A 57,671-nucleotide genomic window follows, 5' to 3' on the forward strand; every position below is an offset into this window, starting at 1 on the left:
AACCACGGTCGCCGTCATACCCTGATACGACAAGAAGAACACCGTCATTAAGGCTTGCACATTTATAAATTTGCTGCTGATGTCCAGCGTGCAAGGGTGCAAAAGTGCCAAAATAAACACCAATTTTCTTTCCTGTAAGTTTAGACTTTGAGATATTATTTGTAATCATATTAACTCTATTTTATCAAATTTTCTGCGCTGACAGGATAAAGAAAGTACTGACAGGGTTTAATTGCTCAGTAATCAAAAAGCTGTCAGTATGCTGACAGCTTTATTTTGTATTTTGTCAGTAAATTTTGCAAGGGATCGCCCTGCATACAGGTAGTCCATTTATGGTAAATATATCAGGCACGAACAGTTTTTGCGCTACCAGTTTTCTTGTCATAAAGATTGATTAAACCTGCTCCGTTTTTACGGATCATATCTCCAGTTTTCACGGCAAAAGGTACATCAATATGAAGTAGAGTCATTGGATTTGGCGCACGGTCAATATGTTCATCAGTTTCGGCTAAACGGAGATTTTTCACAACTGTGTCAACATGACGAAAACCTGGTCCATAAAACTCGATTTGGTCTCCTTCTGTGATGACATTACGCTGACGAATCGTTGCAACCATGCTGTCAGAATCAAAATCTATGACCTCACCAACAAATTTATATTCTGGAATTTTGCGTCTCGCTCCAAACAATTGTTTGTTCTCATCAGGTAGCCCATAATAAAATCCAGTGTCCAATTCACGTTGCGCAACTTTCCACAACTCATCAACCAGTTGAGGTTTTATTGCCTCAAAACGCTCAGGTGATTCTAAATAGGCATCAATTGCAGCTTTGTAAACATTGGCGACCGTTGATACGTAGTGAATAGATTTCATTCGTCCTTCGATTTTAAGCGAATTTACTCCATTTTCAATCATGTCTGGAATATGCTCAATCATAGACATATCAACCGCTGACATCGAAAATTCTTCACTTACTTCACCATTAATTGATTGACGTTCACCAGCAAATGGCATGTCATAAAGATCATATTTCCAGCGGCAAGACTGTGAACAACCGCCACGATTGGCATCTCGCATACTCATATAATTTGATAAAACACAACGACCAGAATAAGAAATACACATTGCACCATGGACAAAAGCTTCAATTTCAACATCTGTGTGTTTACGAATTTCACGCAATTCTTCCATCGAAACTTCACGTGCCAAAACCACTCGCTCAAGTCCCAAATGTCTCCAAAATTCAAGTGTTTCATAATTCGTCGCTGATGCTTGTGTAGAGAGGTGGATGGGAAGACCAGGCGCTTCTGCTGCTGCAATAGCAATCAAAGCGGGATCTGATACAATAACAGCCGAAATTCCTAAATCGCGTAAAGTGCGGAACCACTCTCCTGCCCCCTTTTCGTTTCCCTCATGCGTCACCATGTTCGCTGCAACATAAACTTTTGCATGATGTTCACTTGCGTAAGCAACACCTTCAGCCATTTCTTCAAATGTGAAGTTGCCTGCACGTGAACGAAGTCCATAAGCCTGACCACCGATATAAACTGCATCAGCACCATAATCAATGGCTACTTTTAGTTTCTCAAGTGTCCCTGCTGGCGCAAGAACCTCAGGACGTGTTTTTTTAATTGACATTTTTTTATTCTCCAATTTTCAAGATTGTGAGTTATTTTGAAAAGGTCAATACTCTGTCGAAAGAATTGACCAAAACTTCTTATCCCTCTATTTTACAGGTTTTTTTTAGAAAATAAAACCGTCAGCACTGACAAGCTTATTTGACAGTCTGTCGTTTTTTGTCAGCATATAGAAAAATCTGTCAGTACGCTGACAGAATCATTTGATTGCATTCTTGTCTAAATCATAGAAACCATGCGACATTGTCCTCCCTGAAGGATGAAGTTTTCGCACCTTCTCTTCAAGTTGAAAAGCCTTCAACTCAGTAAACTGACCTGTTTCAATCAATATTTTAGCCTCAACGAAAAGTTTTACAATCTGGACGAAATTCTCTCCCCGTGTAAAAATTCCATCAAGCTTCCAGTGATCAAATCCCATTTCTGTAAGTTGCTTCAGCTCTGTCATCATGTTGATGTCATCATTTGCAAACACGTGTGTACCATGATTATCCTCAAAAATCGAATAGTGTGTATCCTCTTTTTTCGGCTCAGAAACGAAAAGATTACGCTCACGATTTTTTCCAGTTTCTTCGGTTTTGATAAAATTATAATAATTTTGTACTAAAGGGCGTTTACTATGATGAATCACCGTCGCGCCGTAAACCAAGACTTCACCTGGTATTCTCAAACTTCCTTTCATATCAGAAAGCTCTTCTTTCGGAATTTCTCTGGCAAGCACCGCCTCAACAGCACCTTGCTCTGCCCAAAAATTCGCTTGTCTACTTGATGCCACCATCGTTGAAGCATCATATATAAAAGGAAGTTTATATTTATCTCGTTGCAAAACAAAAATCACTCCAGCATCTCCAACTGCAATACGGTCAGCTTTAATTTCAACTAAAAAGTCCAAAAAAGGTTTGATTTTTGACATCATTTCTGTGTGCATCAGTGCATTCACCGCGACTGTCACAGTTTTATTTGCCTGATGTGCAAGTTCAGTAATCTTACGTAATTCATCATACGTAAGCGCAGTTGGCACGCGCAGACCATAAGCCGCTTCGCCAATGTATAAACGATCAGTTCCAGCATCCAGCAAAGCCTTAGCTTGCTCAACACTCTCAACTGTAGAAGTAATTGTAATCATAATGATATTATACCAAGATGTAAGCAACACCGTCAAGAAGCGGAGAGAAATGCCAGTTGGCTCTTTGTGCTTTAGCACATAGCTTCGCATGACCATAGGACATTTGTCCGTTTGCTTAGGGACTAAAGCCCCAAGAGCAAAAGGCATTGGCTGTAAGCTGCTAAAGCAGCAACGCCAAATGGCAATCCAATGGACAGCGTAGTGCTGAAAGCACGGAGATAGAAAAATGTGGTTGCCTTTTGCTCTTGGAGCTTCAGCTCCTAAGCAAACGGACAGCGGAGCGACAAGGTCGCGTAGATCTGCTCGTAGAGCAGGTTCCAGTTGCCACTTCGACTCATCGCTTCAGCGATGTAGCGAGAATGGACAGCGGAGCTGTCTTTTCTCATAGCTTCTGGTGTTGCGAACTCGATTATACCGAGATATGAGGACGTTTGGCAAGAAATGATGAAAATTACTATATATAAAATCAAAATCATATCATTTGACTTTCCCCAAATACTTAATCATGTTTTACGCTTACAGTAATATTTGTGTAACCAAATTAATTTTGTTATAATAAAAGGCGTTGCTTTTTATACTATAATAAATTACATAATAAACTCAGGAAAGTTGCTAATATACTATGGAATTAAGAAATCTCAAGGACTTTTACGAAAAACAAGAATATTATAATTATACCGAAACTCAAGGACGTGAACAAAAACAATTTAACAAGCGGGTACAAGAATTAACTTTCTTTGTGAATATCGCTGTATTTTCTGTTTTCCTTGCTATTATTACTTATGTTTTAGTTTCAATGTTGACAAGTTTGATTGCTGTTCCAGTCGCATTCTTCTTATCTCTCGCTGTTTATATCTCTTTGAAAAAAGGAATCGCAAAAGTTATTAAAACTTTATTAAAATAAGTCTATCAAGCAAAAACTGCCCGTTCAATAGAACAGGCAGTTTTTTTGATATGCTCGAAACAGATCTTTACTCAGATTTGCCAACTAAAATACGGACATGAATCGTCGCTTGTTGTGGAGGATTTTGCCTTGCTTGTTTTTTTAGTTCTTCCGAAACATTCCACTCTAATGGACTCATTGCAAGAAAATCTTCGCGTAACTCCTGTGGGATTTTAAAAGTATAGTTAATCTCCTGTTCTGTCACTTCTTTGAACTCTGCCTTAAAACGCTCAACAACTGCAGTATTATCATAGTCTATCGGTATCCCGTAACTCTCACGCAGTTCTTGCAAGTAAAACTGTTCTGGGACAACTTTAATCACTCGTCCATTTTTTGACAATACTCGGTGAAATTCAGCATAATTTGATGGTGTAAAAATGTTTAAAATCACTGACAGACTTCTGTCAGCAAATGGCAAATTAGTCAAATCAGCCAAACTTAAAAAACTATCAGTTTCTAACTCTGTCGCCATCTCTATGCCATCCTTAGCGATATCAAAACCAAATTTCGCACCATCATTATCAAGAAACTCTAAAAATGATCCTTCTCCCGTACCAACATCAAGTAAATTTCCACTGACAAAGTGTTTTTTTATTTCTGTCAGCACTGACGAGTACATCCCAGACCGAATCAACCGTCTGCGTGGTTCAAACATTTTTCTTGTATAATGCTCAGTATCCGCTTTAGTTTGTAAAAAATTGATAAATCCTTTTTTATTGATATTGTAAGTATGTTTATTTTCACAACGAAGCGCATAAGTTTCCACCTGAAAAGGCGTATGGCAAAGCGGACATCTCAGAAACTCAACATTTTTTTCTAATAGTAAATAAGCTTTTTCTATTTTCTTTAACATAGTTATACTATATCACAGATATTCATTGAAGTTCAATGATGTTCACTAAATGCATTATTTAGCGATTTGTTAAAATATAATCATCAATGATATTCAATAGATTTCAACTGGAACGTAGTTAAAAACGTAATTAAATTTTTGTCAGGCAAGGGCTGTGTATTTTAAATATACAGTTTTCAATATTAAAAATTCTGTCAGTACTGACAGAATCAAACAATCTCATTTTGCTTTACAAACCAAATCAACAGTTCAACGTTTTATTGATTAAAATGGTAGGAAATCTCTACAAACCCCGCCTTTCAATAAAACTGGACAAGACACTACACATCAAAATCTTAATATATTACCACTATTTTATATCTATATCGGAAAATTTATCAATAAGATGTTATTTCGCTACAAAAAAATTCCCACTCTTACAGTAGGAACTATGTCTATTTGCATTATAGCATACATTACCTAAAATAAACCCAGTATTTTATCTACAGTTCCAGATTCAAGTAAAATAATAATTCCCAATCCAATATAGATTATACCCATTATCCAACGTCCATATTTTTCTAAAAAGTAATGAAGAGGTCGTATTTTCGATATCGTTTGCCCTAAGAAACCTAATAAAATGATATTAGCGATGAAAGTTAAAAGGGACACCACAATCCAATAAGATTTTAAATTAACAAAAAATGGTGTGAATAAACCAATATTGTCTGCGCCACAACTTGCAAAAGAAATAAGGGTAACAGTAATTAAAAGATTTTTATTCTTTCGTTTTTCTAGCGCTTCCTCTACTTCTTCATCGTCATCATCTCCCAGTATCAGATATTTTAAACCAAATCCTAAAGGAATTAATCCCAAAAACCCTAAAAGCCACTGTTCTGGAACAAACTTAAAAATGAAAGCAAGTAATAAGCTTACTCCAATAAGGATAATTGAGCCTAGCATTTGCCCTAAAGATATCATTCTATGTCTGGATTTATCAAACTTTACAAAAAGAATTGATAAAATTAAGAGCAAATCTAATGCTGTAGCCCAGTATATTATTGTTGTTTGAATAATTGTTGTAATCATAATTTACAGTATAACATATAGCATAAATAAAAAAGCACCCCGAAGGATGTTGAAATTAATATTATTTCCTATCCATCTATATAATGTTATAATAAATTTAGCACTTTTGGAAGGAAAAACTATGATTATTCGAGAACTCTGTGTTGAAAATTTCACTAAAATTCCACAAGCAGTACGCAAAGGAGTGGAGCGCATTGAGCTTTGTGATAACTTGGCCGTCGGCGGTACTACACCCTCTTATGGGTCATCGAAGAAGCGGCTCGCTTAGTTTCAGAAAGTAAAATAACTCTTGCTGTCATGATACGCCCACGCGCAGGAAATTTTATCTATGACTCCTACGAATTGAAAATAATGGAAACTGATATCCTCAAAGCAATCGAAGCTGGCGCTCAAAATCTTGTTTTTGGAGTACTGACTGAGGACAATAAAATTGATAGCGATGCCCTTGATACTCTAATGATTGCATCTCAAGGGCTTCCTGTCACCTTTCATATGGCATTTGACGAGATTGAAGACCCAAAAGCAGCAATTGACGAGCTTATTGAAGCTGGGATTGATAAAATCCTGATGCATGGTGGTCCACTCAATCAACCTCTAAATATCGATAAAATTAAAACTTTAGTTAAGTATGCCTCTGGTCGCCTCAATATTTTAATTGGCGGTGGTGTAAATAGTGATAACTTTGAGTCGCTATCTCAAATGACAGGAACAAATTTTGTCCACGGTACAAAAATCATTTAATTTATCGAAGTAAATGCGTGCTAACCCCCTCCTTCTTAGGTAGGAGATAAAGCAGCACTATCTCCGCTTCACTTCGCTGTCCATCCTCGCTACGGTGCTACGTGCTTCGCACGCCGTTCTACGAACGGTCTACGCAACTTCGTTGCTGCGCTGTCCGTTTGCTTAGCTGCTAAAGCAGCAAGAGCAAAAGGCAAAGCACCTAGTCGGAATCGCAACTTTGAATCTCGTCCGACTGCCCTCTTTAGCACTTAGGCTTCTGGGACAGGGTGACCTCATATCGAAGATGTGAGGTTGTACCCTAGATTCAGTGGCGAGTTGCCCTTTTATCAGTCGAATCGCCTTTTGCTCTTGCTGCTTTAGCAGCTAAGCAAACGGACAGCGCAGCGGAGATAGCGACTAGAGAAAATGGACAAATGTTTTACGAAACTCCCACTGAGTAAGTCTTAACTTCATGATACAAAAAATCCTGTAGTGGCGTAGCGAGCATCGACAGCCTTTTTATCAGATGCTTTAGCGGCTAGATAAAACGGACAAATGTTTATCGCGTAGTCCAAAGGGCGGAGATAGCACGCACTTGCTAAGTTAAAAAGAGCTTTCAATTTATCAGATAAAAAAACGGTCAGCAAGCTTGACCGTTTTGTCAGTATACTGACAGAATTATTTTTTATTTTTTAATCTCATTCTCACATAAAACTTAGTCAATATAAAATCAACTAAAAGGATAACTACTACAAACCATATCGGACGCAAGAAAATCAATCCAACAATCAATTCAATTAAAGTTACGAATAACATCACTCTAAACAAAACAGCCCTTAAACCACCATTTTTTGCCGTTTTCTTCAACGGATATATCCGTGTCAAAAGTTGATAATCAAAAAATTCTCTTAGAGAAATCAACTGGAATATAAGTAAATAATTAAAAAGTGAAACTAGGATAATCGCAACAATTCCACTGCTGACAAAAATCATCGTCAGTACTGCCAAAGTCAATAAGCGTAAAGTTAACCCTAAATAATCACCACTTCTCAAAAAACCACGCGTAAAGAGATATTCATAAGTTCGTTTTGTTTTTGGAAGTAAAAAGTCTAAATATTTTCTTCGATGACTTCGAGATTTTAAGCCTTTTACATTTGTAAATAAAGCAAAAAATCGTAAAGTTGCTGTCTTTCGGCTTTGTTCCAAAGCAATCAAACTTGACCAATCCAAATTATTATTCATTTGCATTTTCCGCAATTTTTGTCCAAGCCATCCTGCTTTCACTAAAACAAGCAAGACAAACCAAAGTATTAACAAATAAACCGAAAACTCCAAAAGAGGAGCCACAATCAAAACTATAATTCCAGAAATCAGAGCAGGAAAAAATAATGAACGTACTAAACAAGACAGTAAATACTTACGAACCTCAAGCTCCTTAACAAGCAAAAATACCTTATCTGCTGGCTCGACAAAAGTAGCTAAACGTCCAAAAACCTGACTCAATCCTGTAGCAAAAATAATCAAAATTACTTTTCCAAAAATATTTAACTGATGATTTTGTAAAAAGTTTACATACTGTACGACAATAGCACCAAACAAAATCATCAAAAATAATACAAAATGATCATTAAAAACATAACGAAGATATTTAATATTCTGGGAGTACCACGCCTTTCTTCGTTGATTAAACATTTCATTCATGAATAAAACCTGCCTCTTTTGATTGTGTATGATTTGGCAAATTTCCTTTGGTCAACGACAAATAAATTTCATCTAGGCTTGCATTGGGTTGACCAAACTTTGCCCGCAACTCGTCTACTGTCCCTGTAGCAATCACTTGCCCTTCATGCAGAACTACAAATTTATCACAGAATTTTTCCGCCGTTGACAAAATATGCGTACTCATCAAGATTGAACTACCTGTTTTCTTCATTTCTAACATCAAGTCAATCAAATCCTGAATTGCTAGAGGGTCAAGACCCATAAACGGCTCATCAACAATATAAAGCGATGGTTCACACAAAAAAGCACAAATAATCATTACCTTTTGTTTCATCCCTTTTGAGAAATTTACTGGAAACCAGTCTAATTTATCACTTAATCGAAAAGTTTCTAATAGTTTTTGAGCGCGCTCCATCGCGACTTCAACAGGAATCCCATATGCTAACGCAGTAACTTCAATATGTTCACGTAAAGTTAATTCCTCATAAAGACTTGGCGTTTCTGGAATAAAACCAATTTTTTGACGATAACCTTCAAGATTTTGTTGTAACGTTAGACCATCTAATTCAATTTGTCCTGAATATGGTGTCAATAGTCCTATAATCTCTTGAATTGTTGTTGATTTTCCTGCGCCATTCAGACCAATCAAGCCGACAAGTTCCCCATCACCAATCTCAAAATTAACTTCTTTTAATACTGGATTTCCTAGATATCCTCCAGTCAGATTCGTTACTTTTAGCACTACGTTATGTTCTCCAATTCTCATTAAATTTGATATAATTGAGTTCAGATGATTAGAAATAAATGAAAAGTAATAGAGCATAAGTACTCTGTTTTACAAAAAAATCCCACATTTCTTAGCTCCATACTTTCAACATTTCACTGTCATTGGCTTATCAAAAGTATGAAAAGCCAAGTCGTATTTTGATTATTTCTTGCCAATCAGACTCACATCTTGGTATAATTGAGTTCGCAACACCAGAAGCTCGGAGAAAAGACAGCTCCGCTGTCCATTGGATTGCCATTTGGCGTTGCTGCTTTAGCAGCTTACAGCCAATGCCTTTTGCTCTTGGGGCTTTAGTCCCTAAGCAAACGGACAAATGTCCTATGGTCATGCGAAGCTATGTGCTAAAGCACAAAGAGCCAACTGGCATTTCTCTCCGCTTCTTGACGGTGTTACTCACATCTTGGTATAATCTTAGTATATTATAACATTTTCTTAACAAATTTCGGAGGCCATTCAAATGGATAACTGTATCTTCTGCAAAATTATCGCTGGAGAAATTCCTAGTACTAAAGTTTATGAAGACGATGAAGTTCTCGCCTTCCTTGATATCACTCAGACAACTAAGGGGCATACTCTTCTAGTTCCTAAAAAACATTATCGAAATCTTCTTGCGATGACAGGAGAAGAGTCTGCACAACTTTTTACTAAAGTGCCCAATATCGCCAATAAACTTATGAAAAATCTTGGTGCCAAGGGAATGAATATTTTGCAAAACAATGAAGAAATTGCTGGTCAAACTGTTTTCCACACACATATTCATCTTATTCCGCGTTATGCAGAAAATGATGGCTTTATAGGTAAATTTACACAACATGATTTTGATTTATCCGCAATCGCTGCTGAAATTTCCAAAGATTGACTATGCGTGTGAACAAGAGGGGAAATGCCCACATAATCACCAGAAATCAACCTCTTGATAATATCTATCTATGATAAAGTTAGTCTAAGCTATTTTTATGACATAAAAAATGGCGCCAAGCACATTAATTTATAGTTTTCACTAACCTTTTTGATAAATACTACTACAATCAGATATGAAATAAAATAAATGGATATCTATGGCTAGCCTTATGAGATTTTGAAGTGATTACTTCATCAGTGGGAGATTCTTTCTCTCCCGCTGATGTTAGGGCACAACCTCACATCAAAGATATGAGGTCACCCTGTCCCTGAAGTCTAAGCGCTAAAGCGCTAAGACCCTAGGGCAGTAGAACGAAAGCAAAGCTTGCCATTTCGCCTTATCGCTTTAGCGATTTAGAGTGAATGGACAGCGAAGCGAAGCGGAGATAGTGTTGCTTATCCCCCTACCTAAAAGAGGTGGGGGAGTTGCCACTCCGACTAGGTGCTTTAGCACCCCAAAGGGCGAAGATAGCAGACACTTGCTTGGTTAAAATAAAACCAGTATAATATAAATCAGGAGGTTCCTATGATAGACTTCTTTAATGATATGAAAAAACTGTTATCCGAATTGACAGAAGAAATTGATACGTTAAAATTAAATGTTGAACGTGTGCAGACAGAAGCAAAAAAAGCTGAACGCACTGGTCAAGATATTCAGAGAAAAGTCACTGAATTTCAAGTGGCAACTCAACCTAAAATTGATAAAATAAATGAACTTGTGGAAAAGATAAACAAAAAAGCTGACTAAGTCAGCTTTTTTTATTTTTATTTGATTTTTTCTGCTGTTTGTAAAATTGTATTCCCCAAAAAATCCCCATCACTTGCGATATAATAAAACCGCCAATAATGACTAGTAGTTTTTCTGTATCATGGTGCTGAATATAAGTGAATGTATGCTGTGAATAATATAGCACACCAATAACAAAGACCATGACAATATTCATAGCAATGATGCGGCTATACCTTCCTTTTTTACTCTCCCAAAAACTAAGAAAAAGGAGTAGGATTGCCACTAGTTCAAGACCTATCAATGTTAGATTTAAAATCTGAAAGAGGTAGGCAATGCCAAAAACAATTGTAATAAAACCCCATAGAAATAGTAACATACCCTATTTTAACACGATTTTTAAAATTGTACAATCAATATAAGAAAAAAGAGACCGAAATCTCTTTTTTATCTCTTCATTAGAAAGAAGCTGCATCAACTTTCACACCAGGACCCATAGTTGTTGTAACTGAAAGGTTCGAAATGTAAGTTCCTTTAGCTGCTGATGGTTTGGCAGCAACAACTACGGCGTTAATTGCTTTGAAGTTTTCAACAAGTTTATCTGTATCAAATGAAACTTTACCAATTGGCACATGAATGTTACCAGCTTTATCAGCACGGTAGTTAACTTTACCAGCTTTTGATTCTTCAACTGCTTTAGTCACATCCATAGTAACTGTACCAGTTTTAGGGTTTGGCATAAGATTACGTGGGCCAAGGACACGTCCAAGACGACCAACAACTGCCATCATGTCAGGTGTTGCGATGACAACGTCAAAGTCTAACCAGCCACCGTTGATTTTAGTAACAAGTTCTTCAGCGCCTACAAAGTCTGCACCAGCTGCTGTTGCTTCTTCAGCTTTCGCTCCTTTAGCGAAAACGAGAACACGAGCAGTTTTACCAGTTCCGTTTGGCAATACCATTGCTCCACGAATTTGTTGGTCAGATTTTTTAGTGTCAATGTTAAGATTGTAAGCAACTTCTACAGTTGCATCAAATTTTGCAAATGAAGTTTCTTTTGCAAGTGCTACAGCTTCTTCTACGCTGTAGGCTTTAGTTGCGTCGATTTTTTCAATCGCAGCGCGCAATGCTTTGCTTTTTTTAGCCATTTCTATTTCTCCTTGTGGTAATATCGGTTGTCTGTCTTAACGACAGCCTTCCACTTAAATGTGTGGATTGCATGTGTGACTTTTTCTGAACTCATAATATACGAGTCTCGAAATTTTGTTCGAAGTGCGAGGCGCGGCAGGTTCCAAAGCCTACTTAGGTAGGTAAGGTTTCTGTCAACGAAGCAATTCTAGTGAAATTTTAGTCAGTAACAGTGAATCCCATAGATTTCGCAGTACCCTCAATCATTGACATTGCAGATTCAACTGATGATGCGTTAAGGTCAGGCATTTTAAGCTCTGCAATTTCTTTGATTTGTGCTTTGGTTACTGAAGCAACTTTTGTTTTGTTAGGTTCACCTGAACCTTTTTGAACGCCTGCTGCTTTCTTCAACAAAACTGCTGCTGGAGGAGTTTTTGTGATGAATGTAAATGATTTGTCTTCATAAACTGAGATAACAACTGGGATAATCATACCAGCTTGATCAGCTGTACGAGCGTTGAATTCTTTTGTGAATCCCATGATGTTAACACCTGCTTGACCTAAAGCTGGACCAACTGGTGGAGCTGGTGTTGCTTTACCGGCAGGGATTTGCAATTTAACGAGTTTTTCTACTTGTTTAGCCACGATAAATGTTCTCCTTATGTTTGTTTTCGTGATGTGGTATGATGCTGCTCTTTGCAGCTTCCACGCCTGTATGACAAAAATGCATACCTGTCTATTTTACTGTTTTATTTATCTTTTGTCAATCAATTTTTGTCCATAGGCGTGAAAAAACGCCCTATAGAATTTCATGATTCTAAATACAACTGCCAGATATCATCAAACAATGTCAGGTTAAAATAAAACGGTGCATGAGTTTCTAAATATGAGGAAACTTCTTCAAAGTTCTTAGATTGTTTTGGAAAAAGTGGGTCACGAAAGGCAAGGTTAGCAAGACGAGTGATGTCATCAACCTCTACTGGCGACTTGTGGCGCATCAAAAATGTATAAAATGGTGTACTCATTTCTTGATTTCCTTATTTTTATTAGCCCAATTTTCCTCAATGAATTCATGGCGAATTCGACTTGACTCAGCATAATGTTCTGGATTTTTCTTGTAAAAACCTTGATGATACTCTTCTGCTGACCAGAACTTTTGTACAGGTTCAATTTTTGTCACAATAGGTGAATCAAAATTTCCTGTTTCTTGAAGATGAGCTTTACTTTCTTCTGCTATCGCTCTTTGTGTTTCATTTTCTACAAAAATAACAGGGCGATAGTTATCTCCTCGGTCTTCAAATTGTCCGAAAGCATCCGTTGGATCTGTTAGTGTCCAGTAAATTTCAACTAAATCTTTGAAACTAATCTTTTCATTATCAAAGATTATTTCTACTGCTTCTGTATGACCTGTAATATGCATTTTCACTTGTTCATAGGTTGGATACTCAAAATCTCCACCTGTATATCCACTTGTTACAGAGAGTATACCATTGCGCTCCTCAAAGGGTTGAACCATACACCAAAAACATCCGCCTGCAAATGTTGCTTTTTCTTTTACCATTTTCCCTCCTCATTATCAATAATGATAACCTTCTAGCCACATCAACTGCCTATTATCTATTTTAATTGTCTTGTGAAATATTATAGCACAGTCATAAAAAAAGTAGCCTGTAAAGCTACTTTTAAATTTTAAATCCCCTTAGTGCGTGCTATCTCCGCTTCGCTACGCTGTCCATCCTTGCTACGGTGTGACCTCATGCAGACCGTTGCAGCTTTAGCTGTGTACGGATTGCTTAGTTGTTACACCTAGAGGTTATAACCCTAAATTTAGTGGAAATTAAAACTCTCACTAGACAAGACTTGACTTCATCACTGACAGAAATCTTGTCAGTAACATAATTAATCTATCAACTCGCTTCCTGCTGGGCTTTGTTTAATTTTTCCTGCTTTCATCAAACCACCAAGCGCTTTTTTGAATTGACCTTTTGAAATACCGAAAGTGGCTTTGATATCATCTGGATTAGATTTATCATTAAAAGGCATTTTGCCACCCATACTTTGTAAGTATGCAAGAATCATCTGTGCATCTGCATCAAGCATTTCATAAGCTCGTGGTTTTGCAGACAGGTTAAGGCTACGGTCTTCTTTACGGAAGCCAATCACACGTACTTGAAGTTCTTGACCTATTCGTAAATTGCTGAAACGTTCGTTAGGATGTATGAACCCTAGCATATTGTTATCAGGTAAATAAACAAAGGTTCCAGATTCTTTATTTCGATAAACAATTGCACGAAGATTTTGATTTTGCATATTATCAAAAGCTGGACCAGCTAGTTTCCAAAAATCTTCATGCCAAGCAAGATGTCCCCAAATCCGCTCTTTTTTATCCACAATAAGTTTTACATAAAGTTTGTCACCAACTTTTGGCCAGAGCTCTTTTTCCAAAGGCAAATCATCAAGAGATACGACAATATCTTTTCCAGGTAAGCCAGTATCTACAAAGACACCTAAATCGCGACGAACATCAGTCACACTTCCCAACCAAATTGTTCAAGCGTAGCTTGTTGTGGTAGCGTTGTCAATCGTCTATGTTCATCTTTATCCACATAAACTAACCCTGTCACCACGTCACCAATCGAATATTCTCCTTCAGTCTTATCCAAACGTAGCAAATCTTCTCCCTTTTGGAGAAAATAGAAGCGCTCGCTCTGTTCCACAATAATTGCGGAAATCGTTTTTGCTATAATACTCATTTATACCTCTTTTAACTTAGCGCGCACTTACTTCGATGAAACCATAATATTTACTGACAGAATCGCTATCAGGACAGCTAGCCCCCATATTTACTGACAGAATTTTTGTCAGTAAATATTATTTGAAAACTAGCAATTAGATATCCAAAAGTTCTTTTTCTTTATCTGCTGCAAGTTTATCCGCTTCTTTTACTGCATCATCAGTTGCTTTTTGAATCTCTTTTTCAAGAGATTTAAGGTCATCTTCTGTGATTTCTTTTGCTTTTTCAGATTTTTTCGCAGTATCCATTGCATCACGGCGAATATTACGAATAGCAATTTTTGCAGATTCAATCACTTTACCCATATCTTTGACAAGTTCACGACGGCGTTCTTCAGTCAACATTGGAATAACCAAGCGAATAACAGAACCATCATTTGCTGGTGTGATACCGAGATCAGACTCATACAATGCTTTTTCAATATCCTTCAAAATTGACTTATCAAAAGGTGTAATCATCAGAACACGTGCCTCAGGGATAGTAATTGAAGCTAATTGATTAAGAGGGGTAGGAGCACCATAATACTCCACTTGAATACGGTCAAGTAAACTTGCATTTGCGCGTCCTGCACGAATGTGACCCAAGTCACGTTGCAAGCTTCCCAATGAATTTTTCATGCGGTCTTGAGCCGTTGTTACTATTTCGTTTGCCATAATTAAATGATTTACCTGCTGTCAGTATATTACAGGTTTTCTTCCTTTCTTTTCTCGGAAAATTCTCACTGACAGAATTCCTGTCAGCAAATTTCAACTCTTGTCAGTAAAATTACTCTACTGTTGTTCCAATTTCTTCACCACGGACTACTCGTTTAATGTTTCCTGGTTTATTCATATTAAAAACAACAAGCGGAATATGGTTATCCATTGACATTGTTGATGCAGTGCTGTCCATGACGTGCAACCCTTTCGTAATCACATCCATGTGAGTCAATGTCGCAAATTTAGTGGCTGTTTCATCAAGTTTAGGGTCTGCATTATAGACACCATCAACTCCATTTTTAGCCATCAAAATCACATCAGCATTGATTTCAGCAGCACGTAAGGCTGAAGTTGTATCTGTTGAGAAGTAAGGTGAGCCTGTACCACCAGCAAAAATCACAACTCGACCTTTTTCTAAATGTCGTTCTGCACGACGGCGAATGTAGGGTTCGGCAACGGCCTTCATCTCGATTGCAGTCATCACACGAGTGTCTACTCCAAGATTTTCCAATGCGCTTTGGATAAACAAGCCATTTTGAATTGTTGCAAGCATTCCCATATAATCTGCTTGAGCGCGTTCCATTCCTGCCTTTTCCCCGGTGATACCGCGCCAAACATTACCACCACCACAAACAATCGCAAGTTCAGCACCTAAATCATGCACTTCTTTTAACTCTTGAGCAACGACTTTTGCAACTTCGGGGTCAAAACCAAAACCTTTCTCTCCAGAAAGTGCTTCCCCAGAAAGCTTTAATAGTACACGTTTATATTTAATATCAGACATATTGCACCTATTCTATCTATTTTTTCCATTTTACCATATATTCGCAACAAAAAAAAGGCTGATAACAGCCCACATAAAAAAATTCTTTATCATTAGCCCCAGCAACCATTGAAATCGTCATCGTTATTATTCAGTCCTATATTCTCAGAAGCAAAATTTTCCACAATCAAATCACTCGTATCTTCAGATCTCATCTGAATATTCATGATGAAATCCCAAATTTTCGCTTCCTCCTCAGCAAACTGACCTTTGCGAATCTTTCTTTTGAGATGATTATCGTTGTATAGACACCAAGGAATTTTGTAAGCTTTCATCCATTTTCTTCGACGTTTCAGTGCAAAATAGGAATCATCATTAACCAAAAATGCATCAATCCGTCGTGCTACTCTCTCAAAATCACGTTCAGTAAGTACAGAAATTGGACCAAAAATAAATCGAATATCAAAATCCACTTCAGGCTTGAATTCATAAAGTTCTTCCATAGAATAATGACTAACGTAACAACGAATGCCTTGCCCCACAAGAAATTCAAAAATTTTACGGAAATACAAATCTTTTGAGCCATTGCCTCCCACATAAATTTCCAAATCTTTGTCAATAGACTTAGTCGTCGTCAATACAGAGGAATCATAGCCTCTCTCTAAGTCCAAGTTAATCAACTCGCCAAGCAACAAATCATAACCCTTATCAGCGTTCATTCGCCCATAAAGTAAACTTGGTAAATCCTTAACGATGGTCGGATAATCTGCCAACATTTTACTTTTTTCATCTGTTTTATAAAACTCAGAAGGAGCCACCAAAATCACATCAAACAGTGAACCAAAGTCAAAAGCTGTATAAGAGCGTATCTCATCAATCCCACCATAAGCAAAAATCAGGTCGTAAGCTACGCCGTACTCTCTACGTTTTTTGAAAACATGATCTACATCATCGTACACTGCTGTCAGCGACGACTGTTCCTCCTTTTTTTCGCTGATAAAACCAACGATACGATGACAAAATAATGAAGCCGTCATTCCCTGCGAGCACGCGATATAAATAAACATTTTCACCCCTTTGTATTTTACAAAATCTCCTAAGCCTTCAACGGAGCCAATCAACCACTTTGGAAATCAATACCATCATCATTGGTATAAAAACAAAAAGACCAATTATCACAAAAATGATATTCGTTCTCTTGAAGCCTAACCAGATTTGACGCCCCGCACTCATTTTACCAACTTCTTCAAGAGAAAGTTCATCTACGCTGTTGACGTGTTTTAGACTGTATTTCCACAAGAGACTCGCAGGAATCCGTAATTGATTGAGTCGTACATCTCCATCCTTCATAATTTCAATGTCATTACCCATCCAAGTTGCCATATTCCCGATAAATAGATTTGCTCCATAAGATTGCTTCGCCATCTCCCAATCGTAAGGTTTTACTAGCAACTCTAACTGATCACGCACGGGGAAAAAACGCACTTGTCCATTATCGAACTCTAAGCGTAGTCGCACCCCTGGTAGCATTTCTGCTTTTATACATTTGGGAAAGCTTTCCATGAAATTCTCCTTTTCAAAATTCAATTTGATTCGCATCTGCAATATGTAAACTTCCATCTAATTTTTTCAATAGAAACATACCAAATTTTCCATATTCAAAATTTTTACCTTGCTCTAAAACCAGACAATTGGCACTTTTAGATTCCGTTATGCGATAAACGGGACTTTTATAATCATTGAGCCAACTTCCACCCAGATTTTCACTGAAATTTGCCGCGATTTCTTCTGCCCAATAAATTTTTTTCTCAGAAAAAGCTGTGTTTACCCAATCAAGTTGGCGACTTTCTCTTGAAATTTCCCAGACTTCCACATTTTCATTTTCAAATTTTGCATCCACGATTTTTTCTTTCATTTTTCTATATTTTTCATCAAAATATTTTTTTGAAATACAATAATATCCCCTTGTTTCTCGGTCAAAGATGAGATATTCTCCAGATTTACCGCAAACTTGATTTTCCTTTGCTCTGACTCGTTTCATCAATAAGGCTTCGTTGTTCTCCGTCTGCCAGAAAAGTTGCTCCTTCTCAAATGCTTTTGCAACCCAGCCAGAAAGTTCCACATTTTCATCCACTTGCCACACATCAATCAACTGATTTTCAGAAAGCCAAGCTTTAAAGATTTGAGCCTGCTTTTTCTTGAGATACGGTTCGCTATTTTTCCACAATTCTTCAGGCGTATAGACATCTGTTTCATTGACAATCAATGTCCCGTCAGGTTCAATTTTGAACTGACTTTTGCCTTTTCCAATCCTCAAAAGTCCAAAAAAGTGATGTCCAAGAAGGTTTTGAGCTCCCAAATCATCAATAAAATGCAAATGAAGTACTTTTTTCACCTCATGATTGAAGGTTAGGAGCAGGAGATTATTTCCAAGTCGCTTGACTTCAGTTATTTTTGGAAGTTCTGCCATTTTTATCCCCTCTCAAAGATTTCTTTTAATCCAAAAGTGTATATTCTTCTTCAAAAATCTTTTTTGATACAATCCGATATTTATTGACCAACGCCTCGCTATAAATCAGATAATCTCCTGGATATCCTTTTGCAGGAGAACCTGCGATAATGAATAAATCTGGAGTATCCTCACCGAAAGTTTCTGCTTTGGGAAAAATTTTTCCTTTCAAATAATGCTTATAATAAATCCCCAAAAGCCCACGTCCTTCCTCGCCAAATTCATAAAACCAGCCGATTAATTTTTTATCGTAAGCTGCTTTTAACCAAAGTTCATAATCTTCAACTGACTCTTTACGATTAATTTCCCAGACATCAACGATATCATTTCCCGTTTTTGCTTTCATTTGAGTGCCTCCGTTGTTTTCTTTTAGTCTAGCATATAAAAAAGAGATTAAAAAAATTAATCCCTTATCTGCATATTAATCTAAATCATCTATCACTTTGTCCAAATTATTTTCTTGCTCAAAACAGCCAAGCTTGCCCAAAATTTCATTGCATTCTCGCATTAAAACAAGTCCTGTTTTATCACCATTTTTATAGCGGTAAAACCCTTTATTGTAACGCAACATCAGTCGTTCATAGAGAAAATCGGCCGAAAGGTTTTCCTTATCCAAATAGCGGATATAGCGTTGAGCAAGAGAAAAATTTTCCCGTTGAATCCAGAGCGCAACAAGATTGAGCATTATCCTGATGACCAGCTGACGATTAACCATAATGTTCTGATAGAACGCCGTTTTCTGTAAAATCCCTCCCATCAGTAATGACAAAGTTGCATCATTAAAAAGTTGAATGGTATTGGAAAAAATCCATAATTCATAGCGTCCCCAATCATCAACAGAAATGAGATATTCTTTCAAATATTCAATTTCTTCTTTGTCCATCTCAAAATGAACCATATTTGAAAATATCGTTTTAATTACTAATTTATTAAGTTGAAGGTATTTTTTCTGTGGTTCCAGCTGATATTTTGCCTCACAGTCCTTTAAAATCTGGCGCATCTGAGCAGAATTTTGAGTGGTATAAGCTTGCAACAATCCTTCGTGAAATTTCTCCTCGTCTGTCAGTGTGTATCCCTCAGCGATGCTTTGAAATTCGTCCAAAGCTACTTGACTATTTTTAAGGAGGTGCAAAAACTTATCAATCGTCAAACTACTCTCTCCACGCTCAAATCTTGATAACTGAGATTGTGAAATACTTTTGTCAGTAACCTCCATCATGGTCAAGTGCTTGGATTTTCTGATAGCTTGAAAAACTTTTCCTAAATCTTCATTCATTTTATTTTCTCTATGCAAATATGGGATTTCTCATAATTATATCATAAATAAAGCGCTATCAGTATCTAAAAAATAATAGAGAATAAAAAAAATAACTGACAGAAATTCTGTCAGTCCGCTGACAATGTGCTGTCAGCAAATTATTTATTCTGTTTTGCGATTTCAACATCACGCGCAATTACTAATTCTTCGTTTGTAGGAATAACAAGAACTTTTACCTTTGAATCTGGCATAGAAATTTCCCCAAATACACCTCGGACATTCTTTGTTTCATCAAGTTCCATACCAAACCATGACAAACCATTGACAACATCACGTCTCACATCTGTATCATTTTCTCCAACTCCAGCTGTGAAGATAACAGCATCTGCACCATTGAGAACTCCAAAGTATTGCGCAATGAATTTTTTGATACGATCAACGTACATTTCATACGCCAAAATTGCCTTAGGATTACCTTGCTCTTTTGCTGCTTGCAAATCACGCATATCACTTGATAAGTCAGAAACTCCAAGCACTCCTGATTTATTATTCAGAACATCAATAACATCCTGTGCTGTTCTCAAGCTAGGGTCACTTTCCAGCATATAAGGAATCACTGATGCGTCCATTTCACCTGAACGCGTCCCCATCATCACACCGGCAAGTGGCGTGAAGCCCATTGAAGTATCAATTGATTTCCCACCATCAATTGCAGTAATAGAAGCCCCGTTACCAATGTGTGCAGTAATCAACTTTAAATCTTCAATCGGTCGACCTAAGAATTTTGCAGCTTCTTGAGATACATACATATGAGATGTTCCATGAGCACCATATTTACGAATCGAATAGTCACTATAATATTTTGTTGGGATTGGATAGCGATAAGCTTTTTCTGGTAAAGTCGTATGGAAAGCTGTATCAAAAACAGCGACAGCCAAAGTATCTGGTAATAAACGTTGGAAAGCTTCAATCCCCAAAACATTTGCTGGATTGTGCAAAGGAGCTAAAATAGAAAGATTTTTGATTTCTTCCAAAACTTCGGGCGTAATCACTGTAGAACTCTTAAAAAATTCCCCACCAGCAACAACACGATGACCAATACCTGTAATCTCGCGGAATTCCTTAATCAAATTAAAATGAATCAGTTCATCCATTAAAAGTAGTACTGCTTGTCTGTGATCAACAATATTTTGTTTTCTTGTATGTGACTCTCCACCAAATTTTGTCGTCGAAATTGACTCAGGAAGACCAATACGCTCAAAAATTCCCTTTGCAATTACTGTTTCTTCCGGCATTGCATAGAGCTGCCATTTCAGTGATGATGAACCTGCGTTAATCGCGAGTGTTTTTCCCATAAAATATTCAGTCCTTTCAAAATGTATACGTTTTATTTTATCCTTTATAGTATATCATATTCTGAACTATATTTCCTTTGTAATCCATGAACAGCACTTTTATGAAGCTGCAAAATGTTTTAGTGAAAACCAAAAATCTATCAAAAACGGATTGATAGATTTCTAATTATTTTTTATAGTCTTTAAAAGCTTGTCGAATCTCACCAACCGTAGCACCGCGGGAGTCATTAGCTTTTACTGGAGAACCATCATTATCAGTACTAACTGTCGCATCTGGTTGAGTCCCTTTTTTCACGATAACCCAACCACCTGCTTTTCCATTATTAACCAATTTAATAATTCGCGTGTTATCATCAATCTGAAGTGACTTTAAAGCTGGATAAGAAATTGCTTTATTAAAATCTGCCAGTGTTGGATAGGCGCGTAGGGCGTTGTTTATCGTCTGATTTTTCACTTCAGAATAAGTGTCTTTTTTTATAGTAACTTTTGATGAGACTGATGTTTGAGTTTTAGATGAGGAATTCTCCTTGGCACCACAAGCGGAGAGTCCACCAAGTAAACCAATAATTAAAAGTGAAAAGAAAATAAGTCGCCATTTTTTCATGTTATTTCCCTTGAGACCTGCAGTATCTCATATTTCTATTATTTTATGATTAAATCGGAATCGTCATCCCTCCAGCAAAATGATTCCCTGCTTTTTGGCTAATTCCAAGAACGAGTATATTATCATTTGGTGATTGTGATAGCTGGTTTGTTAAGATTTCAGCATCAAATACCACCTGTGCCATATCATGTGCCTTAATTTTTTCATATTCTGAATTTGAAATCATGGCAGTATTAATCTTCAGAGGAAAATCTTTTTTGTTTTGGGAAACCCACATTTGATGAATTTGAACACGACTTTTCACAAAATCAACCAAATTAACCGTATGATTAGTCTTATTATCAAACGTAATGACAAACCGCATGACTTTAGCCCCTGAAGCATCTGTCGTCAGCTGATGTGAATTGATGATGACTTTTGCGTCAGTCCCTGTTAAAGTAGTCGCGCCATTACCAATATCACTTCCTATTTGAAACGCAGTGTTAGTTTTCTGATTACTTACTGGCGGCTTTGATGAAGCATTACTGCCAGTACTACACGCTGACAGACCACCAAAAGTAGCAACTAGCAAAATGGATACTAGAAAAATCCTGCTATTTTTCATTTATTCTCCTGTTACAACATAGAATGCAGCAGAACTTCCGGGATTTTGAATACCATAAATTTGATAGATACTATAAGAGTCGTAAACGCTCACAAACGATGCATCTGCTCCTAAATATTTAAGTACTGTTCCCCCTGCATCCATGACTTGACCTGAAGCATTAACATTTTCCCAAAGCATATAGTGACTTCCACTTGTATTGTAGAATTTATAACCAGAATATTTCCATCCTGAACCTGAAAAAGTATCAGAATAGTAAGTATCTCCAGGACTAAGTGCTTTTGCGGTTACAGGATAACTTGTGCTTAATGGCACTATCGTTAAAGCACTACTTGTTTTTTGCAAACTTGCTTCATAGGTAGCAATGATATTTGTCTTAGCTTGTGCAACGGTAACCGCCGAAGAATCTGAAGCGCTGTTTGCAGTATAAAGATAACCCCCAACTGCTTGTGGAATCACTTTATCAGAATCTTGAAGATTTGCAAATTCGAGATTCACTTCTCTTGTGATTTGGTCAGTTGTTGTAGCCGTTGAAGCTTTGACAGAATATCCTACACCTACTGTCCCTGCGGCTGAAAGTACAACAACTGTACTCGCTACGATTTTGCTAATTTTCATAATAATTAGCCTCCTTTGTTTTTGTTAAGTTTATTTTAACAAAAAAACGGTTACAAAATTTTATTCGTTACATATCTGAAAAACGTAATATACTCGTAATCTCCTCCCGTAATTCCCGTGCTTTATCTCTACAACCGAGTTCTTCTAACATTTCAACACACTCTAGCATTTCTTTAGAACCTCTGGGAAGTCCTTTTTTATGAGCATACCAACCTTTTATATACTTAATTAATAGCTTTTCATATAAGTAATCAATTGAAATATCCATAGTATCTAAATGCTTGATGTACTTCAATGAGAGCTCGAGATTGCCACGTTCTAATGCAATATAGGCAAGATTATAAAAAGTTCTTATTGCTAATCGTTTATTATTAGGCAATATTTGATAGAATTCAGTCTTCCCTAACGCTGCTGTTCCGAGAAGTCTTAAAACACTGTCTTTTAAAATCGTCACAGTATTTCCAAAAACCCAAAATTCATAGCGTCCCCAGTTATCCACACTGAGCAGATATTCTTGGATTTGTTCTATCTCTCTTGATGAAAATCGTAAATTTTTAACAACCAGATTGAGTGTTACCTTTACAACCGTCGCTGTTAGTTTATGATAAATATCGTCAGGTTCTTTTTTTACCTTTTCTTCACATTCATGATACATTTTGCGTAACTTATGTGCATCTTTTGCATCATATGCCATGATGAGTTCTTGTCGAAACTTATATTCATTAGAAAGTGTATAATCCTCAAGAATACTTTCAAATTCATCAATTCCCACTCGCATATTTTCTAATAAGATAAAAAATTTTTCGATAGTCAGCTCACTAGTTCCTGCCTCAAAGCGTGAAATTTGTGCTTTTGATACTTCTTTTCCTCCAACTTTATCCATCGATAAACGCTTAGATAACCTTATCTCATGAAATGTTTTTCCAAAACCATTATTCATTTTCACTCCTTTATTTGTAATCTTAGAAATCCAAAAGTCATCTTTTCGTTTTATTATATCATTTACTTGTTATTTTCCATATTTCTAAATAGTGATTTCGACAATAAAAGTCCTCCAACAAAAAAGTTGGAGGACTTTTAAATTTATTGACCTATTTTACTTTCAAAGCTTCCACATCACGTGCAATCACAAGTTCTTCATCCGTAGGGATGACATAAACTTTTACACGTGAACTTGGTGTTGAAATTTCTCCTTCAACGCCAAAAACATTTTTAGCTGGGTCAACTTCAATACCAAACCAAGTCAAACCCGCTAATACTGCCTCACGAACAGGTACCGAATTTTCTCCCACACCAGCAGTGAAAACAAGTGCATCTGCACCATTCAAGACAGCTAAATATTGGCCAATGAATTTTTGAATACGATCAACATACATTTCAAAGGCAAGCTTAGCATCAGCGTTTGTATCTTTTGCATCAATGATTTCACGCATATCCGATGAAATTCCTGAAACACCAAGAAGTCCTGACTTTTTATTCATCATGTCAACAACATCTTGTGCATCTTTGAGTTCTGAGTCATTAGCGATGAGATAGGGAAAAACAGAAGGGTCCATCTCGCCAGTACGTGTTCCCATCATTACACCCGCAAGCGGTGTGAATCCCATTGACGTATCTACAGATTTTCCTGCTTTAACTGCTGTGATTGATGCACCGTTTCCGATATGAGCAGTGATGATTTTTGTTTCTTCAATTGGTTTGCCAAGCAGTTTTGCGGCTTCTTTTGAAACATAATCGTGTGAAGTACCATGCGCTCCGTATTTGCGCACTCCATTTTCAGTGTAATATTTCTTTGGTAGTGGATAGCGATAAGCTTTTTCTGGCATCGTCGTGTGGAAGGCGGTGTCGAAGACAACAACAGATGTTGCATCTGGCAAGAGGTCCATGAAAGCCTCAATACCAGCGGCATTAGCTGGATTATGTAATGGAGCAAGCGCTGATAATTCTTTAACTTGTTGAAGGACTTCAGGTGTAACTACTGTTGACTTTTTGAAAAGTTCACCACCAGCGACAACACGGTGACCAACACCTGTGATTTCTGAAAATTCTTCTACAATGTGGAAACGTTTGAGGTCATCAAGTAAAATATGAACAGCTTGTGTATGATTTTCAATATCAAGCACACGTTCTTCCTTCTGATCTCCAAATTTTACTGTCGTAATTGAATCTTTCAGCCCAATGCGTTCAATCAGTCCTTTAGCAAGAACTTTTTCTTCTGGCATTTCATACATTTGCCATTTCATTGATGATGAACCAGCATTGACTGCGAGTGTTTTTGTCATGATTATAAACCTTCCTTGAATATAAATACGAGTAAATTATAACACAAATCATTTGGTTTTGGTGTTTCGACATAATCGTATGAAAGTCCTCTGAAATCCGAATGACAAATCTACTCATTCTCTTTTGAAACGCAATAGGATTTTAGTCAAATCAACTTTCAATTAAGCTGTCGCGATGCTGTTTTTCTCCTGTAAAGTTGTGCTATACTTCTGCTTCATTGTTAGATTTTGCAAGAGATAGCAAACGTATAATATAAACCACATCGTTGAACTAATCACTTCAAAGGTAAAGTCGGCATATAGAATCATAATTTGACAGTTTTGGTAAATTCTGTCATGAAGTTTTGCAGACTTTCACGATCTGTCAGCGATGACAAGGGATGAACAAAAGTTGCGTGTGATGCTGTCCCTTTTTTCAAGAGATAAATGGCTTTGGAATCTGCATTAAATAATGATTTTGGTAAAGTAATCACTGCCATAATGCTACCATGCGTACTTATCCATTTTTTCAACAATTCTCCTTGATTACTTGTCAGCAAATCCTCTGGCGCAAGAAAAATTCCAAATGCCCCTTCTTTCAAGTATTTAAAAGACTGTTCAATCAGCAAATGATGTGCAAAAGTATGTCCTGACCGCTCTCTCACTTCAAAATGACTCGCAGTTTTATCATCTGGATAAAATCCAATCGGCAAGTCACTAATTACAACGTCAGCTGGCGCGATAACTTGTGATTGTACTGCATCAAGTTGCACAAAAATTGCATTTGTACCGATAATCTCTGACATTGATGCCGCCAAATCCAACAACAAATCATCAACCTCGAAACCGACATAATCTACTTTCTTCTGCAAATTAACGAGTAGTGTTTCTGCCAAATTTCCTGTGCCTGACCCAAACTCAATCAAACGTAATTCTGAATTTTTGTTCAAATGTTCAATGATAAAATTAAAGATTACGCCGATTGCATCTGGGTCATTGCATGATTTGCTTGCATTGGTGCGACTTGGGCACCTTTTAGCAGAACAAACTGAAACAATTTCTGCCATTCCATTCTATTCAAGCTTAACTGACGAAGTTTGTCATTATTTTCTGTAAGCACTGACAGCTTTGATAACTGTGCAGAACCTAGATAGGTTGCATTTTGTTCTACAAAAGCATCATAAAAATCTGTATCTAATTCTTTTGAAATTTTTTCAATATTTGCTATGACTAACTCAAAAGCCTGAGCAACTTTGTCCATGTTCATTTTCAATATCTCCTCTCATTTAAAATGTGAAGGTCGTTCACTTAAAAGCGTAGCGATTTGACTTTTTCTCTTACTATTAACGAATAGCCTAGTCCCAAAAGGACAGAGATAGACAATTGGGCGGTTCGTGCAAAAGTACGGTTCCCCAATTTATCTAACTACTCAGCTTTTAGCGCACCAAACTCCGTTAATTTCCAAAATGAAATAGAACTGTCAGTATACTGACAGCTCTTTTTATCTTTTACGACTTGCACCACGACGATGATGACGCTTATCAAGATGCCCAATCTCAACCCAAGCTTTTACCGTAACACCAAGCATTGCAATCGTCACCAAAATTTCCAAAAGTAATGTCTGGTGACTAAATGCTTGTGCTACTGCAAAAGCAATGACAAGCACTCCCACACCAGCGAAGAAGAAAATATCCATGCTTCGTCGAATGTCTTTAGGCATTAAGAAAATATAAGTAAAGGCAATCAGAATCAAAAGAATGATATAAAACATTTTTCCTCCTTCCAGATGTAGTCAAATCTTTATAGCTAAAGCATTGTTTTAATACTGTTTAATTTCTAAATGGTACATTTAGAAATTACTTCGCTGCGCTACGTTGTCGATGCTCGCTACGGTGCTAAAGCACCTAGTCGCAAGCGCAACCTTTGCGTTCTGCGCAGGCGCAAAACATGCACTTTGTGCGCCGTTCTTGCGAACGGTCTACGTTCGTTTCACTCACTACGCTATCCGTTTGCTTAGCAAGCTAAGCTTGCAAGAGCAAAAGGCAGTATATTTGAAGTTCATCTACCAAATCTGCGCAGATTTGGTAGATGAACTAGTGTAAAGTAGTTCTAGCACATCATTGACAATTTGTCAGTATACTGACAGAACTTTTTCAAGTTATCTGTCAGTAAAAGTTAATTCGGGTCACTGAATAAGTCTCGACTTCATTCTTCGTCAGCAGTCTTTTTCTTTTTCGCTGCTTTTTCACGCATTGCTTTGTCCAAAATTTGTTTACGCAAACGGATAGATTCTGGTGTGATTTCTAAATAATCATCATCACCAAGGAATTCCAAAGATTCTTCAAGAGAAAGGATTTTAGAAGTGTTCAAAACAGAAGTAGAGTCTTTATTTGCTGAACGAACGTTTGTTTGTTGTTTTGCTTTAGTGATATTTACAGTCAAGTCATTGTCACGGCTGTGTTCTCCGACAATCATCCCACCATATACTTCAGTCCCAGCTTCAACAAACAATGTTCCGCGTTCTTGCACATAACCCATTGCATAAGCCGTTACTTGACCAGAATCCATCGAAATCAACGCACCACGATGACGTCCGCCAATGTTTCCTTTAACCGTTGGTAAATATTGGTCAAAAGTATGGTTCATAATCCCATAACCGCGAGTCATAGACATAAATTCAGTTGTGAATCCAATCAAACCACGTGCAGGCACAAGGAAAATTAAACGTGCTTGACCATTTCCAGTCATCTGCATATCAAGCATATCACCCTTACGTTCAGAAAGGGCTTGGATAATAGAACCTTGATATTCTTCAGGTGTATCAATTTGCACACGTTCAAAAGGTTCGCAATCTACACCATCAATGTTTTTGATAATAACTTCTGGCCGAGAAACTTGAAGCTCATAGCCTTCACGACGCATTGTCTCAATCAAGATTGACAAGTGCAACTCACCCCGACCAGACACAATCCATTTATCAGGTGATTCTGTATTTTCAACACGAAGCGATACATCGGTTTGTAACTCAGCAACCAAACGTTCTTCAACTTTACGTGAAGTGACCCATTTTCCTTCGCGACCAGCAAATGGAGAATTATTGACAAGGAATGTCATTTGCAAAGTAGGCTCATCAATGTGCAATACTGGCAATGGTTCAACATGGTCTGCTGGAGTTACAGTTTCACCAACGAAGATATCTTCCATCCCAGAAACCGCAATCAAATCACCTGCTTTTGCTTCTTGGATTTCTTGACGTTCAAGACCAAAGAAACCAAAAAGTTTCGTCACGCGGAAATTTTTTGTCGTACCATCAAGTTTTGACAAAGTAACATTGTCTCCAACTTTGATTGTTCCACGGAAAACACGTCCAATACCGATACGACCAACATAGTCATTGTAGTCCAAGAGTGAAACTTGGAACTGCAAGGGTTCATCAGAATTATCTACCGGTGCAGGGATATGGTCAATGATTGTATCGAAAATATTTGCCATTGTGTGTTCTTGGTCAGCAGGGTCATCAGACATTGATGAAGAACCATTGATTGCAGAAGCATAAACCACTGGGAAATCAAGTTGGTCATCATCCGCACCAAGTTCAATGAAAAGTTCCAATACTTCATCAACAACTTCTGCTGGACGAGCAGATGGTTTGTCAATTTTGTTTACTACCACGATAGGAGTTAAGTTTTGTTCCAAAGCCTTTTTCAACACGAAACGTGTTTGAGGCATCGTTCCTTCATATGCGTCAACGACAAGCACAACCCCGTCAACCATCTTCATAATCCGCTCAACTTCTCCACCGAAGTCCGCGTGACCTGGTGTATCCAAGATATTGATGCGTGTTCCGTTATATTCAACCGCAGTGTTTTTTGCAAGGATTGTAATCCCGCGTTCTTGCTCAAGCGCATTAGAATCCATCGCACGTTCAGCCAATTGAGTACGTTCACTCAATGTATGTGATTGCTTCAAGAGTTCATCAACCAATGTTGTTTTACCGTGGTCAACGTGGGCAATAATAGCGACATTTCTAATATCTTCGCGTAATTTAGTCAATTTTATCATACCTTACTTTCGTATATATCTAACTCATTATAGCACACTTTTTTAAAAGCTGTAAATGCACACGTTTACAAGTCTTATAAAGCTTTTTTGATTAAAAATGAATTAAAAAACACTTTAATTTTTGTGTTTCAAGCGCTTTCTTTTAATTTTCGATATAATGAAAACATGACCACTCAAAAAATCTCGACTTTTCTTATCCTTATTGTCTTCATTATTTTTATCAGTTTGGGTCTTCCCGACTCCGTGATGGGAAGTGCTTGGCCGGCAATCCGTCAAACCTATTCTTTTCCTATTGATATGATTGGAATACTTGGAGCAATACAGCTTGGTTTTTCTTTTTGTTCAACAATTATTTATCCCAAATTGGCAAAAATTTGGACAATGGATAAATTTATCATTTTCAGTACATTACTTACCATCCTTGGTCTTGCTACCCTTGGATTAGGAAATACATTTTTTCCGATGCTACTTTCTTGTATCTTACTAGGATTTGGACAAGGTTCCGTTGATATTACTGTTAATGATTTTGCAGCTAAACACTTCAGCAATAGCCTGATGAACTTCCTACACGCTTTTTATGGAGTAGGTGTAATGGCAAGTTCATTTATTGTTGCTTTTTCTCTCCAGCCACATCGAAGTTGGCAGCTTGGAGTTGCTATTATTTCATTCTTGCAAATTCTTATTCTCATTTTAGCAATTTTAACCCGCTCAAAGTTCAAAGAAAAAGCTGTTTTGACCAGTGATAATATGCTAAAAGATGCAGAGTCAAAATTAAATTTTTCACACTTTATTCTTCCATTGTTCTATTTTTTCTATGCCTTAGAATTATTAATAGGCAGATTCTACTCTAGTTTTGCAGTAGAACATTTGCATTTTTCAATGGCTGCTAGCGCTGCTATCACTTCTTTTTATTGGACTGGTTTGACAATCGGGCGGTTTATGACAGGCTTTACTGCACGTTGGTTTTCTACTCAAACAATCATTTTATTTCATCTCTCGCTTCTGATTTTCGGCATTATTTTAGGATTCATCCCTCAAATATTCATTCAATATCTTTCAGGAACATTGCTAGGTTTGGGATTGGCACCTCTTTATCCAATGGGTATGAAACAGACTTATAATAAATATTCAGATAGTATCGCTAAACCAGTCATCAGCTTAAATATCGCTTTTGCAACCATTGGAATGTTTATTATTCCAATCCCACTAGGGTGGATTTTTGAACAATTTGGTTTTGTCTCTTATCCTTTTATTATCGGAGGATTTGGGATTATTTTATCTGGACTTTGTTGGAAAATTTACACAAAAGTTATCAAAAAATAAATTTCAAATAAAAACACATGGACTTACCCGCCCAGACTTGAAAACCGCTTTCAAATACGGTAAAATGTAATAATGAAAACTCTCTATGATGTGCAAGAAATGCTGAAAAAATATGGATACATCAATCTTTTCTCTGATCGATTAGATGCTATTAAAATGATGCAAATCGAACTTTCTAAAATGTTAGAATCAGGAATATTTCAAAAAAGTGACCATGAGTATCTGACTGCTCGGCTTATTTTGGCGCGCGAAGAGAGAATTGAATTGGAAAAATCAAAAGTCTAAAGGTCTATTTGCTTGGCTAAATATTCAGCTAAACTCCCTTTTTGACTAGGATATGGAGAAACATAATGACCGCTGGTAAAATTATTGGTATTGATTTGGGTGGAACATCAATCAAGTTTGGTATTTTGACCCTTGAAGGTGAAGTTCAAGATAAATGGTCTATTCCAACAAATATTCTTGAGGATGGGAAACACGTCGTTCCCGATATTATCGCTGCAATTAATCATCGCTTGAGTCTTTACAACTTAGATAAATCTGATTTTATCGGTATTGGAATGGGAACACCTGGCTCTGTAAACATTGCAGAAGGCACCGTCAAGGCAGCTTATAATCTAAATTGGGCAGATACTCAAGAAGTTGGAAGACCAATTTCTGAAGGTGTGGGATTACCCTTTATATTAGACAACGATGCCAATGTTGCTGCGCTTGGCGAACGTTGGGTTGGTGCTGGAGAAAATAATCCTGATGTTGTTTTCATTACACTTGGAACAGGTGTAGGTGGCGGTATTATTGCTGCAGGTGATTTAATTCATGGTGTCGCTGGAGCTGGTGGAGAAATTGGACACATTTGTGTTGAACCTGATGGCTTTGAATGTACTTGTGGCAATCGTGGTTGTCTAGAAACTGTAACTTCTGCTACTGGTATTGTTCGCATTGCACGACAATTTGCAGAAGAATACGAAGGTGATTCTGCTATTAAAGCTGCTATTGACAATGGTGATGAAGTTACTTCTAAAGATATTTTCGTTGCTGCTGAATCTGGTGATAAATTTAGTTTATCAGTCGTGGATAAGTTTGCTTACTATCTTGGTTTTGCGTGTGCCAATCTCGGTTCAACTTTAAATCCTGATTCAATCGTTATTGGTGGTGGTGTATCTGCCGCAGGTGAATTTTTGCGTGAAAAGGTTGAAAGTTATTTCAAGAAATATGCTTTCTCAACAGTCCGCAATACAACTAAGATTAAATTGGCAGTCCTTGGAAATGATGCTGGTATTATCGGTGCAGCAAGTCTTGCTTTAAAGTTTAAATAACTTACCAAAGTGTACCATATTGCTCGTCCTAAACAGTGTCAAGTGATAAATCGAAATGATAGCTTTTGATTTATCATAATTTTCTACTTGGCTCGTGCCTTTAGTTATCTAGCAAGTACGAATTTTATCAAAACAAGTGCGTACTAATACTCCGACCTCTTAGGTCGGAGATAAAGCAGCACTAAACTTTGAATTTCGTCCGACTAAATTCAGTGGTGAGTTGCCCTTTTATCAGTCGCTTCAGCGACTAGAGAAAATGGACAAATGTTTTACGAAACTCCCACTGAATAAGTCTTGACTTCATAGAAATTACTTACTTGCTACTGTTCATATCTTGAAGGAGATTTATTTTGATTATTATTATTGATATCATCCTTATTTTAGTTATTATTGGGATGTTCGTTTACCCTCGTTGGAATTTGCGTCGTAATGCAAAAGTTATTGATGAACCAGAATTTACTCGTTTAATCGCAACTTCACAGTTAATTGATATTCGTGAAGCCAATCAATTTCGTGTTAATCACATCCTTGGAGCGCGTAATCTACCTTCTGGTCAGATTGACCAGAGCCTTAACGCTATTTCTAAGCATAAACCTGTTTTGATGTATGAAACTTCTCGTCCTGTTGCTGCTGCAAAAGTCGCTAAAAAGTTGAAAAAAGCAGGTGTTCCTGAAATTTACCTTCTCAAAGGCGGTCTCAACGCCTGGACGGGAAAAACAAAATCTGGAAATTAAGATAAATAAACAAATAAAAACCTTGTCAGCATACTGACAGGGTTTTTATACTAGTTATATCCAAACAATTTTTACCGTTTAGTTTAGAATAAGGCTTACATTCACCTTAGACTTCTGTCAGTATACTGACAGAATTTTTATTGTCCAAGCTCAGCTTGAAGCATCCAGATTGTTTTTTCAATATCACCAAGTGCAGTGGTGTATAAGTCGACAGTCACATCATCACCGTCTTCTTCTGCAATCTTAATTCCATCTTTGAACAAATCTGCCAAGTATTTGTAAGCAATGACAATTTCTGTCAGACGGTTTGCGATTGATTTTTCCCATGTCGCTGTGCTCATTTCAATTTTAGAAATTTCGTTGAACTCAGCAAGTGTAGAAACTGGTGAGCCTCCAATTGTGATTAAACGTTCAGCAAATTCATCAAGATGTCCATCTAAGTCGTCCATCAATTCGTCCATTTTTGGATGAAGTGAGAGGAAACCAGGACCACGCATGTACCAGTGAACTTGGTGGACGAGAGCAGCTGCTTTTGACAAGTCAGCGACTGTTTGGTTCAAGACTTCTTGTGTGTGTTCGTTTGACATAAATAACCTCCATTTTTTACGATTAAGTGACCTTTGCGCCATTAATCTTTAATCTTTCTATAATAAATTATAAACTAATTAGAGCTTTTTTCAAAATATTTCACTTATTTATTTTTTTGTCAGTACTGACGGAAACAATTCTCAAAAATTTTCGTATAAGTAAGTATGGGAATTTTATACATATTTATCGTAGGTACAGTTTTTGGTTCATTTTTTGGAGTCATTCTTGACCGCATTCCAGCTCATGAGTCCATCGTTTTTGGGCGGTCACATTGCAATTATTGTGATAGGACCCTATCTTTAAGAGATTTGATTCCAATCTTTTCTCAGATTTTTTCAAAATTTAGCTGTCGTTACTGTCATAAAAAAACATCTTTGATTTATCTATTCTTAGAGATAAGTTGTGGTATCATTTTTGTCAGTGGTTGGTTGGGTTTGATTGATTTTACGCAATTTTTATTTATTATTCTGTCAGTGATTTTATCGACTTTTGATTATCGCTATCATTCTTTCCCACTTATCATCTGGATTATTTTTACCCTTATACTTTTACTGACAAGTTCGTCAGTGCTGACAGACTATATCTGGTTAATTTTGTCAATTCTTGCTGAAACTTTTGATTTAAAAATCGGGAGTGGCGACTTCTTGTGGCTCTTTTCTGCTTCTCTCTCGCTGACATTTTTACAGGAAATTATCGTCATTCAGATTGCCAGTATATTAGGTATCACTTATTTTATCATTCGCAAAAAACGTGTAGAGATTGCCTTTATTCCATTCTTGACAACAGCTTATATCTCTTTAATACTGTACCAGATTATACAAAGTTATTTCTTTAAATAATCTGATTTTAGAATACCCATAAAATAACTATCATGATATTTCCCCCAGCGAAAAATTGTTCTTTTATTGTCCCTTCTATTTCAAACCCCAACTTCTTATAAATATGCACAGCTGGTGCGTTTGCAACATCCACCCACAAATACACTTTGTGCATATTCAGAGTATTAAACGCATAATCTACGCCCTTTTTCAGAGATTTCTGCGCATAACCGTTTCCTGAAAACTTCGTCATAATTACAATCTGAATTTCACAAGTTCGATGAATATAATCTATTGACATCAACTCAACTATCCCTGCAAACTCCCCTGCAATATCAACAACGAAACGCCGCTCATGAGTATCGTGAATATGCTTATCATAGAGGCTTGTCAACTCATCCAAAGACTCGTAAGGTTCTTCAAACCATAAACGCATTGTTTCTGCCTTATTATTGATGATATGTATATTTTTTAAATCCGTACGCTCCAAAGCTCTTATTTCCACATAACCCTCCATTAATAAAATTATTATCCTACAATTCACTCTATTTATTGAAAAACACTCAAAATGTTATGTCTAATGTCGCCTCAATCGGACCAAAACCACTCACTGTAACTCCAAGAAGTCTGACACCAAGCGACTCATCATAATCTAGTTCTTCAAAAATCTGCTGTGCCGCTTGAGTTAATTCTTCCACATCATCAATCTGATTTGCAAAAGTCTTACGTTTTGTTAGTGTCGTAAAATCAGAATATCTCAATTTTAAAACCACAATATTTCCTTTTAAATCATGTCTTTTCAAAGCCTGTGATACTCTTTCTGAAATCTTCCCCAATTCCACATTAACATCATCTGGTAAATAAAGTAATTTACCGTAAGTCCTCTCTTTTCCGACAGATTTTCTTTGACGATAATTTTTTACTTTCGAATTATGAATTCCATTAGCCTTTTGATAAAGCTCCCATCCATAAATACCAAAACGTTCTGCCAATTCAACAGGGTCAGCTTTTTGCACGTCTCCCCCTGTAAACAAACCCAAGGCGTGTAACTTAGGCACCGTCGCCTTACCAACGCCATGAAATTTTTCCACTGGAAGCTTTGCCAAAAAATCTTTAGCATCTTCTGGCATAATCAAAGTCAGACCATGAGGTTTTTCATAATCTGAGGCAATTTTTGCAAGAAATTTATTATAAGAAACTCCAGCCGAACAGGTCAGACCCAATTCCACATAAATATCATGCTGAATCAACTTAGCTATTTTTATAGCAGACTGTGAGCCGATTTTATTCTCTGTAACATCTAGATAGGCCTCATCAATAGATGCTGCCTCGATTTCATCTGTATATCGACTAAAAATCTCTCGAACCTGCTTACTCACTTCTGTATATTTTTCATAATTTCCAGAAATAAAAATAGCTTGAGGACAGAGTTCATAAGCTTCTTTCGCACTCATTGCCGAATGAATCCCATAGCTTCTTGCCTCATAAGAGCAAGTTGAAACCACACCTCTCCCTCCTGTCTGCAAAGGATTTCTTGCAATCACAACAGGCTTCCCTTTGAGTTCTGGATTATCCCTAATCTCAACCGATGCAAAAAAGGCATCCATATCAATATGAATGATTTTACGAGAAGTATCATTAATTAACGGGAAAGTTAGCATAGCTTTATTATAACAAGATGTGAGTACGATTGGCAAGAAATGATGAAAAATGCCATTTGGCTCTTTGCGCTCCAGCGCATAAGCCAATGGACAGCGTAGTGCTGAAAGCACGGAGATAGAAAATCTCGGAGAGAAACGGAGTTTCTTGGAGAGATTTATCTTTTTTCACTCATTTCTAATCGTACGAACTCAATTATAACAAGATGTGAGCAACACCATCAAGATACGGAAACCGATAGAAAAATGTGGTTCTACTCAAAAATCAAGTGCCATTTTATCTTTCTCTCTCCTAACTTCTGGTATTACGAACTCAGTGACAAGATGTGAATCTATTCAGAACCCCTTAAAATCATCACTTATCTCTTGGAAATTCACCTTCCTAGTGTCTAAAATAGTACTCAAACCAAACATACAGCGTAATGTTGAAAGTATAGAGATAGTTATATCAAGATATGGAGATAAACAGGAGAAGTTTTCTTCTGCATTTTCTGATAAAAAAAGGAATTCTGTTAATTATCTTGATAGCAAAAAAGCACTTGAAAAACAAGTGCTACTTTGAATTTCGTCCGACTGCCATAGGGTGTTGGCGCTTTTAGCGCCTAGGCTTCTTGGACAAGACCACTTCGCCTTGCGACTTTAGTCGATTGCGATTTGAACTTGCGACTTTAGTCGGTTAGTGAAATCGACAACGTAGCAAAGCGTAGATAGAGCGAATGGATAACGAAGCGAAGCGGAGGTGTGACCTCATATCGAAGATGTTAAGCAGACTGTTGCAGCTTTAGCTGCGTACAGGTCGCTTAGTTGTTATACCTAGAGGTTGTACCTTAAATTCAGTGGTGAGTCGAAACTCCCACTGAATAAGTCTTGACTTCATAATTCTATTATTTCATAATTATAGCCTTGAGACTCTAAGATAGTAAAACAAGCTTCCATAGGAAAGAAAATTGTTTTGGTATTATCATTTGGATGAAAAGTTTGTATTTTATGTTCCTCAAGCATTTGACGGTCAAAGTAGATATGCATATTATCAAACGCTGTATCAACCAATCCAAATAAAGAAACAATACCTGAACTTAAACCGAGCATTTCTTCCAAACGTTCCTCAGATACAAAATGAAGTCTTTTAACTCCCAAAATCTCACACAATCTATCCATCTCAACACGCTTTGCATCATCCATAATAATCATGTAAAACTGTGTTGATCTTTTATTCGCTAGAATCAATGTTTTTGATCTGCAGCCTTCATGACCGGCAATATAAGCATCCGATTCCTCTGTAGAATGACTCTCAGGATGATTGACAATGTCATAGGGAATATTAAGTTCCGCCATCAAATGCTCTACTTCTTCAAAAGTTCTCATCAAAAAATTCCTCCACTATTTTTTATCAAAACAAGTACGTGCTATCTTCACCCTTCGGGCTACGCGATAAACATTTGTCCGTTTTATCTAGCCGCTGAAGCGTCTAATAAAAAGGATGTCGATGCTCGCTACGCCACTAAAGTGGCTAGTCGCAATCGCAATACTCCGACCTAAGTGTAACAACTAGCATATCCGTAAGTTGCTAAAGCAACAACGGCTATCCTATCTTAGGGCGGAGATAGAGCGAATGGATAACGAAGTGAAGCGGAGGTGTGACCTCATATCGAAGATGTTAAGCAGACTGTTGCAGCTTTAGCTGCGTACAGGTCGCTTAGTTGTTACACCTAGAGGTTGTACCTTAAATCCAGTGGTGAGCCGAAACTCCCACTGAATAAGTCTTGACTTCATCATTGAATCCTTGTACCATTATGTTTGTTCGAGAGATATTTTTACTTTCATTTTTAAAAATAAAATATACAACATAATAGCAGAATTTACATAGAAAGAAAAATAGAATCTAACCAAAGCACAGACTCACATTTTCTATTTCACCACATTATCGTTTGATCTGTTACAATCCAAGCAATCCACGAAGATCTAACGCAGAACCAGCTTTCCCACCATGAATCAATACAATGAGTGCCATAATAGCAAGTAAAGTAATCATAGCCATCGCTGTCCATTCTTTCTTAGAAACTTTTCTATTATTTTCTCTTTTCGCATAGGTAAACAGCACAAAACCAATCATATATAGGATTGCTGCAAGCCAAACATACTGCCATCCCGATAGATATAAGGCTAATGCTTGGAAAATAAATGTAAAGAAACCGATTAAGATGTTCTTTATTGATTTTTCTTGAATTCCTAATTTTAAAAGATAAGCCCCTACTAAAGCATAACAAATCATAATAACCGCAGTTGCCATATAAATAAAAACATTATAAGCATTTGCTACAAAGAAGGTGATAATAATGAATATCTGAATCATAATCTGTGTAATCATCAATGAATTACTGGGTGCATTGTATTCATTAAGCTTACCAAACCATTTAGGGAGTAACTTTTGTTCCGCAAGAAGCTGAGTTGCTTCTACTGGGAGCATCGTCCAAGACAACCAAGCCCCTAAAAGTGAGATAATCAAACCCACTGCCATGAGAGTGCCACCCCAGCCACCGACCATTTGATTCAAAATATAGACCAGACCAGGTGCTTTCACATTGGCAAGCTCTTGCTGACTCATAAAACCATAAGGTAGAAGGGACAACAAGATATAAAAAACAAGGAGAACCACTAATCCAATCACTGTTGCTTTTCCTGTATCAGATTTTTTCTTTGCACGATTTCCCATCATCGCTGCGCCTTCGATACCGACAAACACCCAAATCATAACCATCAGTGAAGTCTTAACTTGTCCTAAAAGGCTACTTCCTGTCATGACACTCCATGCAAGACTCTTAATAGAACCATCGGCAGATAGGTTAGTTGTAAAAGTTTGCCAGAAATGTTGAGTAAAAACATTAGCTTTAAAAAGGACAAGCCCCACAATAACAAAAACAACAAGTGGGATTAACTTTGCAATAAGCACAATTGCATTAACCACAGCTGCAGACTCAACTCCACGAACAACCAGAAGCATCAAAACCCATGAAATCACTGATAAAATAATAATTGATAAAATAGTTAGCGAACCATTTGGCTCGGCAAATTTTCCAGGAAAGAAATAGTCCGCTGAAGTCATCATCAAGACCCCAAAACCAATTGTCCCCGTCCATGCTGATATCCAGTACCCCCAGCCTGACAAAAATCCGACAAAATCTCCGAAACCAGCACGTGCATAGTCTGACACCCCTGAAAGTTTTGGTTTGATACAAATCAATCGATTCAAACTCAAAACAAGCATCAGAATCCCAAAGGCGATAAAAGCCCACGAAACAACGACACCTCCTGGTGTAGCTCCCGTAGCTAAGTCATTCGCGAGGTTAAAAACCCCACCACCGATTGCACCTGAGATAATAATCGCAATCAGCGAGAAAAGACCTATCCCTTTTTCATTCTTGTTTTCCATTTTTTACTTTCTAATATTTCTAGTCATACACTAATCTCAAATCGCTCCAACAATTGCATTAACTAAAAAATTTTTATACCACTTTATAAATATAAGCCGTTTTTCAGATTAAAATAGCTATCTAATCCCGCCTTCTTATAATTATGCTTTTTACCTTATCTATTATACCTTTTTCACATTCTTTATCAAAATAGAATTCAAAAAAATTACTGATATTTTCCGTTCTTAAAATAATGTTCGAAATACATAGTTTACTCGTTGTACCAATTTTGCATATTAGATCTTGAAATAAACTACCGAATACTCTCAATTATTTTAGAACTACTACTTTAGCAATCTCTAGTTGACATCTTTTCCATCAGGAGTTATAACTCATTCACCAACTAATATCATAAAACGCGACAACAAATTAATGTTACTACCTAACTTCATGATAAAAAGTCAAGAATTACTCAGTAGTGAGTTGCAACTCACCACTAAATTTAGGGTGCAACCTCTAGGTAGCGACCTGTACGCAACTAAAACTGCAACAGTCTGCTTAATATCTTTGATATGAGGTTGCTTGTCCCAGAATCCTAGTTTCTAAAACATTGCTACCTTACGGCAGTCAGAGGAAAATTCGAGAATTGGCAGTCCTGATTCAATGCTTTGCCGTTTGCTCTTGTTGCTTTAAGCAAACGAACAACAAAGTGCTGTCCATGCGTAGAACGGCGTGTGGAGCATGTAACAAAGCAACAAATGTTGACACCATAGCCTAAGTGCAGAAATATCACACACTTATTTTGATAAACTATTTTTTAACTTGTCTAGTTTTCATACTCTCTCAGATATTCTGACACTAAACGGAGACCTTCACACAATGTCTTTTTGTCTGTACAATAACCAATTCTTGCGTAGCCAGGTAAATCAAAACGATTACCTGGAATAATGAGCACTCCTTTTTCCTTTAGTAATTTAATCGCAAAATCTTCCGTTTTCCCTGGGTCAAGTTGGTTAAATTTTACAAAACTCACTGATACATCGTTAGGAAATATCATTGATACAAGTGGCTCGTTTTTTACCCACTCCTTCAATATTTCAAGATTTTCTTTGACAATGCCACGCGCTCTGGCGAGTACTTTTTCTTTATGTTTTAAAATTAACGCTGCGATAGCATCATCAAAAACTCCTGTGCAAATGAGTGTGTAGTCGCGTATTTTTCTAAACTCATCTGCCAAAGCAGCATCTTGAGTCGCTATCCATCCTACACGAATTCCTGGTACAGAGTAAGTTTTCGAAATAGAATTAGTTGAAATTCCTTTTTCATAAATATCTGCAATCGGTGCATAGTCAGTTTTCTCATTAAGTGGAAGATAAACCTCATCACATAAAATATAAGCACCTACTTCACGAGCTATTTTTGATACTTCTCTTAAAAATACCACATCTAAAATCGCACCTGTCGGCTGCGCTGCGTTGTTTAAACAGATTAATTTTGTATCAGGTCTTATAAGTTCACGAAGTTCTGATAGTTTGGGACGCCACCCTTCTTCTTCATTTATCTTCCAATAATCCACCTTTGCCCCAAGTGTTTTAGGCCAATCATAAAGTTGCTGATAGGACGGATACTGAGCAATAACATGATCTCCCTCTCCGACAAGACCTAAGACAGCCATAAAATTAGCACCTGTCGCACCATTTGTAGAAAGAATATTGTCTACAGGAATTTTTTCATAAAGTTTTGCGACTTCCTTTTTAAATGCTGGCGACCCTTCAATCCAACCATAGCTGAATTTTTCCTTCATCAAATTCGCCATGAACGATTTCCCACCATCTGGCTCCAATTCTAAAATTTCTTCTAATGTCATTGACTCAATAGTTGATTGAGCAATATCCACTTTTGCGGATTTTTCCCAAACGTTTAGCCAATCTTCACATCCAAATTGAACAAGTTCCATCTCATACCTCATTTTATCAAAACAAGTGCGTGCTATCTCCACTTTACGGCTACGCTGTCGATGCTCGCTACGGTGCTAAAGCACCTAGTCGCAATCGCAATACTCCGACCTCTTAGGTCGGAGATAAAGCAGCACTAAGCTCTGATTTCGTTCTACTGCCCTAGGGTCTTGGCGCTTTGCGACTCGACTTGTGGCTTTAGCCACTTAGCGAGAGTGGACAGCGCAGTGAAACGGAGATAGCGCTTAGACTTCAGGGACAGGGTGACCTCATATCTTTGATGTGAGGTTGTGCCCTAACATTGGTGGGGGAGAAAGAATCCTCCACCAATGAAGTAATCACTTCAATTACATTATTTCATTTACTGACAGCGATTCTGTCAGTATCATTTTACCAAAAAAATGCTACACAAAGTGTGCAGCATTTTCATTTTAAGGAATAATCTTTGTTCCTGAATCATTTGTAAGGAAATCTTCAAGATTTTCCAAAGAAGTAATCGTTGCAGGACGACTGGTCCGTGCGACAAATTCCATCGCAGCTTGTACTTTTGGCAACATCGATCCTGCGGCAAATTGTCCTTCTTCAATAAAACTACGCATCTCTGCCATTGTAACTGTTTCAAGTTTCTTTTGGTTAGGTTTATTAAAATTAACAAAGACATTATCAACTGCTGTTAAGATTAATAAATTATCAGCTTCAACGAGTTCAGCAACTTTTGCTGCTGAAAAATCTTTGTCAATAACAGCCTCAACACCTTCATAACCACTAGGAGTTTCAATCACAGGGATACCACCACCACCAGATACCGTAACCAAAACACTTGATGAAATCAATGGTTTAATTGCTGCAGCTTCAACAATTCGCGTAGGTTTTGGACTTGGTACAACACGACGATAGCCACGTCCAGAGTCTTCAACAAATACCCAATCTGGATACTGGGCTTTCATTTCAGCAACACCTGCTTCATCATAGAATGGACCAATTGGTTTTGTTGGTTTCTCAAAAGCAGGGTCATCTGCTGCTACTACCGTACGTGTCACCACCGATATTACTGGCACGCGCTCCATATTATTTTTAAGTAGAGCTCTTGTAAAGGCCTGCCCCATCCAGAAACCAATCTGACCTTGAGTCATCGCTACAGCGGTATCAAGAGGCATTGCTGGATTTTTTGGGCTATCTGAAGCCAACTGTTGCAACAAAAGATTACCTACTTGCGGACCATTTCCATGAGTCACAACCATTTCCACATCGTTGTCTTTAATCAAAGGAATCAATTGTTCTGCTGTTGTTTCAAGTGCTATTTCCTGCGCTTTTGCTGTTGGGTCATCTGTTAGGATGGCATTCCCACCAAGAGCTACTACAATACGTCTTACCATTTTATATAAACTCTCCTCTATCTAATATATAGCTAAATCATTGCAAAAAGAATCAATGGTTTACAATGCTTTGCACCTATTCTGATATAAAAATTTAACCAGAGTACACTACTTAGTGTACCGTTCTACTAACGATCAACTCGTCACGTTGTCCGTTTGATTGCCATTTAGCGTTATGAGCTTCGCTCATTTACAGCCAATGGTCATATGGGGCTAAAGCCCACACACTAAATGCAGAACTACTAAAATGAGAGTCCCCAGTTTAAAGCAGTTCTAATATTTCACTTCTATAATTCTCTATTAATGAGTGATTTTCTTCTTGTTGATGTCTGCACGTACGATGAAGTAAACAATAAACGTTACAACGATTAAAGGTACTACTGCAACGAGAAGCGTGTTTCCATCAATACCTAGAGCATCTTGAAGTCCAAGCCAGTTGCCATAAACTCCAAATACTGCAAGAATTCCTAAAACCGTCAAAACAACTGTCGCAATCATTTCAACACTACTGAGTTTACCCCCATATTCTTTCTTACCAAGAGCGTAAAGGATGAAACCAACAGCATAGAGAATGAGTGAGAGCCACACAAACTGCCATCCTGAGAAATACAAAGCCAAGATTTGGAAAGCAGCAGCCAAGAATCCAACAACAATGTTACTTGTCTTCTTTTCTTGAATACCAAGTTTGAAAAGATACAGACCAACTAAAGCATAACAAATCATGATAACTGCAGTACATAGATAAACAAAGACGTTATACGCATCAGCAACAAAATACGTTACAATCAAGAAAATTTGAACGATAAGTTGTGTCAAGATAAGAGAATTGCTTGGTGCTCCTTTATCATTAAGCTTACCAAACCAGCTAGGAAGTAGTTTTTGGTCTGACAATTGTTGAGTTGCTTCAACAGGAAGCATTGTCCAAGAGAGCCATGCACCTAAAAGGGAAATAACCAGACCAATCGCCATGAGTGTACCGCCCCAGCCACCAACCATTGCATTCAAGATATGAACCAAACCAGGTTGACCAGTATTGGCTAAGTCTTGTTGATTCATGAAACCAAATGGCAAAAGAGAAAGTAAAACATAAATCACTAAGAGAGCAATCAAACCTAAAATAGAAGCTTTTCCAGCATCTGATTTCCGTTTGGCACGGTCTCCCATCATTGCAGCCCCTTCAATACCAACAAATACCCAAATCATGACCATCAATGAATTTGTGACTTGACCAAAGAGATCTCCACCAGTCATGTTTGACCATGTTAGACTCTTAATCACACCATTAGCATCTGTATTTGCTGCAAAGTTTTGCCAGAAATGAGCGCTAAATACGCCTGCTTTAAACATCACAATCCCAGCAATCATAAATACAAAAAGCGGAATTAATTTTGCAATTAGGACAATAGCATTGATAACCGCCGCTCCTTCAACTCCGCGCATAACAAGTAATGTCAAGCCCCAAGAAACAATAGAAACAACAATTACAGATAGAATTGTTAAAGAGCCATTTTTTGCTTGAAATACTCCAGGAAAGAAGTAGTCAACTGAGGTCATCATTAAAACCGCAAAAGCGATATTACCTGCCCAAGCGGAAAGCCAGTAACCCCAACCGGAAATGAATCCGACCATATTACCAAAACCAGCACGTGCATAGTCTGATACACCAGAAAGTTCTGGTTTATTTACCACCAAATGATTAAGTGATAACACTAACATTAAGATACCAAAACCAATAACAATCCAAGAAACAACAACACCTCCGGGTGTTGCTCCAGTTGCCAAGTCGTTGGAGAGGTTGAATACCCCTCCGCCGATGGCTCCGGAAACGATAATAGCAACTAGGGCTAAGAGCCCTATTCCTTTTTTATTTTCTGTTTCCATATTATTTACTTCCTTAAATTTTATTCAAAAGTTTCTGGAACTGCAGGGATAAAGAGATTACCCAAAGTTGCAGCCATAATTGCTTTGATTGAGTGCATACGATTTTCCGCTTCTTCAAACTGACGTGCATATTTAGAGCGGAATACTTCATCAGTCACTTCCATTTCTGTCAGACCGTATTTTTCTTTGATTTCTTTACCATATTCAGTTTCAGTATCATGGAAAGCTGGTAGGCAGTGCATGAAGATAAGTTTGCCATTGTCAGCATTTCCTGTGAGTTTCAACATATCCATTGTGATACGGTAAGGAGTAAGGAGTTTAACGCGTTCTTCCCAGTTTGATTCGCCCATTGATACCCATACATCTGAGTAAATAATATTTGCATCTTTAACACCTTCTTCGATGTTAGAAGTTGCAAGAGGTTTAGCACCTGATTTTTCGGCAAATTTATGAGCAATATCCATAACTTCTTGAGAAGGATGAAGTGAATCAGGTGCAACGATATGGACATTCACACCAAGCATAGAACCTGTCACAATGAGAGAGTTTGCCATGTTGTTACGACCGTCACCAACGTAAACCAGAGTCAAACCTTTAAGATGGCCAAAGTTTTCTTTTACTGTCATGAAGTCCGCAATCATTTGAGTAGGATGCCAGTCATCAGTCAATCCATTCCAAACTGGAACACCTGAGAATTTAGCAAGATCTTCAACTTCTTTTTGTGAAAAGCCACGGCGTTCAATCCCGTCAAACATTGAACCGAGCACTTTTGCTGTGTCTTCTACAGATTCTTTAATTCCAAGTTGAATATCATTGGCACCAAGATATTCAGGATGAGCGCCGAGATCAATTGCTGCTGTTGTAAATGCCGCACGTGTACGTGTTGAAGTTTTTGCAAAAAGCAGTGCAATATTTTTTCCTTCAAGATAATGATGAGGGATATTTTGTTGTTTCAACGCTTTTAAGTGAAGACCAAAATCTACAAGGTAATTAATTTCAGCAGGTGTGAAATCTTTTTCAGCAAGTAGGCTACGTCCTTGAAATACTGAATTTACTTCTGCTTTTGTGATAATTGGTGATGTCATTTTAAAAATTTCCTTTTCTTTATTTTTTTATCAAAGCAAGTGCGTGCTAATACCCCTACCTCTTAGGTCGGGATAAAGCAGCACTAAGCCTTGAATTTCGTCCGACTAAATTCAGTGGTGAGTCGAAACTCCCACTGAATAAGTCTTGACTTCATTTAATTATTGCGATAATAATTCTGTCAGTATACTGACAGAATTATCAGCGAAGCTGATAATTCCTCTATCCACCGATTCAATGCTTACTTTGGGCGCATTGAACTGACAGAATTATCAGCAAAGTTGATAATTCCTCTATCCGCCGATTCAATGCTTACTTTAGGCGCACTGAACTGACAGAACGGTCAGTAACTTTTGTCAGTAAACAGTTTTTTACAAATCTTCACGCCATAATGGTTGTGACATACAGCGTGCTCCGCCACGGCCACGAGCCAGTTCACTAGAAAGAATTTCATGAACTTTGATACCGTGTTCTTTCAGAAGTCCGATTGTCACATAGTTACGGTCGTAGGTAACGATTTCACCTGGAGAAATCGCAAGCGTATTTGAGCCATCATTCCATTGCTCACGCGGAGCAATAATCGCATCTCCTCCTCCACATTCAATAAGGTCAAGTTCAGTAAGTTTAAGCACTTTTTTCAATGCTTTTTCAAGGTCAGTCAAGTGTTCAATTTCTACTTCTTCTTCATTTTTACCTGGAGTAAGAATAAATGTGTTAATAGAACCATCTCCGTGGAAAATTCCTGGGAAGACTGTAAATTGATCATGATTAATCATTGTGAATACTGTATCCAAATGCATCATGGCATGGTTGTGTGGAATTTCAACTGCAAGAACTGTATCAAATGTCGAAAGTGGATTTTTGAACAACTCTTTAGCCAATTGTTGAATTGTCTTAGAAGAAGTTCGTTCAGAAACTCCAATAGCCACAACATTCTTGCTCAAAATCAATTCATCTCCGCCTTCAATCCGTGTCGTATGATTACGGTCACGCCAAATTGGTGTATCTTTAAAACGAGGATGATGTTTCATAATGAACTCGGTAATCAACGATTCAGGTTGACGAGCTGGGAAAGTCATGCGGTTGATTGTCATTCCAACACCCATAGAAGCTTGTGGGTCACGGGTAAAGTATGCATTTGGCAAAGGATTCAAATAGAATAGATTTTCTGCATCAGAACCAGCCATGTCGCTTAAAATTGTACGTTTAATGTCAAGTTCATTTTTACGAACTCCCGCATAGATTTTATCAACCATATCTTTTGTTGACATAGAACCAAGATATTCTTGAAGTTCATCGAAAGTACGACCATGTCTGTAACCTGCTTCTGTCAATATACGAGTTAAAAATTCATCTCTGACTGCACGGTCTTTATCAAGCACCTCAGTTGCAAGCTGCTCAATATACAAAGTTTCTGCGCCGTTATCTCGAAGTGTTTGAGCAAAGAAATCATGTTCTTTTTGTGCGATTTTCAAAAACGGAATATCATCAAACAAGAGTTGATTCATTGTGTCTGGAGTGATGTTTTCTACTTCTGCACCCGGTCTATGCAAAAGTACTGTTTTTAATTTCCCAATTTCTGAGTTGACATTAATTCCATTATTCATTTTTTCATTGTCCTTTCTTAGTTTAAAAACGCATTATTGGAATCGTTTACAATAAAATTATACAACTTTGGTTTTTTAATGTCAAGTATCATCCTAGCTTTATTTTATTGTTTTTCAGGCTTTTTATGTTTCTTAATTTTCTCACAATTAAATAATTATATTCAGTTTATTCTAGTATACGTATATTTTTAGCTTTATGCAAAAATAATTATTTTAAAACATGGAATAAAAAAATATCCATAGACAAGATTTGATCTACGGATATTTTTAATCATATTACATATTTTCTGGAGCAGCTACTCCAAGTAAACGTAAGGATTCTTTTAATACAACTGCTGTAGCAGAAATAAGTGCAAGACGTGATGCCAACTCATCATTTTTTTCCAAAATACGCACATGAGCATAGTATTTATTGAAAGCTTGCGCAAGAGAAATTGCATATTTAGCAATTAATGATGGCTCGTAATTATCTGCTGCACGTTTGACTGTATTTGGAAATTCTTTCAAGAATTTTACAATTTCCCAAGCTTCCGAATCGGAAACCACAACAGGAACTTCTTCAAGATTTATTTTTTGTTCTGCTTTTCTCAAAATAGACTGGATACGTGCATGAGCATATTGAACATATGGACCTGTTTCACCTTCAAATGAAACCATCTCATCCAAATCAAAGTCATAACCATTTTTACGGTCAGTCTTCAAGTCATAAAATTTAACAGCACCTACACCAACTTGCTTCGCGACTTCGACCTTATTAGCAAGATTAGGATTTTTTTCTTCAATTTGCTTTTCAGCACGGTCAACTGCTTCGTCAAGTGCCATTTCAAGTTTAACAACATGACCTTTACGAGTTGAGAATTTTTTCCCACCTTGAGTAACCATACCAAAAGGAATATGAACCATATCATCTGACCAATCATAGCCAGCTTCTTTCAAGACTGCTTTAAGTTGTTTAAAGTGATTCGTTTGTTCTCCTCCAACAACATAAAGTGATTTAACAAAATCAAAAGTTTTCTTACGATAAACAGCTGTGGCAAGGTCACGTGTAATATACAGAGTTGCACCATCTGTTTTCTTAATCAAAGCTGGATTGAGATTATATTTTTCCAGGTCAACAATCAATGCACCTTTAGACTCATGCAAAAGATTTTTATTTTCTAAATCTTCAACGATAGCATCCATTTTATCGCTATAAAAACTTTCCCCAGTGAAGTAATCAAAGGTTACGTCTAACTTATCATAGATACGGTTAAACTCAATCAACGAAACATCAGAGAACCATTTCCAAATCCGAAGTGCTTCTTCATCTCCTTGTTCCATTTTGAGGAACCATTCACGTCCTTCTTCATCAACAGCTGGATTTTCTTTGGCTTCAGCATTGATTTGGACATAGAGTTTCAAAAGTTCATCAATAGGATTAGCAGTGATTGTTGCTTCATCTCCATATTTTTTGTAAGCTGTAATCAAAAGCCCAAATTGTTTGCCCCAGTCACCCAAGTGGTTGATTTTGACTGGATTATAGCCTAATTTTTCATAGATCTTAGCAATTGAATCTCCGATAACAGTTGAGCGCAAATGACCAATTGAGAATGGTTTTGCGATATTTGGTGCTGACATATCAACCGGAACATTACGTCCTGCACCAGTTTGTTCATCACCATAATGTTTACCTTTAGCGATAACATCATGAATAACTTGTGTTGCAGTTGAGTTTTTGTCAAGAAAGAAATTAACATAAGGTCCTACTGCTAAAACCTTTTCAAATCCTGTTGAATCAATTTTTTCAGCAATATCTGCCGCGATGACTTGCGGAGATTTGCGAAGCACTTTTGCCAGCTGAAAAGCTGGAAAGGCAAGGTCTCCCAAATCAGATGATTTGGGTTTTTCAATAATGGCTGCGATTTGTTCTACTTCAAGGACACCGTTAAGAGTTTTGGACAGTGCTTGGCTTACTAATTGTTTTTCGTTCATTTTCTAATTATACAGAAAAAACACTAATTTTGTCAATGTATTTAACATTATATGGTATAATTATGCTATGAAAAGAGCCGAAAGATTAAATATTATTAAAGATATCGTCACTAACAATAAGATAGCGACCCAAGAAGAGCTACAAAACCTGTTAGCTAAAGAGGGTGTGACAGTTACTCAAGCAACTTTGTCACGGGATATCAGAAAATTAAATATTATTAAAAAACGAGATAAAGGCGAGAGTTTTTACTCACTTTTGACGTCTGGAAATGAGAAGATTCATTCTGATTTGCATTTATATTTTTATAATTTTGTCCTTTCTGCAACTTCTGTGGGTGCGCTAGTCGTGATTCGTACAAAATTAGGTGAAGCAGATATATTGGCAAATGCGCTTGATGAAGAAAGAGAAAATCGCAAAGATATATTAGGAACGCTCGCCGGAGCGGATACTCTACTTGTTATTTGTGCTTCTGAAAAAGATGCAACTGTTTTGACCGCTGAGATAAAATATATCTTGCTTGGTTAAATTTATTTTGTAGTCTTTAAAAGTCGTCGCTTTTTTTAATTTTTTAAGTTTTATTTAAGCGATTACATTTATACTGTCTTTACTCCCTAAATAATTTCTTCATAAACCCCTTTAATCCAAGCCACCCTCCTGTGACTTGGATTTTTCATAATTACTGACAGAATCTTGTCAGCATTTTTATCTAATTTGTACTATTTCTTCTTGGTTATCTTCTTGGTTAAATGATCAATTTTACCGCAAAATGAGTCAAAAAAAGCCTGTCAGTATACTGACAGGCTTATCAGCTATGCTGACAGGTCTTTCACTCGTCAATTCAATGCTCACGGTAATCGCATTGAACTGATAGATTTTTTATCAAGGCAAGTGCTTGCTATCTCCGTCTTGTGGCTACGCTGTCGATTCACAACAGGTATCCATTCGCTCTAAGTTACTGAAGCAACAAGGCAAAATGGTTCGCTAAAGCGCTACGTAATTCGCACGCCGTTCTACGAACGGTCTCTGCAACTTCGTTGCTCCGCTGTCCGTTTAATTGCCATTTGGCGTTACCTCTATTCTTGTCACTTTAGTGACTTAGAGATAGAGGGCAAATGTTCTGGGGTCATGCGAAAATAGCTGCTAAAGCCTGCATCTTCGCTTCGCTCCGCTATCCATTCGTTCTATCTCCCCTTTGCTCCGCTGTCGATTTCACTAACCGACTAAAGTCGGAAGTTCAAATCATAATCCAGCAAAGCTGGCAAGACGAAATGGTAAGAGCAAAAAGCAAAGCGCCTAGTCGCAATCCTCCTACTTCTGTAGGTAGGGGATAAAGCAGCACTAAACCTTGACTTTATTTTGGACATTTCATTATTGTAAGTTCGTTGATATTTGTCCAAGCAATTTTTCAAAAGCAATTTCATATTTTTGAATATTCCCTGCTCCCATAAATACATAAACCGCACGATCATGGTCAAGTAATGGAGAAATATTGTCAAGATCGACAACCTTCGCTGGTTTGCGCACTTTATCTGCCAAATCTTGTGCAGTAATTTCATGGTGGTCAACTTCACGAGCGGAACCATAAATCTGTGCCAAGTAAACGGTATCAGCATGATCAAGCACAGCAGCAAATTCATCAGCAAATGCAATTGTCCTTGTAAATGTATGAGGTTGGAAAACTGCAACTATTTCACGGTCTGGGTATTTTTGACGAGCTGCATCAAGTGTCGCCTCAATTTCTGTTGGATGGTGTGCAAAATCGTCAATGATGATAATCTCACCAACTTTCTTCTCAGTAAAGCGTCGTTTTACTCCTCGGAAAGTCAACAGATGATCTGCAACTTCAACCATATCAAGCCCTAAATTATGGCAAACAGCAACAACTGACAAGGCATTCAAAACATTATGTTTTCCATATGCAGGTACAACAAAGTGTCCAAGCAATTGTCCACGGAAATAAGCATCAAAAGAGGAGCCACGTGTACTACGAATCAAATTTTCTGCACGATAATCATCATTTGCTTCAAAGCCATAATAGTAAATGGGAGCTTTTGCTGTTAATTTCCGAAGATTAACATCTTCTCCATAAGCAAAAATACCGTTTTTGATATTATTAGCATAGTCTTGAAAAGCAGCTGTGACATCTTCAATACCCTCAAAATAATCTGGATGGTCAAAGTCGATATTGGTCATAATCGTGTATTCTGGATGGTAAGGCATGAAATGACGTTCATATTCATCAGATTCAAAAACAAAATATTTACTATTTGCATTTCCACGTCCGGTACCGTCACCAATCAGATAAGAAGTATCAACTATATTGCTCATCACGTGCGCCAGCATTCCTGTTGTTGAAGTTTTACCATGCGCACCCGCTACACCAATACTTATGAAGTCTTCCATGAAGTGACCCAGAAACTCATGATAGCGCTTGAAAGGAAAGCCATTTTTATGTGCAAATGCAATCTCCACATTGTTATCATCTCGAAAAGCATTTCCAGCGATTAATTCAAACTCAGGTTTGATATTTTTTTCATCAAAAGGTAAAAGCGGTACGCCAGCTTGCTCAAGTCCTCGTTGAGTAAAGAAATAATCTGTTGAATCTGAACCCTGTACTTTTTTTCCCATTTGATGGAGCATAAGCGCAAGTGCGCTCATTCCTGAGCCTTTAATTCCGGTAAAATGATATGTTTTTTCCATGATAAAATGTCCTGTAAGTTACTGACAGAATCTTTTTGATATCCTGTCAGTACGGTTATTATTGTCAGCAGCTTACAGAAATTTCCCTTCTTTTCTTACAATCTAATCCTATTGGATTTCCAAAAATTTGAAATTCAAATGTGTCTTTAACACATATGAAATTTATCTTTTCAAAAATTCACTCTGCCAATCGCACCTTTTACCACTTATGGTTTATAAGCTACTGCTGACAGAGTTCTTTTTTATTTACTTTTATCAAAGCAAGTGCGTGCTAATACCCCTACTTAGGTAGAGGATAAAGCAGCACTAAGCATTGAATTTCGTCCGACTGCCATAGGGCGTTGCGCTTTTAGCGCCTGGGCTTCTTGGACAAGACCACTTCGCCTTGCGACTTCAGTCGCTTGCGATTTGAACTTGCCACTTTAGTGGCTTAGTGAAATCGACAGCGTAGCAAAGCGGAGATAGAGCGAATGGATAACGAAGTGAAGCGGAGGTGTGACCTCATATCGAAGATGTGAGGTTGTACCTTAAATTCAGTGGTGAGTCGAATCTCCCACTGAATAAGTCTTGACTTCATTAAACAATTCCACGGTCGAAGATATTTTTACGTTTATTTTCAAAATAACTTCCTTTTTCATTAACTGCTCCACCATGTGGTGTCGATTTTCTCATTCCACCACTTCTTGAAACGGCATCTGATACGCTCATCCCTTGCTTTTTCATATCCTGAATCGGATTATCATTGACCAACGGACGTTTATTCAAAATTGCTGATGTTGAACGTCGAACAGTAAAATCTTCCTTATCTCTCTCAAGAGGTGAAACATATTGCTTTGGAGGCTTAGGAAGTGTTGCCGCTGCACGTTTAGCACGCTCTTTCGATTCATCAACACTTGTCTTTTTAGGCATCTTGTCGTAAGAACTTACACCACTGTGATTGGAGTTGAGCGGACGATGTTGAGTGCTAAAGCTTGTCTTTGCTTTATAAGGCTTAAAATTATCAGGGCGTTTTGTTTCAGATTTTGGCATACTACTCGCCATTCCACCGATTGAAGCCTCATCTTGAAGACTCGGATTTCTGGTCAGCAATTGCTGATTATTCAGAATTACACGAGTATCTTTTTGAAGGACTTCATCATCACCGATAACTGGAAATGTAACTCTTCTTCTTTCTACCATATTTTTGTCCTATTTCTTTATAATTAGTCAGTCTGCAAAAGGCTGATGTGTAGCATTTGCAACAATTTTTAGTTCATTTCAGTATAGTTAATCAAAAAACTTGATTGAAAAATTTGTTTAACTTAGCAGCACTAAGCTACGCTGTCAAAGCAAAGATAGAACGACTGGACATCTGGCGCATGGATAACATGATATAAAATCAATATTTATCACAGCTATCGAACCATTTTGAGTCCTCTCAGTCACAAATCATGATTTATACTCGTTAAAAATTTAACAGTATTAAAGAAAAAATTTGTATAGTTCCGATATTCATTATAGCTTAATTTTCAAGTTTTTTAAAGTCAGACTCCCAGAATTTCACGAATTTCTGCTTCACTGAGCGCTTTATCAACAACATCACCTTCAAGAACATTAGCAATCAAGTCTTTTTTGCGTTCCTGAATATCCATAATCTTTTCTTCAATTGTTCCTTGAGTAATCAATCGAATGACTTCAACTGTATTTTTTTGCCCCATTCTATGTGCACGTGCGATTGCTTGTTCTTCCACGGCTGGATTCCACCATAGATCAATCAAAATCACAACATCAGCACTTGTCAAATTAAGTCCAACTCCTCCAGCTTTCAAAGAAACTAAGAAAGCATCTCGGCTTCCAGCATTAAAAGCTTGAACCATTGACAATCTATCCTTGATTGGTGTAGAGCCCGTCAATTTATAAGCACTCATCTCAAGATGGTCCATCAACCGCTCAATGTGAGGAAAAACTTTGGTAAACTGTGAAAAAATCAATGGACGATGACCAGATTCTTTAATCTGTTCGAGTAACTCTCGTAAACGTTCCAATTTTCCTGAACTTCCTTTGTAATCATCCATAAACAACGCAGGTGTATTACAAATTTGACGAAGCCTGGTAATCCCAGCTAGAATCTCAATTCGCGAACGTGATAAGGCTGTACTATCCATCTGCATCACTTGGCGTTGCATCAGCTCCAGTTGAGCAAGATAGATTACTTTTTGATCATCAGCAAGATTATTATAAAGCGTAATTTCCATCTTTTCAGGTAATTCTTCAAGAACATCTTCTTTTTTACGTCGCATGATGAACGGCTGAATCAATCTTGAAATCACTGAAGGTGACATTTTATTGAATTTTTCCCGTTTTGGCAAAAACCCAGGCATAACCACTTGAAAGATTGCCCAAATTTCTTCAATTCTATTTTCAAGTGGCGTTCCTGAAAGAGCAAATGTATGTTCAACATTAAGTGCCGTTAAAGACTTATTGGTCTTACTGCTATAATTTTTCACTACCTGCGCTTCATCTAGCAAAAGATAGTTTAACTTTTTGTCTTGATACTCTTCAAAGTCTTTCAAAAAGCTACCATAGCTTGTAATATAAATCTGATGCTCTGTTGCAATTTGTTCTGAACGTTCAATCTTAGTGCCATCTACCACAACAAAATTAATCTGGTCTGTGAACTTTTCAAATTCACTTGCCCAGTTGTACGTCAGACTCGCTGGCGCGGTAATCAATGCTTTTTCACCTTCTTTTAAGTTAGAGAGAAGATAGGTGATGGCTTGGACAGTTTTCCCCAAGCCCATATCATCAGCGAGGATTCCTCCTAACTGATAATGAGTCAGCATACTCATCCAACGCACACCAATTTCTTGATAAGGACGAAGAGAGGCTCGGATGTGCTCTGGCTTTTCATAAGGAAACGTCTCAGGCTGAGTGAGATGTTCATAGAAGGACTTAAATTTCTCTGAGAATGACGCACCGCTGACATTCTCAAAAATCTTAGAAACTTGAAAACTGCGATTGGCATTGACTCTAAGTGTATTTCCACTGATGACAAACTGCTCATCCAACTCATTGAGCGCTGATTTTAGAGCTTTAAATTTTTCATCAAAATGATAAAATTTTCCACTCTCACTAATATAAAATTCCGCATTCTCTTGAAGTTTTGCAATCACGTTTGCAAACTCTGATTCACCAACCTGTGGTAAATCAAACGAGATATCAAGTAAACCACCACTACTGTCAATATGAATCTCAGGAATCTCATCCATTTTTAATTCTGTCAGTACTGACGAAAGTTCAACTTTACCCAATTTATTAAAAGCTGGTAAAATTTTGATAAAGAAAGTTTCTGTCAGTACTGACAGAATAGTCAAGCTTGAATTAAATGAACGAGGAAATCCAAACCGCTCCATCACTGCAAAAATTTTCTGCTCTTTTCGTAAATCACGAGAAAACTCCAATGTTTCAAGTTCATGAAAACTGTCTATCGCAAAATTACCATAGTCAAATTTTACTGACAGGGCAAGCGTTTGTTTGTCAGTAAGGTCAAATCGAAAAATCGCATCAAATGGTCTAATGACAAAATGACGAGGAGCCGAAATTCGGCCCAAAGTAGATAATTGCTGCAATGCCTGCGCTAATTTATCTTTGTCAGCATATGAAAAATTAATATGGTTTTCATTGGCAAGTCTCCGCTCCAAAACAGTTAAAAGTCGCCTTTGTTCCTGACTTACCTTGTAGAAAATATGATCGTGATACAATAATGATTTTCCATAAAAATTGTGATAGTCCTTATCTGTCACACTTAACTCAATATAATCTTGCTGACTTTCAACTTTAAACTCAAACAACTCTGAGTCACTATCTAAAGGAACAAAAGTAAAATAATTAATCATTTTACCAGAGATTTTAAGCTGACACATTTCAAGCGCTGCTGACAAATCCATTGCTTCTTCAAGAAACAGAAAAGGAATATTCAAATAACGTCCATTTTTGATATATAAAGATTTTGTAAATGCCTCATCCGTTTTATCATCAATTTTTAATAAGAAATTTAAAAATGCTTGACTTGCTTCATCAAAATTATCGAAAAATAGATTGATATAGTGTAAAGAGCCCAGAGAATACTGACTAAAATTTCTCAAAGCACGTAAAAAATATGGAATATCCTTAATCACATAAGAACGCCCCAATTTCTCGCTTTTTAGCCTTATATCAAAATACAAAAAATAATCCACTGAGAAATAATCATAAAGCTGACTATTATCCTCAATCTGAACCTCAATTGAATACTGGTCTGTACTAAAATTAAGCTGAGTTTCCCCATTTAATTCATCCAAAAAAGTAACATTTTCTGTGTAAAGTAAACTCTCTGGTCGTAAATGCTCCTTATCTTCAGTTGCATCCGTAGTTGTTTCTCTGTTTTTTAGATATTCTTCTATCGCTGCAATATGCTTACAGTAGCGATGATTTTGCTGAAAAACTTCACAAGAACAATAGTCCTGTGCCCCATCCAAATCATATACCACTTGCTCGCCATCAATCTCTGCGCTCAGTTTAAAATCGGCTTCAATAGGGTCATTTAACCCCCCTTTTGCATAAAGCACAATTCCTTCACTTCGCACCCTAGCTGGCATCATTCTACTCATAATTTTATTATTTTTCCTCGATAATCATCCGTCATGTTTATTCAGAAATTCTGCTTAGTACCCAATTGTTTCATACTTTTCTAGGGTAGTTATAACCTTCGCGCTTTACATGGTTCCCTGCTTAGTTCGAACAAGAAATGAAGTCAAGACTTATTCAGTGGGAGTTTCGCAAAACATTTGTCCATTTTCTCTAGTCGCTAAAGCGACTGATAAAAGGGCAATTCACCACTGAATTTAAGGTACAACCTCACATCTTCGATATGAGGTCACACCTCCGCTTCACTTCGTTATCCATTCGCTCTATCTCCGCTTTGCTACGCTGTCGATTTCACTAAGCCACTAAAGTGGCAAGTTCAAATCGCAAGCGACTAAAGTCGCAAGGCGAAGTGGTCTTGTCCAAGAAGCCTAGGCGCTAAAAGCGCCAACGCCCTATGGCAGTCGGACGAAATTCAAAGTTGCGACTTCGACTAGGCACGTTCGTGCCGTAGCGAGAATCGACAGCGCAGTGAAACGGAGATAGTGCTGCTTTATCTCCGACCTAAGAGGTCGGAGTATTAGCACGCACTTACTTCGATAAAATATCGCGAGATTCTGAACAATCTATTACAAAATTTTGCGTATATTATACCATATTTTGACATTTTTTTCACTAAGTATTCCAAAAAATCCTTATTCTTTGCGAATAATGTTTTTTCACAAACTTACATTTAACAGCAAAAGTAATAAAAAGATGCCATCAAAAGCACCTTTTTCTTTAAAATATTTAACTCACTTTTCCGCTATTTTGCTCCATAAGTTTGAATTAATTACTTATCAGTACTTTTCGCAGTTGTAGTATAAATCTCTTTGACCAATTGTTCTGTTTTTTCCCAGCCGAGACAGGGTCTGTGATAGATTTTCCGAAAATCTCTGGATGATCTTGACGGCCATCTTCAAGATAGGACTCAATCATAAAGCCACGTACATATTTGTTAATCTTGTCATGCCAATCACGATTAATCAATGTTTGACGTACAATACGAATTTGTTCCATGTATTTTTTACCAGAATTATCATGATTCGTATCAATAACAATAAATGGATTTTTCAAATTCATCTTTTCATAAATCTCGATTGTTTCTAAGAGATTATCTGTGTAATAGTTTGGATGATATTTTCCATTTTCGTCTTGACCTCCACGCAAAATAACGTGAGCAAGCGGATTACCTGATGTTTCTACCTCAGCACGTCCAAATAAAAAATCTTGAGACTGCTGTGCAGCATAAACACCATTGAACATCACTTTCAAATTACCAGAAGTTGGATTTTTCATTCCTGTAGGAGCATCAATCCCTGATGCAACAAAACGGTGTTGTTGATTTTCAACCGAACGCGCTCCTACTGCATAATAACTGACCAAATCATCTACCATTGTCAAGTTCTCTGGATAAAGCATTTCGTCTGCTGTAGTGAGTCCTGTTTCCGTAATAACCTTATAATGCAAGTCGCG

At 37.3% G+C, this 57,671-nt stretch carries 50 protein-coding genes and 5 pseudogenes (2 of these 55 running past the window's edge); 11 read left to right on the forward strand and 44 right to left on the reverse strand.

The window, feature by feature from the left end:
• From FLP15_RS00520 to FLP15_RS00530, 3 genes are all read right to left on the reverse strand, one after another.
• Positions 1 to 169, reverse strand: the beginning of a protein-coding gene (locus tag FLP15_RS00520; RefSeq protein ID WP_142765591.1) for a nicotinamide-nucleotide adenylyltransferase. It extends 971 nt beyond the left edge of the window; the window shows 169 of its 1,140 coding nt (coding positions 1–169); its start codon is at positions 167 to 169; its stop codon lies beyond the left edge, outside the window.
• A gap of 175 nt (positions 170 to 344) precedes the next feature.
• The gene (locus FLP15_RS00525) at positions 345 to 1,637 is read right to left on the reverse strand and encodes a peptidase U32 family protein (protein ID WP_142765592.1); all 1,293 of its coding nucleotides are present in this window, start codon (positions 1,635 to 1,637) and stop codon (positions 345 to 347) included.
• A 198-nt stretch (positions 1,638 to 1,835) separates the two neighbouring features.
• Positions 1,836 to 2,759 carry a peptidase U32 family protein gene (locus FLP15_RS00530; RefSeq protein ID WP_142765593.1) on the reverse strand — a complete coding sequence of 308 codons (924 nt, stop codon included), beginning with the start codon at positions 2,757 to 2,759 and terminating at the stop codon, positions 1,836 to 1,838.
• Between the two features lie 622 nt (positions 2,760 to 3,381).
• Here FLP15_RS00530 and FLP15_RS00535 point away from each other — a divergent pair.
• Positions 3,382 to 3,663, forward strand: coding sequence for a DUF3270 family protein (locus tag FLP15_RS00535; protein WP_142765594.1), 282 nt, complete (start codon positions 3,382 to 3,384; stop codon positions 3,661 to 3,663).
• Positions 3,664 to 3,730: 67 nt separating this feature from the next.
• On the opposite strand, the gene FLP15_RS00540 is transcribed toward FLP15_RS00535, so the two are convergent.
• Together FLP15_RS00540 and FLP15_RS00545 are read right to left on the reverse strand one after the other, a co-directional pair.
• On the reverse strand, positions 3,731 to 4,555 hold the full coding sequence (locus tag FLP15_RS00540) for a putative RNA methyltransferase (protein WP_142765595.1): 825 nt from the start codon (positions 4,553 to 4,555) through the stop codon (positions 3,731 to 3,733).
• Positions 4,556 to 5,014: 459 nt separating this feature from the next.
• A complete protein-coding gene (locus FLP15_RS00545) occupies positions 5,015 to 5,623 on the reverse strand; it encodes a cadmium resistance transporter (RefSeq protein ID WP_142765596.1) in 609 nt (202 codons plus the stop codon).
• A gap of 121 nt (positions 5,624 to 5,744) precedes the next feature.
• Here FLP15_RS00545 and FLP15_RS00550 point away from each other — a divergent pair.
• Positions 5,745 to 6,364, forward strand: a pseudogene (locus FLP15_RS00550) (copper homeostasis protein CutC).
• A gap of 657 nt (positions 6,365 to 7,021) precedes the next feature.
• Here FLP15_RS00550 and FLP15_RS00555 read toward each other — a convergent pair.
• On the reverse strand, positions 7,022 to 8,044 hold the full coding sequence (locus FLP15_RS00555) for an ABC transporter permease (RefSeq protein WP_142765597.1): 1,023 nt from the start codon (positions 8,042 to 8,044) through the stop codon (positions 7,022 to 7,024).
• Positions 8,037 to 8,807 carry an ABC transporter ATP-binding protein gene (locus tag FLP15_RS00560; protein WP_142765598.1) on the reverse strand — a complete coding sequence of 257 codons (771 nt, stop codon included), beginning with the start codon at positions 8,805 to 8,807 and terminating at the stop codon, positions 8,037 to 8,039. Before FLP15_RS00560 ends, FLP15_RS00555 begins: the two co-directional genes overlap by 8 nt.
• Before the next feature lie 502 nt (positions 8,808 to 9,309).
• Here FLP15_RS00560 and FLP15_RS00565 point away from each other — a divergent pair.
• Both FLP15_RS00565 and FLP15_RS00570 read left to right on the forward strand, forming a co-directional pair.
• Entirely contained in the window at positions 9,310 to 9,711 is a 402-nt protein-coding gene (locus FLP15_RS00565; protein WP_142765599.1) for an HIT family protein, read from the forward strand.
• Between the two features lie 567 nt (positions 9,712 to 10,278).
• Positions 10,279 to 10,500, forward strand: a complete 222-nt coding sequence (locus FLP15_RS00570) for a hypothetical protein (protein ID WP_142765600.1) — start codon at positions 10,279 to 10,281, stop codon at positions 10,498 to 10,500.
• A 1-nt stretch (position 10,501) separates the two neighbouring features.
• On the opposite strand, the gene FLP15_RS00575 is transcribed toward FLP15_RS00570, so the two are convergent.
• The 22 genes and pseudogenes from FLP15_RS00575 to typA all read right to left on the reverse strand — a co-directional run bounded on the left by FLP15_RS00575 (position 10,502) and on the right by typA (position 29,124).
• The gene (locus tag FLP15_RS00575) at positions 10,502 to 10,858 is read right to left on the reverse strand and encodes a hypothetical protein (protein ID WP_142765601.1); all 357 of its coding nucleotides are present in this window, start codon (positions 10,856 to 10,858) and stop codon (positions 10,502 to 10,504) included.
• A 79-nt stretch (positions 10,859 to 10,937) separates the two neighbouring features.
• Positions 10,938 to 11,627, reverse strand: a complete 690-nt coding sequence (gene rplA / locus FLP15_RS00580; RefSeq protein WP_142765602.1) for a 50S ribosomal protein L1 — start codon at positions 11,625 to 11,627, stop codon at positions 10,938 to 10,940.
• Positions 11,628 to 11,826: 199 nt separating this feature from the next.
• Positions 11,827 to 12,252: a 50S ribosomal protein L11 gene (gene rplK, locus FLP15_RS00585; protein WP_120772412.1), complete on the reverse strand. Its 426-nt coding sequence runs from the start codon at positions 12,250 to 12,252 to the stop codon at positions 11,827 to 11,829.
• A gap of 164 nt (positions 12,253 to 12,416) precedes the next feature.
• A complete protein-coding gene (locus tag FLP15_RS00590) occupies positions 12,417 to 12,632 on the reverse strand; it encodes a YozE family protein (protein WP_142765603.1) in 216 nt (71 codons plus the stop codon).
• Positions 12,629 to 13,168, reverse strand: coding sequence for a peptide-methionine (S)-S-oxide reductase MsrA (gene msrA / locus FLP15_RS00595; protein ID WP_142765604.1), 540 nt, complete (start codon positions 13,166 to 13,168; stop codon positions 12,629 to 12,631). The genes FLP15_RS00590 and msrA overlap by 4 nt, the downstream gene beginning before the upstream one ends.
• A gap of 338 nt (positions 13,169 to 13,506) precedes the next feature.
• Positions 13,507 to 14,360: pseudogene (locus FLP15_RS00600) on the reverse strand (CvfB family protein).
• A 136-nt stretch (positions 14,361 to 14,496) separates the two neighbouring features.
• Positions 14,497 to 15,054 (reverse strand): ribosome recycling factor, encoded by a 558-nt coding sequence (gene frr, locus FLP15_RS00605; RefSeq protein WP_120772416.1) that lies wholly within the window; start codon positions 15,052 to 15,054, stop codon positions 14,497 to 14,499.
• A gap of 112 nt (positions 15,055 to 15,166) precedes the next feature.
• Positions 15,167 to 15,883 (reverse strand): UMP kinase, encoded by a 717-nt coding sequence (gene pyrH / locus FLP15_RS00610; RefSeq protein WP_142765605.1) that lies wholly within the window; start codon positions 15,881 to 15,883, stop codon positions 15,167 to 15,169.
• A 92-nt stretch (positions 15,884 to 15,975) separates the two neighbouring features.
• On the reverse strand, positions 15,976 to 16,929 hold the full coding sequence (locus FLP15_RS00615; RefSeq protein WP_142765606.1) for a hypothetical protein: 954 nt from the start codon (positions 16,927 to 16,929) through the stop codon (positions 15,976 to 15,978).
• A 37-nt stretch (positions 16,930 to 16,966) separates the two neighbouring features.
• A complete protein-coding gene (locus tag FLP15_RS00620; protein ID WP_142765607.1) occupies positions 16,967 to 17,425 on the reverse strand; it encodes a hypothetical protein in 459 nt (152 codons plus the stop codon).
• Positions 17,426 to 17,438: 13 nt separating this feature from the next.
• Positions 17,439 to 18,332, reverse strand: coding sequence for a hypothetical protein (locus FLP15_RS00625; RefSeq protein ID WP_142765608.1), 894 nt, complete (start codon positions 18,330 to 18,332; stop codon positions 17,439 to 17,441).
• Between the two features lie 25 nt (positions 18,333 to 18,357).
• Positions 18,358 to 18,717: a hypothetical protein gene (locus tag FLP15_RS00630; protein ID WP_142765609.1), complete on the reverse strand. Its 360-nt coding sequence runs from the start codon at positions 18,715 to 18,717 to the stop codon at positions 18,358 to 18,360.
• Between the two features lie 75 nt (positions 18,718 to 18,792).
• Entirely contained in the window at positions 18,793 to 19,647 is an 855-nt protein-coding gene (locus FLP15_RS00635; protein ID WP_142765610.1) for a helix-turn-helix domain-containing protein, read from the reverse strand.
• Positions 19,648 to 19,787: 140 nt separating this feature from the next.
• A complete protein-coding gene (locus tag FLP15_RS00640) occupies positions 19,788 to 20,984 on the reverse strand; it encodes an acetate kinase (RefSeq protein WP_142765611.1) in 1,197 nt (398 codons plus the stop codon).
• Positions 20,985 to 21,150: 166 nt separating this feature from the next.
• On the reverse strand, positions 21,151 to 21,588 hold the full coding sequence (locus tag FLP15_RS00645) for a hypothetical protein (protein WP_142765612.1): 438 nt from the start codon (positions 21,586 to 21,588) through the stop codon (positions 21,151 to 21,153).
• A 49-nt stretch (positions 21,589 to 21,637) separates the two neighbouring features.
• Complete coding sequence (locus FLP15_RS00650) at positions 21,638 to 22,192, reverse strand: hypothetical protein (RefSeq protein WP_142765613.1); 555 nt, start codon at positions 22,190 to 22,192, stop codon at positions 21,638 to 21,640.
• Positions 22,193 to 22,810, reverse strand: coding sequence for a hypothetical protein (locus tag FLP15_RS00655; protein ID WP_142765614.1), 618 nt, complete (start codon positions 22,808 to 22,810; stop codon positions 22,193 to 22,195). It abuts the gene before it with no gap.
• Between the two features lie 67 nt (positions 22,811 to 22,877).
• The gene (locus FLP15_RS00660) at positions 22,878 to 23,750 is read right to left on the reverse strand and encodes an Rgg/GadR/MutR family transcriptional regulator (protein ID WP_142765615.1); all 873 of its coding nucleotides are present in this window, start codon (positions 23,748 to 23,750) and stop codon (positions 22,878 to 22,880) included.
• A 151-nt stretch (positions 23,751 to 23,901) separates the two neighbouring features.
• Entirely contained in the window at positions 23,902 to 25,092 is a 1,191-nt protein-coding gene (locus FLP15_RS00665) for an acetate kinase (protein ID WP_142765616.1), read from the reverse strand.
• A gap of 305 nt (positions 25,093 to 25,397) precedes the next feature.
• Positions 25,398 to 26,338 (reverse strand): annotated as a pseudogene (locus FLP15_RS00670) (class I SAM-dependent methyltransferase).
• Between the two features lie 234 nt (positions 26,339 to 26,572).
• Positions 26,573 to 26,842, reverse strand: coding sequence for a DUF3165 family protein (locus FLP15_RS00675; protein WP_142765617.1), 270 nt, complete (start codon positions 26,840 to 26,842; stop codon positions 26,573 to 26,575).
• 434 nt (positions 26,843 to 27,276) lie between these two features.
• On the reverse strand, positions 27,277 to 29,124 hold the full coding sequence (gene typA / locus FLP15_RS00680; RefSeq protein ID WP_190288368.1) for a translational GTPase TypA: 1,848 nt from the start codon (positions 29,122 to 29,124) through the stop codon (positions 27,277 to 27,279).
• Positions 29,125 to 29,298: 174 nt separating this feature from the next.
• On the opposite strand from typA, the gene FLP15_RS00685 reads away from it, so the two are divergent.
• From FLP15_RS00685 to FLP15_RS00700, 4 genes are all read left to right on the forward strand, one after another.
• Positions 29,299 to 30,456 carry an MFS transporter gene (locus FLP15_RS00685; RefSeq protein ID WP_142765619.1) on the forward strand — a complete coding sequence of 386 codons (1,158 nt, stop codon included), beginning with the start codon at positions 29,299 to 29,301 and terminating at the stop codon, positions 30,454 to 30,456.
• A gap of 72 nt (positions 30,457 to 30,528) precedes the next feature.
• A complete protein-coding gene (locus FLP15_RS00690; protein WP_120772430.1) occupies positions 30,529 to 30,741 on the forward strand; it encodes a YqgQ family protein in 213 nt (70 codons plus the stop codon).
• A 65-nt stretch (positions 30,742 to 30,806) separates the two neighbouring features.
• Entirely contained in the window at positions 30,807 to 31,772 is a 966-nt protein-coding gene (locus FLP15_RS00695; RefSeq protein ID WP_142765620.1) for an ROK family glucokinase, read from the forward strand.
• 347 nt (positions 31,773 to 32,119) lie between these two features.
• Positions 32,120 to 32,506: a rhodanese-like domain-containing protein gene (locus FLP15_RS00700; protein WP_142765621.1), complete on the forward strand. Its 387-nt coding sequence runs from the start codon at positions 32,120 to 32,122 to the stop codon at positions 32,504 to 32,506.
• A gap of 137 nt (positions 32,507 to 32,643) precedes the next feature.
• Here FLP15_RS00700 and FLP15_RS00705 read toward each other — a convergent pair whose 3' ends face one another.
• Positions 32,644 to 33,093, reverse strand: a complete 450-nt coding sequence (locus FLP15_RS00705) for a Dps family protein (protein ID WP_142765622.1) — start codon at positions 33,091 to 33,093, stop codon at positions 32,644 to 32,646.
• A 165-nt stretch (positions 33,094 to 33,258) separates the two neighbouring features.
• Here FLP15_RS00705 and FLP15_RS00710 point away from each other — a divergent pair, with 165 nt between their 5' ends.
• Positions 33,259 to 33,933: a prepilin peptidase gene (locus FLP15_RS00710; protein WP_142765623.1), complete on the forward strand. Its 675-nt coding sequence runs from the start codon at positions 33,259 to 33,261 to the stop codon at positions 33,931 to 33,933.
• Here FLP15_RS00710 and FLP15_RS00715 read toward each other — a convergent pair.
• A pseudogene (locus FLP15_RS00715) lies at positions 33,918 to 34,429 on the reverse strand (GNAT family N-acetyltransferase). The gene FLP15_RS00710 and the pseudogene FLP15_RS00715 overlap by 16 nt on opposite strands.
• A 46-nt stretch (positions 34,430 to 34,475) precedes the next feature.
• Positions 34,476 to 35,573 (reverse strand): DNA polymerase IV, encoded by a 1,098-nt coding sequence (gene dinB, locus FLP15_RS00720; RefSeq protein ID WP_142767396.1) that lies wholly within the window; start codon positions 35,571 to 35,573, stop codon positions 34,476 to 34,478.
• A gap of 382 nt (positions 35,574 to 35,955) precedes the next feature.
• Between dinB and FLP15_RS12620 the strand changes: the two genes are divergently transcribed.
• A complete protein-coding gene (locus FLP15_RS12620; RefSeq protein ID WP_190288316.1) occupies positions 35,956 to 36,132 on the forward strand; it encodes a hypothetical protein in 177 nt (58 codons plus the stop codon).
• A gap of 311 nt (positions 36,133 to 36,443) precedes the next feature.
• On the opposite strand, the gene FLP15_RS00725 is transcribed toward FLP15_RS12620, so the two are convergent.
• The 8 genes from FLP15_RS00725 to argS all read right to left on the reverse strand — a co-directional run bounded on the left by FLP15_RS00725 (position 36,444) and on the right by argS (position 48,853).
• Positions 36,444 to 36,935, reverse strand: coding sequence for a YbaK/EbsC family protein (locus FLP15_RS00725; RefSeq protein WP_142765624.1), 492 nt, complete (start codon positions 36,933 to 36,935; stop codon positions 36,444 to 36,446).
• 571 nt (positions 36,936 to 37,506) lie between these two features.
• On the reverse strand, positions 37,507 to 39,000 hold the full coding sequence (locus FLP15_RS00730) for a basic amino acid/polyamine antiporter (protein WP_142765625.1): 1,494 nt from the start codon (positions 38,998 to 39,000) through the stop codon (positions 37,507 to 37,509).
• Between the two features lie 806 nt (positions 39,001 to 39,806).
• Entirely contained in the window at positions 39,807 to 40,937 is a 1,131-nt protein-coding gene (locus tag FLP15_RS00735) for an aminotransferase (protein ID WP_142765626.1), read from the reverse strand.
• A 429-nt stretch (positions 40,938 to 41,366) separates the two neighbouring features.
• Positions 41,367 to 42,311 (reverse strand): carbamate kinase, encoded by a 945-nt coding sequence (gene arcC, locus FLP15_RS00740; RefSeq protein WP_142765627.1) that lies wholly within the window; start codon positions 42,309 to 42,311, stop codon positions 41,367 to 41,369.
• Between the two features lie 300 nt (positions 42,312 to 42,611).
• Positions 42,612 to 44,192, reverse strand: coding sequence for a basic amino acid/polyamine antiporter (locus tag FLP15_RS00745; protein ID WP_142765628.1), 1,581 nt, complete (start codon positions 44,190 to 44,192; stop codon positions 42,612 to 42,614).
• Positions 44,193 to 44,212: 20 nt separating this feature from the next.
• Positions 44,213 to 45,277 (reverse strand): ornithine carbamoyltransferase, encoded by a 1,065-nt coding sequence (gene argF / locus FLP15_RS00750; protein WP_142765629.1) that lies wholly within the window; start codon positions 45,275 to 45,277, stop codon positions 44,213 to 44,215.
• A gap of 369 nt (positions 45,278 to 45,646) precedes the next feature.
• Entirely contained in the window at positions 45,647 to 46,882 is a 1,236-nt protein-coding gene (gene arcA, locus FLP15_RS00755) for an arginine deiminase (protein ID WP_142765630.1), read from the reverse strand.
• A gap of 276 nt (positions 46,883 to 47,158) precedes the next feature.
• The gene (gene argS, locus FLP15_RS00760; protein ID WP_142765631.1) at positions 47,159 to 48,853 is read right to left on the reverse strand and encodes an arginine--tRNA ligase; all 1,695 of its coding nucleotides are present in this window, start codon (positions 48,851 to 48,853) and stop codon (positions 47,159 to 47,161) included.
• A gap of 67 nt (positions 48,854 to 48,920) precedes the next feature.
• Between argS and argR the strand changes: the two genes are divergently transcribed.
• Positions 48,921 to 49,379 (forward strand): arginine repressor, encoded by a 459-nt coding sequence (gene argR / locus FLP15_RS00765; RefSeq protein WP_120772444.1) that lies wholly within the window; start codon positions 48,921 to 48,923, stop codon positions 49,377 to 49,379.
• Positions 49,380 to 50,222: 843 nt separating this feature from the next.
• Here the strand turns inward: argR and murC are convergent.
• The 4 genes and pseudogenes from murC to FLP15_RS00785 all read right to left on the reverse strand — a co-directional run.
• Positions 50,223 to 51,554 (reverse strand): UDP-N-acetylmuramate--L-alanine ligase, encoded by a 1,332-nt coding sequence (gene murC / locus FLP15_RS00770; protein ID WP_142765632.1) that lies wholly within the window; start codon positions 51,552 to 51,554, stop codon positions 50,223 to 50,225.
• A 576-nt stretch (positions 51,555 to 52,130) separates the two neighbouring features.
• Positions 52,131 to 52,733, reverse strand: a complete 603-nt coding sequence (locus FLP15_RS00775; RefSeq protein WP_120772446.1) for a hypothetical protein — start codon at positions 52,731 to 52,733, stop codon at positions 52,131 to 52,133.
• A gap of 344 nt (positions 52,734 to 53,077) precedes the next feature.
• Positions 53,078 to 56,182 carry a DEAD/DEAH box helicase gene (locus FLP15_RS00780; protein ID WP_142765633.1) on the reverse strand — a complete coding sequence of 1,035 codons (3,105 nt, stop codon included), beginning with the start codon at positions 56,180 to 56,182 and terminating at the stop codon, positions 53,078 to 53,080.
• 806 nt (positions 56,183 to 56,988) lie between these two features.
• Positions 56,989 to 57,671, reverse strand: a pseudogene (locus FLP15_RS00785) (3-deoxy-7-phosphoheptulonate synthase); it runs 360 nt beyond the window's last position.

Origin of the sequence: Lactococcus protaetiae (assembly GCF_006965445.1) — a bacterium.
In the GTDB taxonomy this organism is placed as follows: Bacteria; Bacillota; Bacilli; order Lactobacillales; family Streptococcaceae; genus Lactococcus; species Lactococcus protaetiae.

Excerpts from the sequence above, each read along its gene's own strand:
- FLP15_RS00650 (WP_142765613.1), bottom strand. The coding sequence starts at position 22,192 with ATGAAAAATAGCAGGATTTTTCTAGTATCCATTTTGCTAGTTGCTACT.
- argF (WP_142765629.1), bottom strand. The coding sequence starts at position 45,277 with ATGACATCACCAATTATCACAAAAGCAGAAGTAAATTCAGTATTTCAA.
- FLP15_RS00615 (WP_142765606.1), bottom strand. The coding sequence starts at position 16,929 with ATGTTTATTTATATCGCGTGCTCGCAGGGAATGACGGCTTCATTATTT.
- FLP15_RS00655 (WP_142765614.1), bottom strand. The coding sequence starts at position 22,810 with ATGAAAATTAGCAAAATCGTAGCGAGTACAGTTGTTGTACTTTCAGCC.
- argR (WP_120772444.1), top strand. The coding sequence starts at position 48,921 with ATGAAAAGAGCCGAAAGATTAAATATTATTAAAGATATCGTCACTAAC.
- FLP15_RS00565 (WP_142765599.1), top strand. The coding sequence starts at position 9,310 with ATGGATAACTGTATCTTCTGCAAAATTATCGCTGGAGAAATTCCTAGT.
- FLP15_RS00735 (WP_142765626.1), bottom strand. The coding sequence starts at position 40,937 with ATGGAACTTGTTCAATTTGGATGTGAAGATTGGCTAAACGTTTGGGAA.
- FLP15_RS00540 (WP_142765595.1), bottom strand. The coding sequence starts at position 4,555 with ATGTTAAAGAAAATAGAAAAAGCTTATTTACTATTAGAAAAAAATGTT.
- FLP15_RS00590 (WP_142765603.1), bottom strand. The coding sequence starts at position 12,632 with ATGAGTACACCATTTTATACATTTTTGATGCGCCACAAGTCGCCAGTA.
- frr (WP_120772416.1), bottom strand. The coding sequence starts at position 15,054 with ATGGCAAACGAAATAGTAACAACGGCTCAAGACCGCATGAAAAATTCA.
- FLP15_RS00675 (WP_142765617.1), bottom strand. The coding sequence starts at position 26,842 with ATGTTTTATATCATTCTTTTGATTCTGATTGCCTTTACTTATATTTTC.
- rplA (WP_142765602.1), bottom strand. The coding sequence starts at position 11,627 with ATGGCTAAAAAAAGCAAAGCATTGCGCGCTGCGATTGAAAAAATCGAC.
- FLP15_RS00725 (WP_142765624.1), bottom strand. The coding sequence starts at position 36,935 with ATGAGAACTTTTGAAGAAGTAGAGCATTTGATGGCGGAACTTAATATT.
- FLP15_RS00660 (WP_142765615.1), bottom strand. The coding sequence starts at position 23,750 with ATGAATAATGGTTTTGGAAAAACATTTCATGAGATAAGGTTATCTAAG.
- FLP15_RS00745 (WP_142765628.1), bottom strand. The coding sequence starts at position 44,192 with ATGGAAACAGAAAATAAAAAAGGAATAGGGCTCTTAGCCCTAGTTGCT.
- FLP15_RS00530 (WP_142765593.1), bottom strand. The coding sequence starts at position 2,759 with ATGATTACAATTACTTCTACAGTTGAGAGTGTTGAGCAAGCTAAGGCT.
- FLP15_RS00705 (WP_142765622.1), bottom strand. The coding sequence starts at position 33,093 with ATGTCAAACGAACACACACAAGAAGTCTTGAACCAAACAGTCGCTGAC.
- FLP15_RS00645 (WP_142765612.1), bottom strand. The coding sequence starts at position 21,588 with ATGAAAAAATGGCGACTTATTTTCTTTTCACTTTTAATTATTGGTTTA.
- FLP15_RS00630 (WP_142765609.1), bottom strand. The coding sequence starts at position 18,717 with ATGAAAGCAAAAACGGGAAATGATATCGTTGATGTCTGGGAAATTAAT.
- FLP15_RS00535 (WP_142765594.1), top strand. The coding sequence starts at position 3,382 with ATGGAATTAAGAAATCTCAAGGACTTTTACGAAAAACAAGAATATTAT.
- FLP15_RS00545 (WP_142765596.1), bottom strand. The coding sequence starts at position 5,623 with ATGATTACAACAATTATTCAAACAACAATAATATACTGGGCTACAGCA.
- FLP15_RS00695 (WP_142765620.1), top strand. The coding sequence starts at position 30,807 with ATGACCGCTGGTAAAATTATTGGTATTGATTTGGGTGGAACATCAATC.
- msrA (WP_142765604.1), bottom strand. The coding sequence starts at position 13,168 with ATGGTAAAAGAAAAAGCAACATTTGCAGGCGGATGTTTTTGGTGTATG.
- arcC (WP_142765627.1), bottom strand. The coding sequence starts at position 42,311 with ATGGTAAGACGTATTGTAGTAGCTCTTGGTGGGAATGCCATCCTAACA.
- FLP15_RS00640 (WP_142765611.1), bottom strand. The coding sequence starts at position 20,984 with ATGGGAAAAACACTCGCGATTAACGCAGGTTCATCATCACTGAAATGG.
- FLP15_RS00635 (WP_142765610.1), bottom strand. The coding sequence starts at position 19,647 with ATGAATGAAGATTTAGGAAAAGTTTTTCAAGCTATCAGAAAATCCAAG.
- FLP15_RS00665 (WP_142765616.1), bottom strand. The coding sequence starts at position 25,092 with ATGACAAAAACACTCGCAGTCAATGCTGGTTCATCATCAATGAAATGG.
- FLP15_RS00685 (WP_142765619.1), top strand. The coding sequence starts at position 29,299 with ATGACCACTCAAAAAATCTCGACTTTTCTTATCCTTATTGTCTTCATT.
- dinB (WP_142767396.1), bottom strand. The coding sequence starts at position 35,573 with ATGCTAACTTTCCCGTTAATTAATGATACTTCTCGTAAAATCATTCAT.
- arcA (WP_142765630.1), bottom strand. The coding sequence starts at position 46,882 with ATGAATAATGGAATTAATGTCAACTCAGAAATTGGGAAATTAAAAACA.
- FLP15_RS00620 (WP_142765607.1), bottom strand. The coding sequence starts at position 17,425 with ATGGAAAGCTTTCCCAAATGTATAAAAGCAGAAATGCTACCAGGGGTG.
- FLP15_RS00625 (WP_142765608.1), bottom strand. The coding sequence starts at position 18,332 with ATGGCAGAACTTCCAAAAATAACTGAAGTCAAGCGACTTGGAAATAAT.
- FLP15_RS00690 (WP_120772430.1), top strand. The coding sequence starts at position 30,529 with ATGAAAACTCTCTATGATGTGCAAGAAATGCTGAAAAAATATGGATAC.
- FLP15_RS00570 (WP_142765600.1), top strand. The coding sequence starts at position 10,279 with ATGATAGACTTCTTTAATGATATGAAAAAACTGTTATCCGAATTGACA.
- pyrH (WP_142765605.1), bottom strand. The coding sequence starts at position 15,883 with ATGTCTGATATTAAATATAAACGTGTACTATTAAAGCTTTCTGGGGAA.
- FLP15_RS00555 (WP_142765597.1), bottom strand. The coding sequence starts at position 8,044 with ATGAATGAAATGTTTAATCAACGAAGAAAGGCGTGGTACTCCCAGAAT.
- FLP15_RS00710 (WP_142765623.1), top strand. The coding sequence starts at position 33,259 with ATGGGAATTTTATACATATTTATCGTAGGTACAGTTTTTGGTTCATTT.
- murC (WP_142765632.1), bottom strand. The coding sequence starts at position 51,554 with ATGGAAAAAACATATCATTTTACCGGAATTAAAGGCTCAGGAATGAGC.
- FLP15_RS00730 (WP_142765625.1), bottom strand. The coding sequence starts at position 39,000 with ATGGAAAACAAGAATGAAAAAGGGATAGGTCTTTTCTCGCTGATTGCG.
- FLP15_RS00525 (WP_142765592.1), bottom strand. The coding sequence starts at position 1,637 with ATGTCAATTAAAAAAACACGTCCTGAGGTTCTTGCGCCAGCAGGGACA.
- FLP15_RS00575 (WP_142765601.1), bottom strand. The coding sequence starts at position 10,858 with ATGTTACTATTTCTATGGGGTTTTATTACAATTGTTTTTGGCATTGCC.
- FLP15_RS00780 (WP_142765633.1), bottom strand. The coding sequence starts at position 56,182 with ATGAGTAGAATGATGCCAGCTAGGGTGCGAAGTGAAGGAATTGTGCTT.
- argS (WP_142765631.1), bottom strand. The coding sequence starts at position 48,853 with ATGAACGAAAAACAATTAGTAAGCCAAGCACTGTCCAAAACTCTTAAC.
- FLP15_RS00775 (WP_120772446.1), bottom strand. The coding sequence starts at position 52,733 with ATGGTAGAAAGAAGAAGAGTTACATTTCCAGTTATCGGTGATGATGAA.